At 56.8% G+C, this 57,327-nt stretch carries 54 protein-coding genes, 1 other RNA gene, 1 pseudogene and 1 other annotated feature; of the genes and pseudogenes, 30 read left to right on the forward strand and 26 right to left on the reverse strand.

Annotated features, from left to right (window positions below; translation table 11 throughout):
* Positions 1-377: 377 nt before the first annotated feature.
* The 3 genes from clpB to rluD all read right to left on the reverse strand — a co-directional run bounded on the left by clpB (position 378) and on the right by rluD (position 4,789).
* Entirely contained in the window at positions 378-2,951 is a 2,574-nt protein-coding gene (clpB, locus tag CWM61_RS25055) for an ATP-dependent chaperone ClpB (RefSeq protein ID WP_061153632.1), read from the reverse strand.
* Between the two features lie 129 nt (positions 2,952-3,080).
* Positions 3,081-3,812 carry a purine nucleoside phosphorylase YfiH gene (yfiH, locus tag CWM61_RS25060; RefSeq protein WP_008806081.1) on the reverse strand — a complete coding sequence of 244 codons (732 nt, stop codon included), beginning with the start codon at positions 3,810-3,812 and terminating at the stop codon, positions 3,081-3,083.
* Positions 3,809-4,789 carry a 23S rRNA pseudouridine(1911/1915/1917) synthase RluD gene (gene rluD, locus CWM61_RS25065; RefSeq protein WP_032433442.1) on the reverse strand — a complete coding sequence of 327 codons (981 nt, stop codon included), beginning with the start codon at positions 4,787-4,789 and terminating at the stop codon, positions 3,809-3,811. Before rluD ends, yfiH begins: the two co-directional genes overlap by 4 nt.
* 131 nt (positions 4,790-4,920) lie before the next feature.
* Between rluD and bamD the strand changes: the two genes are divergently transcribed.
* The 4 genes from bamD (at position 4,921) to pheA (ending at position 7,680) form a co-directional block, all read left to right on the forward strand.
* Complete coding sequence (gene bamD / locus CWM61_RS25070) at positions 4,921-5,658, forward strand: outer membrane protein assembly factor BamD (RefSeq protein ID WP_061153630.1); 738 nt, start codon at positions 4,921-4,923, stop codon at positions 5,656-5,658.
* Between the two features lie 271 nt (positions 5,659-5,929).
* Positions 5,930-6,265: a ribosome-associated translation inhibitor RaiA gene (gene raiA / locus CWM61_RS25080; RefSeq protein ID WP_061153629.1), complete on the forward strand. Its 336-nt coding sequence runs from the start codon at positions 5,930-5,932 to the stop codon at positions 6,263-6,265.
* A gap of 105 nt (positions 6,266-6,370) precedes the next feature.
* Positions 6,371-6,495, forward strand: a sequence feature (Phe leader region).
* The gene (pheL, locus tag CWM61_RS25085; protein ID WP_100632159.1) at positions 6,372-6,419 is read left to right on the forward strand and encodes a pheA operon leader peptide PheL; all 48 of its coding nucleotides are present in this window, start codon (positions 6,372-6,374) and stop codon (positions 6,417-6,419) included. (Overlaps the previous feature by 48 nt.)
* 24 nt (positions 6,496-6,519) lie before the next feature.
* On the forward strand, positions 6,520-7,680 hold the full coding sequence (gene pheA, locus CWM61_RS25090; protein ID WP_061153628.1) for a bifunctional chorismate mutase/prephenate dehydratase: 1,161 nt from the start codon (positions 6,520-6,522) through the stop codon (positions 7,678-7,680).
* Here the strand turns inward: pheA and CWM61_RS25095 are convergent.
* From CWM61_RS25095 to aroF, 3 genes are all read right to left on the reverse strand, one after another.
* Positions 7,677-8,549 carry an SMP-30/gluconolactonase/LRE family protein gene (locus CWM61_RS25095; RefSeq protein WP_100632134.1) on the reverse strand — a complete coding sequence of 291 codons (873 nt, stop codon included), beginning with the start codon at positions 8,547-8,549 and terminating at the stop codon, positions 7,677-7,679. The two genes, pheA and CWM61_RS25095, sit on opposite strands and share 4 nt — an antisense overlap.
* Before the next feature lie 62 nt (positions 8,550-8,611).
* Complete coding sequence (tyrA, locus tag CWM61_RS25100; protein WP_061153626.1) at positions 8,612-9,733, reverse strand: bifunctional chorismate mutase/prephenate dehydrogenase; 1,122 nt, start codon at positions 9,731-9,733, stop codon at positions 8,612-8,614.
* A gap of 9 nt (positions 9,734-9,742) precedes the next feature.
* The gene (aroF, locus tag CWM61_RS25105; protein ID WP_074387822.1) at positions 9,743-10,813 is read right to left on the reverse strand and encodes a 3-deoxy-7-phosphoheptulonate synthase AroF; all 1,071 of its coding nucleotides are present in this window, start codon (positions 10,811-10,813) and stop codon (positions 9,743-9,745) included.
* A 342-nt stretch (positions 10,814-11,155) separates the two neighbouring features.
* On the opposite strand from aroF, the gene CWM61_RS25110 reads away from it, so the two are divergent.
* From CWM61_RS25110 to CWM61_RS25120, 3 genes are read left to right on the forward strand one after another with little or no spacing between them, the layout of a single operon-like run.
* Positions 11,156-11,665, forward strand: a complete 510-nt coding sequence (locus CWM61_RS25110) for a YfiR family protein (protein WP_012540842.1) — start codon at positions 11,156-11,158, stop codon at positions 11,663-11,665.
* A complete protein-coding gene (gene dgcN, locus CWM61_RS25115; RefSeq protein WP_100632135.1) occupies positions 11,658-12,881 on the forward strand; it encodes a diguanylate cyclase DgcN in 1,224 nt (407 codons plus the stop codon). Before CWM61_RS25110 ends, dgcN begins: the two co-directional genes overlap by 8 nt.
* A gap of 13 nt (positions 12,882-12,894) precedes the next feature.
* Positions 12,895-13,377: an OmpA family protein gene (locus tag CWM61_RS25120; protein ID WP_061153623.1), complete on the forward strand. Its 483-nt coding sequence runs from the start codon at positions 12,895-12,897 to the stop codon at positions 13,375-13,377.
* A gap of 8 nt (positions 13,378-13,385) precedes the next feature.
* On the opposite strand, the gene CWM61_RS25125 is transcribed toward CWM61_RS25120, so the two are convergent.
* The 7 genes from CWM61_RS25125 to ffh all read right to left on the reverse strand — a co-directional run bounded on the left by CWM61_RS25125 (position 13,386) and on the right by ffh (position 19,023).
* Complete coding sequence (locus CWM61_RS25125) at positions 13,386-14,753, reverse strand: PepSY-associated TM helix domain-containing protein (protein WP_100632136.1); 1,368 nt, start codon at positions 14,751-14,753, stop codon at positions 13,386-13,388.
* A gap of 56 nt (positions 14,754-14,809) precedes the next feature.
* Positions 14,810-15,268, reverse strand: a complete 459-nt coding sequence (locus CWM61_RS25130) for a DUF2946 domain-containing protein (RefSeq protein WP_074387819.1) — start codon at positions 15,266-15,268, stop codon at positions 14,810-14,812.
* 118 nt (positions 15,269-15,386) lie between these two features.
* On the reverse strand, positions 15,387-15,734 hold the full coding sequence (gene rplS, locus CWM61_RS25135; protein WP_002914145.1) for a 50S ribosomal protein L19: 348 nt from the start codon (positions 15,732-15,734) through the stop codon (positions 15,387-15,389).
* A 39-nt stretch (positions 15,735-15,773) separates the two neighbouring features.
* Positions 15,774-16,541, reverse strand: a complete 768-nt coding sequence (gene trmD / locus CWM61_RS25140) for a tRNA (guanosine(37)-N1)-methyltransferase TrmD (protein ID WP_008806092.1) — start codon at positions 16,539-16,541, stop codon at positions 15,774-15,776.
* Positions 16,542-16,572: 31 nt separating this feature from the next.
* Complete coding sequence (rimM, locus tag CWM61_RS25145; protein WP_008806093.1) at positions 16,573-17,121, reverse strand: ribosome maturation factor RimM; 549 nt, start codon at positions 17,119-17,121, stop codon at positions 16,573-16,575.
* Between the two features lie 18 nt (positions 17,122-17,139).
* Positions 17,140-17,388 carry a 30S ribosomal protein S16 gene (rpsP, locus tag CWM61_RS25150; protein ID WP_012540839.1) on the reverse strand — a complete coding sequence of 83 codons (249 nt, stop codon included), beginning with the start codon at positions 17,386-17,388 and terminating at the stop codon, positions 17,140-17,142.
* A gap of 270 nt (positions 17,389-17,658) precedes the next feature.
* Complete coding sequence (gene ffh, locus CWM61_RS25155) at positions 17,659-19,023, reverse strand: signal recognition particle protein (protein ID WP_002914152.1); 1,365 nt, start codon at positions 19,021-19,023, stop codon at positions 17,659-17,661.
* Positions 19,024-19,186: 163 nt separating this feature from the next.
* Here ffh and CWM61_RS25160 point away from each other — a divergent pair, with 163 nt between their 5' ends.
* Together CWM61_RS25160 and CWM61_RS25165 are read left to right on the forward strand one after the other, a co-directional pair.
* Complete coding sequence (locus CWM61_RS25160) at positions 19,187-19,978, forward strand: inner membrane protein YpjD (RefSeq protein WP_023282914.1); 792 nt, start codon at positions 19,187-19,189, stop codon at positions 19,976-19,978.
* Between the two features lie 19 nt (positions 19,979-19,997).
* Positions 19,998-21,284, forward strand: coding sequence for an HlyC/CorC family transporter (locus CWM61_RS25165; protein WP_061153620.1), 1,287 nt, complete (start codon positions 19,998-20,000; stop codon positions 21,282-21,284).
* A gap of 122 nt (positions 21,285-21,406) precedes the next feature.
* Here CWM61_RS25165 and grpE read toward each other — a convergent pair whose 3' ends face one another.
* Positions 21,407-21,997 carry a nucleotide exchange factor GrpE gene (gene grpE, locus CWM61_RS25170; protein WP_008806096.1) on the reverse strand — a complete coding sequence of 197 codons (591 nt, stop codon included), beginning with the start codon at positions 21,995-21,997 and terminating at the stop codon, positions 21,407-21,409.
* A gap of 124 nt (positions 21,998-22,121) precedes the next feature.
* Between grpE and nadK the strand changes: the two genes are divergently transcribed.
* The 3 genes from nadK (at position 22,122) to bamE (ending at position 25,237) form a co-directional block, all read left to right on the forward strand.
* Entirely contained in the window at positions 22,122-23,000 is an 879-nt protein-coding gene (nadK, locus tag CWM61_RS25180; protein WP_002914158.1) for an NAD(+) kinase, read from the forward strand.
* Between the two features lie 86 nt (positions 23,001-23,086).
* Entirely contained in the window at positions 23,087-24,748 is a 1,662-nt protein-coding gene (gene recN, locus CWM61_RS25185) for a DNA repair protein RecN (RefSeq protein ID WP_100632137.1), read from the forward strand.
* A gap of 147 nt (positions 24,749-24,895) precedes the next feature.
* On the forward strand, positions 24,896-25,237 hold the full coding sequence (gene bamE / locus CWM61_RS25190; RefSeq protein WP_008806098.1) for an outer membrane protein assembly factor BamE: 342 nt from the start codon (positions 24,896-24,898) through the stop codon (positions 25,235-25,237).
* A gap of 69 nt (positions 25,238-25,306) precedes the next feature.
* On the opposite strand, the gene CWM61_RS25195 is transcribed toward bamE, so the two are convergent.
* Both CWM61_RS25195 and CWM61_RS25200 read right to left on the reverse strand, forming a co-directional pair.
* Positions 25,307-25,597 carry an RnfH family protein gene (locus CWM61_RS25195; protein WP_004145682.1) on the reverse strand — a complete coding sequence of 97 codons (291 nt, stop codon included), beginning with the start codon at positions 25,595-25,597 and terminating at the stop codon, positions 25,307-25,309.
* A complete protein-coding gene (locus CWM61_RS25200; protein ID WP_008806099.1) occupies positions 25,587-26,024 on the reverse strand; it encodes a type II toxin-antitoxin system RatA family toxin in 438 nt (145 codons plus the stop codon). Before CWM61_RS25200 ends, CWM61_RS25195 begins: the two co-directional genes overlap by 11 nt.
* 149 nt (positions 26,025-26,173) lie before the next feature.
* Between CWM61_RS25200 and smpB the strand changes: the two genes are divergently transcribed.
* Entirely contained in the window at positions 26,174-26,656 is a 483-nt protein-coding gene (smpB, locus tag CWM61_RS25205) for an SsrA-binding protein SmpB (protein ID WP_002914164.1), read from the forward strand.
* A 142-nt stretch (positions 26,657-26,798) separates the two neighbouring features.
* Positions 26,799-27,161: a transfer-messenger RNA gene (gene ssrA, locus CWM61_RS25210) on the forward strand.
* Between the two features lie 277 nt (positions 27,162-27,438).
* Here the strand turns inward: ssrA and CWM61_RS25215 are convergent.
* Both CWM61_RS25215 and CWM61_RS25220 read right to left on the reverse strand, forming a co-directional pair.
* Positions 27,439-28,239, reverse strand: a complete 801-nt coding sequence (locus CWM61_RS25215) for a hypothetical protein (protein ID WP_100632138.1) — start codon at positions 28,237-28,239, stop codon at positions 27,439-27,441.
* A gap of 124 nt (positions 28,240-28,363) precedes the next feature.
* Positions 28,364-29,248, reverse strand: a complete 885-nt coding sequence (locus CWM61_RS25220) for a LysR family transcriptional regulator (RefSeq protein WP_100632139.1) — start codon at positions 29,246-29,248, stop codon at positions 28,364-28,366.
* 211 nt (positions 29,249-29,459) lie between these two features.
* On the opposite strand from CWM61_RS25220, the gene CWM61_RS25230 reads away from it, so the two are divergent.
* Positions 29,460-30,032, forward strand: coding sequence for a flavin reductase family protein (locus CWM61_RS25230; protein ID WP_100632141.1), 573 nt, complete (start codon positions 29,460-29,462; stop codon positions 30,030-30,032).
* Positions 30,033-30,051: 19 nt separating this feature from the next.
* Here the strand turns inward: CWM61_RS25230 and CWM61_RS25235 are convergent, their stop codons facing one another.
* Positions 30,052-30,405 (reverse strand): helix-turn-helix domain-containing protein, encoded by a 354-nt coding sequence (locus CWM61_RS25235; protein ID WP_077274722.1) that lies wholly within the window; start codon positions 30,403-30,405, stop codon positions 30,052-30,054.
* Positions 30,406-30,738: 333 nt separating this feature from the next.
* Between CWM61_RS25235 and oqxA the strand changes: the two genes are divergently transcribed.
* Together oqxA and CWM61_RS25245 are read left to right on the forward strand one after the other, a co-directional pair.
* Positions 30,739-31,914 (forward strand): multidrug efflux RND transporter periplasmic adaptor subunit OqxA, encoded by a 1,176-nt coding sequence (gene oqxA, locus CWM61_RS25240; RefSeq protein ID WP_100632142.1) that lies wholly within the window; start codon positions 30,739-30,741, stop codon positions 31,912-31,914.
* A gap of 23 nt (positions 31,915-31,937) precedes the next feature.
* Entirely contained in the window at positions 31,938-35,090 is a 3,153-nt protein-coding gene (locus tag CWM61_RS25245; RefSeq protein WP_012967412.1) for a multidrug efflux RND transporter permease subunit OqxB9, read from the forward strand.
* Between the two features lie 67 nt (positions 35,091-35,157).
* On the opposite strand, the gene CWM61_RS25250 is transcribed toward CWM61_RS25245, so the two are convergent.
* Together CWM61_RS25250 and CWM61_RS25255 are read right to left on the reverse strand one after the other, a co-directional pair.
* Positions 35,158-35,637: an RrF2 family transcriptional regulator gene (locus CWM61_RS25250; protein ID WP_008806108.1), complete on the reverse strand. Its 480-nt coding sequence runs from the start codon at positions 35,635-35,637 to the stop codon at positions 35,158-35,160.
* A 413-nt stretch (positions 35,638-36,050) separates the two neighbouring features.
* On the reverse strand, positions 36,051-36,962 hold the full coding sequence (locus CWM61_RS25255; RefSeq protein ID WP_002914199.1) for a LysR family transcriptional regulator: 912 nt from the start codon (positions 36,960-36,962) through the stop codon (positions 36,051-36,053).
* Between the two features lie 115 nt (positions 36,963-37,077).
* Here CWM61_RS25255 and speB point away from each other — a divergent pair, with 115 nt between their 5' ends.
* From speB to CWM61_RS25295, 8 genes are read left to right on the forward strand one after another with little or no spacing between them, the layout of a single operon-like run.
* Complete coding sequence (gene speB, locus CWM61_RS25260) at positions 37,078-38,028, forward strand: agmatinase (RefSeq protein ID WP_100632143.1); 951 nt, start codon at positions 37,078-37,080, stop codon at positions 38,026-38,028.
* 10 nt (positions 38,029-38,038) lie between these two features.
* A complete protein-coding gene (locus CWM61_RS25265; protein WP_100632144.1) occupies positions 38,039-38,902 on the forward strand; it encodes a sugar phosphate isomerase/epimerase family protein in 864 nt (287 codons plus the stop codon).
* Positions 38,899-39,966, forward strand: a complete 1,068-nt coding sequence (locus CWM61_RS25270) for an isopenicillin N synthase family dioxygenase (RefSeq protein ID WP_004145695.1) — start codon at positions 38,899-38,901, stop codon at positions 39,964-39,966. The genes CWM61_RS25265 and CWM61_RS25270 overlap by 4 nt, the downstream gene beginning before the upstream one ends.
* Positions 39,967-39,985: 19 nt before the next feature.
* Complete coding sequence (locus CWM61_RS25275) at positions 39,986-40,789, forward strand: ABC transporter substrate-binding protein (RefSeq protein ID WP_016161662.1); 804 nt, start codon at positions 39,986-39,988, stop codon at positions 40,787-40,789.
* A 30-nt stretch (positions 40,790-40,819) separates the two neighbouring features.
* A complete protein-coding gene (locus CWM61_RS25280; protein WP_074387812.1) occupies positions 40,820-42,340 on the forward strand; it encodes an amino acid ABC transporter permease/ATP-binding protein in 1,521 nt (506 codons plus the stop codon).
* Positions 42,341-43,069, forward strand: a complete 729-nt coding sequence (locus CWM61_RS25285) for a class II aldolase/adducin family protein (protein ID WP_004899997.1) — start codon at positions 42,341-42,343, stop codon at positions 43,067-43,069. It abuts the gene before it with no gap.
* A gap of 5 nt (positions 43,070-43,074) precedes the next feature.
* Positions 43,075-44,007 carry a 2-hydroxyacid dehydrogenase gene (locus CWM61_RS25290; protein WP_061153609.1) on the forward strand — a complete coding sequence of 311 codons (933 nt, stop codon included), beginning with the start codon at positions 43,075-43,077 and terminating at the stop codon, positions 44,005-44,007.
* Between the two features lie 60 nt (positions 44,008-44,067).
* Positions 44,068-44,862 (forward strand): SDR family NAD(P)-dependent oxidoreductase, encoded by a 795-nt coding sequence (locus tag CWM61_RS25295; protein WP_074387811.1) that lies wholly within the window; start codon positions 44,068-44,070, stop codon positions 44,860-44,862.
* 37 nt (positions 44,863-44,899) lie between these two features.
* On the opposite strand, the pseudogene CWM61_RS25300 reads toward CWM61_RS25295, so the two are convergent.
* Positions 44,900-45,752, reverse strand: a pseudogene (locus CWM61_RS25300) (transporter substrate-binding domain-containing protein).
* Between the two features lie 353 nt (positions 45,753-46,105).
* Between CWM61_RS25300 and CWM61_RS25305 the strand changes: the two are divergent.
* From CWM61_RS25305 to CWM61_RS25325, 5 genes are all read left to right on the forward strand, one after another.
* Positions 46,106-46,723: a LuxR C-terminal-related transcriptional regulator gene (locus CWM61_RS25305; protein WP_100632145.1), complete on the forward strand. Its 618-nt coding sequence runs from the start codon at positions 46,106-46,108 to the stop codon at positions 46,721-46,723.
* Positions 46,724-46,826: 103 nt separating this feature from the next.
* The gene (locus CWM61_RS25310) at positions 46,827-47,378 is read left to right on the forward strand and encodes a fimbrial protein (protein ID WP_074387809.1); all 552 of its coding nucleotides are present in this window, start codon (positions 46,827-46,829) and stop codon (positions 47,376-47,378) included.
* 41 nt (positions 47,379-47,419) lie between these two features.
* Positions 47,420-48,088, forward strand: coding sequence for a molecular chaperone (locus CWM61_RS25315; protein WP_100632146.1), 669 nt, complete (start codon positions 47,420-47,422; stop codon positions 48,086-48,088).
* A 29-nt stretch (positions 48,089-48,117) separates the two neighbouring features.
* Entirely contained in the window at positions 48,118-50,655 is a 2,538-nt protein-coding gene (locus CWM61_RS25320) for a fimbria/pilus outer membrane usher protein (protein WP_077268451.1), read from the forward strand.
* Positions 50,656-50,657: 2 nt separating this feature from the next.
* Positions 50,658-51,686, forward strand: a complete 1,029-nt coding sequence (locus CWM61_RS25325) for a fimbrial protein (protein WP_074387807.1) — start codon at positions 50,658-50,660, stop codon at positions 51,684-51,686.
* Between the two features lie 12 nt (positions 51,687-51,698).
* On the opposite strand, the gene CWM61_RS25330 is transcribed toward CWM61_RS25325, so the two are convergent.
* The 4 genes from CWM61_RS25330 to CWM61_RS25345 form a co-directional block, all read right to left on the reverse strand.
* Positions 51,699-52,793, reverse strand: coding sequence for a fimbrial protein (locus CWM61_RS25330; protein WP_100632147.1), 1,095 nt, complete (start codon positions 52,791-52,793; stop codon positions 51,699-51,701).
* A gap of 7 nt (positions 52,794-52,800) precedes the next feature.
* A complete protein-coding gene (locus tag CWM61_RS25335; protein ID WP_100632148.1) occupies positions 52,801-55,314 on the reverse strand; it encodes a fimbria/pilus outer membrane usher protein in 2,514 nt (837 codons plus the stop codon).
* A gap of 77 nt (positions 55,315-55,391) precedes the next feature.
* A complete protein-coding gene (locus CWM61_RS25340) occupies positions 55,392-56,054 on the reverse strand; it encodes a molecular chaperone (RefSeq protein WP_074387805.1) in 663 nt (220 codons plus the stop codon).
* A 194-nt stretch (positions 56,055-56,248) separates the two neighbouring features.
* Positions 56,249-56,842, reverse strand: coding sequence for a fimbrial protein (locus CWM61_RS25345; protein ID WP_100632149.1), 594 nt, complete (start codon positions 56,840-56,842; stop codon positions 56,249-56,251).
* Positions 56,843-57,327 lie beyond the last annotated feature (485 nt).

Here is a 57,327-nt window from a genome sequence, read left to right on the forward strand (position 1 = left end):
TCCATGTCACTTTGAGTGCCCACACAGATTGTCTGATAAATTGTTAAAGAGCAGTTGCAACGCGGCTTTCAGCTCACCGTTGCGAGGTCCCGTATAATACGTTTTCCTCATTCAGAGTCAAGCGCTTATTTTGCTTTTCTCTGTCGGTTTTCAGCGTTGAACTTCACCGCCAAAACCCTGCTGACCCGGCGGTTTGCTTGCCGTTGTTCCGTGTCAGTGGAGGCGCATTATAGGGAGTAATTCTGAAGTGACAAGGATAAATTCAAAAAAAGAATCCAACCGCTCACTTTTCAATCAAAATGATTGTTGAGCTTTAATTCTTGCCTGGTTTTTAAACAAAAACGAGCCAGTTGGGCCCGTTTTTGTCGTTTTGTGACTTACTGCACTGCCACGATACGGTCGTCTTTCACCACCAGTTCGACGGTTTTTCCCGGAACCAGCTCACCGGAAAGGATCTGCTGGGCTAACGGGTTTTCAATTTGCTGCTGAATAGCACGTTTCAATGGACGAGCGCCGTACACCGGATCGTAGCCATTGGCACTGAGCAACTTCAACGCCTCATCGGACATCCGCACTTCATACCCACGCTCTTCCAGACGTTTATACAGACGCTGCAGCTGGATCTGGGCAATAGAAGCAATATGTTTTTCACCCAGCGGATGGAAGACCACCACTTCGTCGATACGGTTGATAAACTCCGGACGGAAGCTCTGGCTAACCACACCAAGCACCAGATCCTTCATATGACCGTAGTCCAGCTCGCCAAAACGTTCCTGAATCAGATCGGAACCGAGGTTCGAGGTCATGATGACCACCGTATTACGGAAGTCGACCGTTCTCCCCTGCCCGTCGGTCAGACGCCCGTCGTCGAGTACCTGCAGCAGAATGTTGAACACATCCGGGTGCGCTTTTTCCACTTCATCCAGCAGGATGACGGAATAAGGACGACGACGCACCGCTTCGGTCAGGTAGCCGCCCTCTTCATAACCGACGTATCCCGGAGGCGCACCGACCAGACGCGAGACGGAGTGTTTCTCCATAAACTCGGACATATCGATACGCACCATCGCGTCGTCGCTGTCGAACATAAAATTAGCCAGCGTTTTGCAAAGTTCGGTTTTACCGACCCCGGTTGGACCGAGGAACAGGAACGAACCAATCGGTCGGTTCGGATCGGACAGCCCGGCACGGCTGCGGCGAATAGCGTTAGATACCGCTTCAACCGCCTCATCCTGGCCAATCACCCGATGATGCAGATCCTGCTCCATACGCAGCAGTTTTTCACGCTCGCTTTCCATCATTCGCGCCACAGGAATGCCGGTCCAGCGTGCCAGCACTTCGGCAATCTCCGCATCCGTTACTTTGTTACGTAACAGGCGCATGGTTTTACCTTCGGACTGAGTGGCAGCCGCCAGCTGTTTTTCCAGTTCCGGAATTTTGCCGTACTGCAGCTCGGACATCCGCGCCAGGTCGCCGACGCGGCGCGCCTGTTCAATAGCGATTTTCGCCTGTTCAAGCTCGGCTTTAATAGTCTGGGTACCGGAGAGGGATGCTTTTTCCGCTTTCCACTCTTCTTCCAGTACCGAGTACTGACGCTCTTTATCCGCCAGCTCCTCATTGAGCATATCAAGACGCTTCAGGCTCGCTTCATCAGACTCTTTCTTCAGCGCCTGCTGTTCCAGTTTCAGCTGGATAATACGGCGATCGAGACGGTCCAGCTCTTCCGGCTTGGAGTCAATCTGCATACGAATGCTGGACGCCGCCTCATCGATAAGGTCGATGGCTTTATCCGGCAGCTGACGGTCGGCAATATAGCGATGCGACAAGGTTGCCGCCGCGACAATCGCCGGGTCAGTGATCTGCACGTGGTGGTGCAGCTCGTAACGTTCTTTCAGGCCACGCAGAATAGCAATGGTATCTTCTACCGTCGGCTCGGCGACGAACACCTTCTGGAAACGACGTTCCAGCGCGGCGTCTTTTTCGATGTACTGACGGTATTCATCAAGCGTGGTCGCCCCGACGCAGTGCAGTTCACCACGCGCCAGCGCTGGCTTCAGCATGTTGCCCGCGTCCATCGCGCCGTCGGCTTTACCGGCACCTACCATGGTATGCAGTTCGTCGATAAACAGAATGACGTTGCCTTCCTGTTTTGACAGGTCAGTCAGCACGCCTTTCAGACGCTCTTCAAACTCACCGCGGTATTTCGCCCCGGCCACCAGCGCCCCCATATCCAGCGCCAGCACCCGACGGCCTTTCAGCCCTTCAGGTACTTCGCCGTTAACGATGCGCTGCGCCAGCCCTTCGACGATTGCCGTTTTACCCACCCCGGGTTCACCAATCAGTACCGGGTTGTTTTTGGTACGACGCTGCAGTACCTGAATGGTACGGCGAATCTCTTCATCACGGCCGATCACCGGATCCAGCTTGCCCTGCTCGGCTCGCTCGGTCAGATCGACGGTAAATTTCTTCAATGCCTGACGTTGGTCTTCGGCACCCTGATCGTTCACGCTTTCACCTCCGCGCATTTGTTCAATCGCCTGAGTCACGTTGGCGGTTGTTGCTCCGGCAGATTTTAAAAGGTCGGTCAGCGTACCGCGCGATTCAAGCGCCGCCAGAACGAACAGTTCCGACGAAATAAAGTTGTCCTTTTTCTTTTGCGCCAGCTTGTCGCAAAGGTTCAGGATCCGCACTAAATCCTGAGAAGGTTGTACATCGCCGCCGGTGCCTTCCACCTGCGGTAAACGGCTCAAGGCCTGTTCGATGTCAGTGCGTAGTTTTCCGGCATTCACGCCCGCCGAGGTTAATAAAGGACGTACCGATCCCCCTTCCTGATTCAGCAAGGCGCTCATTAAATGAAGAGGTTCGATGAATTGGTTGTCGTGCCCGAGTGCGAGTGACTGGGCATCGGCAAGAGCAAGCTGGAATTTATTGGTAAGACGATCCAGACGCATAACTCCTCCCATAAACAGGTCAAATTTGCTACTGGAGATTAAATGAGGTCATCCCTCAATTATTCAAGGTTAAAGACCTGAACTATGCGAAAAATAAGTTTGCCTTCTGGATCGTCTTGATTCTCTAGGTTATATCAGCCAAATGAAACTTGCCATACGACCAGTGGTCTTGTCGCGCCGGTAAGAGAAAAAATCATCCTTTTCGCTTAGCGTGCAGCGATCGCCGCCGAAAATCTGCTCAACGCCGACGTTTGCCAGACGCTGCCGAGCCAGTTGATAGATATCAGCAAAATATTTCTCGCCTGCCGGACGAAAAGCCCGGTGCGCGTTCTCGTCCTTCGCCATAAAGGCATCCCGGACTTCCGGCCCCACCTCAAACGCCTGCGGACCGATGGCAGGGCCCAGCCACGCCATCATGTTTTCGGCTTTATCGGCGAAACGGGCAACCGTCTCTTCCAGAACGCCTTCGCATAAGCCGCGCCATCCCGCATGCGCCGCGGCGACTTCGGTGCCGTCGCGGTTACAGAACAGGACCGGCAGGCAGTCGGCGGTCATCACCGCGCAGACGGTGCCTGGCGTACGACTATAAGAAGCATCTGCGCGTTTCGACGGATAGGGTCCGCCGTCCAGCGTCAGAACATCGGTGCCATGAACCTGCTCCAGCCAAACCGGGTAAGACGGCAAGCCACCGGCGGCAAACATCCGCCGCCGGTTTTCTTCAACATGCTGCAGATTGTCTCCGCAATGGGCGCCCAGGTTGAGCGAGTCATAGGGCGGCAGACTCACGCCGCCAATGCGGGTCGAACTACAGGCCGCCACGCTGCGGGGCATCGGCCACTGCGGTACAATCAGTTTAGTCATAACCAGTCAATATCGTCCTTATGGGCTTCAAAATCGGCACGCATCGCCTCGATGAGCTCGACCATATCCTGTGGGATAGGCGCATGCCACTCCATTTCAATGCCGGTGATCGGGTGGTACAGACGTAGCATGGTGGCGTGCAGCGCCTGGCGGTCGAATTTACGCAGTGCGGTGATGAACTCCTCCGACGCGCCCTTAGGCGGACGCGGCCGGCCGCCATACACCTGGTCACCCACCAGCGGATGGGTGATATGCGACATATGCACGCGGATCTGGTGCGTACGACCGGTTTCCAGGCGCAGACGCAGGCGGGTATGGATGCGGAAATGTTCCATAATCCGATAGTGGGTCACCGCCGGTTTGCCCATCGGATGTACCGCCATATGGGTACGTTTTGTCGGGTGACGACTGATCGGCTCTTCCACTGTGCCACCGGAAGTCATATGGCCGATGGCCACCGCTTCATACTCGCGGGTGATCTCGCGCAGCTGCAGCGACTCCACCAGCCGGGTTTGTGCCGGAATGGTTTTCGCCACCACCATCAGACCGGTGGTGTCCTTATCCAGACGGTGCACGATCCCCGCGCGCGGCACATCGGCAATCGGCGGATAGTAGTGCAGCAGCGCATTCAGCACAGTACCGTCAGGGTTGCCCGCGCCAGGATGCACAACCAGATCGCGCGGTTTGTTAATCACGAGGATGTCATCATCTTCGTAAACGATATTGAGCGGAATATCCTGCGGCTGGAAGCGCGCTTCTTCTTCGATTTCGACATCGATAGCGATGTGCTCTCCCCCCAGCACTTTTTCTTTCGGCTTATCGCCAATGGTGCCATTGACTAATACGCGTTGGTCAAGGATCCATTCTTTTATCCGCGATCGCGAATAATCAGGGAACAATTCGGCCAAAGCCTGATCTAAGCGTTGACCGAGTTGATTTTCGGTCACCGTTGCGGTGAGTTGTACTCGTTGTGCCATATACAGCTTCTTCGTTTAACGTTGGGTTTTACGGCTTTGCCGTTTAATATAGTGTGCTATTGTAGCTGGTCTTAATCGGGAGCAGGAACAGAGATTCTCCCGCATAAACATTTTGAGGAAGTCAAAACGTCATGACGCGCATGAAATACCTGGTGGCAGCCGCCACACTGAGCCTGGCTTTGGTGGGTTGCTCCGGCTCTAAGGAAGAGGTGCCTGATAATCCGCCGAATGAAATCTACGCGACTGCCCAGCAAAAGCTGCAGGACGGTAACTGGAAACAGGCGATAACGCAACTGGAAGCGTTGGATAACCGTTATCCATTCGGCCCTTATTCCCAACAGGTACAACTGGATCTGATTTATGCGTATTACAAAAACGCCGATCTGCCGCTGGCTCAGGCGGCCATCGATCGCTTCATGCGTTTGAACCCCACCCACCCGAATATCGATTACGTCATCTATATGCGCGGCCTGACCAACATGGCCCTGGATGACAGCGCCCTGCAGGGTTTCTTTGGCGTTGACCGCTCTGACCGCGATCCGCAGCACGCGCGCGATGCCTTCAATGACTTCTCCAAACTGGTTCGTGGTTACCCGAACAGCCAGTATGCCACTGACGCCTATAAACGCATGGTGTTCCTGAAAGATCGCCTGGCCAAATATGAGCTGTCGGTCGTGGATTACTACACCGACCGTGGCGCCTGGGTTGCCGTCGTGAACCGCGTGGAGGGTATGATGCGTAACTATCCGGATACCCAGGCCACCCGCGATGCCCTGCCGAAGATGGAAAACGCCTATCGTCAGATGCAGATGAACGCCCAGGCAGACAAAGTCGCCAAAATCATCGCCGCCAACGACAAGAACACCTGAGGGTAACATCCGAAAGCAAAACGGCAGCCAGCGGCTGCCGTTTTTTTATACTTTATCCCGGCTAGCTGAAGCGGTTTAGCGCCGGGTTAACTCATCAAATATGGCCTGCTTTGTCGGGTTCGACAAGTAAAATCTCACTTCTTCCTGCCCTGTCTCACAAAATGAATTCGTTGACAAAAAGTGACAATAAAATGTGATTTAGATCACACATTTTGACATTGGGAAAGGTATGCTGGATTCACCAAGACGGGAAAGACAAGAGGTAAAATTTATGACAATGAACATTACCAGTAAACAAATGGAAATTACTCCGGCAATCCGCCAGCATGTCGCAGACCGTCTCGCCAAACTGGATAAGTGGCAAACTCATTTAATTAACCCGCACATCATTCTGTCTAAGGAGCCGCAGGGTTTTATCGCTGATGCAACCATCAATACGCCCAACGGTCATCTGGTTGCCAGTGCGCGCCATGAAGATATGTACGTCGCCATTAACGAATTGATCAACAAGCTGGAACGGCAGCTGAATAAAGTGCAACACAAAGGGGAAGCCCGCCGCGCCGCGACGTCGGTGAAAGAGGCAGGCTTTGTGGAAGAAGAAGAGTAATCCTTAACTTAAGTTGTGTCATGCCACGCGCCTTCGGGCGCGTTTTTTATTGACAGAGTGAAAACAGTACAGGTACTGTAATCCCCACTACCTAAAGGAATTCATCATGAAACGTGTCCCGTTCTTCTTCGCATTCTTTTTTACCTTCCCCTGATCGGGAGGCAATTCGTCGTATAAGAAAGAATGCGAAGACGAACAATAAGGCCTCCCACCCGGGAGGCCTTTTTTATTTGATAACGACAAAGGCAACATCTATGACCGAGGAAAACCCATTACTGGCGCTGCGCGATAAGATAAGCGCACTGGACGAGAAACTGCTTGCTCTGCTGGCGGAGCGCCGCGGGCTGGCTGTTGAGGTTGGTAAAGCCAAACTGGCTTCCCACCGTCCAGTGCGTGATATTGACCGCGAACGCGATCTGCTGGAGCGTCTGATGACCATCGGCAAGCGTCATAATCTGGATGCACACTACATCACCCGCCTGTTCCAGCTGATCATCGAAGACTCTGTCCTGACCCAACAAACCCTGCTGCAGCAGCATCTGAATAAAATTAATCCGCATTCGGCCCGCGTGGCGTTCCTCGGCCCTAAAGGCTCTTATTCGCACCTGGCGGCGCGTCAGTATGCTGCTCGCCACTTTGAGCAGTTTATTGAGAGCGGCTGCGCGAAGTTCGCCGATATTTTTAATCAGGTAGAGACCGGCCAGGCCGATTACGCGGTGGTGCCGATTGAAAACACCAGTTCTGGCGGGATCAACGACGTCTACGATCTGCTGCAGCACACCAGCCTGTCGATCGTTGGCGAACTGACGATCCCTATCGATCATTGCGTGCTGGTCAGCACCTCGACGGATGCCGATAAAATTCAGACCGTTTACAGCCATCCTCAGCCGTTCCAGCAGTGCAGCCAGTATCTGAGCCGCTACCCGCACTGGAAAATCGAATATACCGAGAGCACCTCGGCGGCAATGGAAAAAGTGGCGCAGGCTAACTCCCCGGCCGTTGCGGCACTGGGCAGCGAAGCGGGTGGCGCCCTGTATAGCCTGCAGGTGCTGGAGCATTGCCAGGCCAACCAGACGCAGAATATCACGCGCTTCCTCGTCCTGGCGCGCAAAGCGGTGAACGTCTCCGATCAGGTTCCGGCCAAGACCACGCTGTTAATGGCAACCGGTCAGCAGGCGGGCGCCCTGGTGGAAGCCCTGCTGGTATTGCGCAACCACAATCTGATCATGACCAAACTGGAATCCCGTCCGATCCACGGCAATCCCTGGGAAGAGATGTTTTACCTTGATATTCAGGCCAACCTGGAGTCATTGCCCATGCGCAAGGCACTGAAGGAGCTGGCGGAAATCACTCGCTCCATGAAGGTCCTCGGTTGCTACCCCAGCGAAAACGTGGTGCCGGTGGATCCGGTTTAACGTTCGCGGAACGGTAATTTCTTCATCCCTGCCACCGCAACCGGCAGGGTGAAGATGGCGCCTGACAGCGGATACTGAGCCAGCTCATCGTCCTCCATATTTTCCCGGGTTGTGGTGATATAGAGCGTTTTCATATCCGCCCCACCGAAGCAGACCATTGTCGGACAACGAACCGGCATCGGGTAAGTCTCCAGCTCCTCGCCCTGCGGCGAGAAACGGGCAATCCGCCAGCCGTCAAACATCGCGCTCCAGTAACAGCCCTCCACATCGATCGCCGCCCCGTCAGGGATGCCTTCACCCGGCTGGAAACGGCGAAATACCTCGCGTCGGCCAGGCTCACCCTGTTCATCCAGCGGCGTACGGTAGATCACGGCGTTCGGCGTATCAGAGGTATACATCCAGCGCTGGTCGGCGCTAAACGCGAGGCCGTTGGCGCCATGGATATCACACTGGATCACTTTCGGCTTCAGGTCATTATCGACCCGCATCTGCAGCGCACCGTTGTAATCCCCCGGTCCCCAGAAGGTGCCGGCATAAAAACGCCCCTCGCGATCGGTCCCACCATCGTTAAACCGCGCCAGCTCCGGATTGCTCGGATTATCACAGACTTTCCGCCGCAGCAGGCCGTGGGCGTCGGTCAGCCAGATGCCACTGCGTAATGCAACGATAAACCCGCCCTTCTCACGCAGGGAGAAACAGCCGACCTCCTCCGGAAACTGCAGCACCTGGTGTTCGCCGCTGCGGGTATCGTAGCGGTGGATTTCACACTCCATGATATCGGCCCAGTAGAGGGCCTGTTCAGCCTCGCTCCAGGTCGGGCATTCCGGCAGGTATCCGGTGTAGTCAAACAGCGGTTGTGGTTCAGCCATCGTTGTCATCCCTATAAAAAAAGCCAGCGGTCGCTGGCTTTATTGTATACACCTTTTTCGCTTTACTGCCGATTATCGTTAGCCTGACGCAGCAGCGTGCGGCTCTCGCTCTGGAAACGCTGAGCGTAATCGCCAAACCAGTGTTCGACTTTACGGAAGCTGTCGATAAACGCCTGCTTATCGCCCTGCTCCAGCAGGCCAATCGCTTCGCCGAAACGCTGGTAATAGCGCTTAATCAGCGCCAGGTTGTTTTCCGATGACATAATAATGTCGGCGTACAGTTGCGGATCCTGGGCAAACAGGCGCCCCACCATCGCCAGCTCCAGCCGGTAAATAGGTGACGAAAGCGCCAGCAACTGCTCAAGACGCACGTTCTCTTCCGCCAGGTGCAGGCCATAGGCGAAAGTGGCAAAGTGGCGCAGCGCCTGAATAAACGCCATGTTCTGATCGTGCTCAACGGCGCTGATGCGGTGCAGCCGCGCGCCCCACACCTGAATCTGCTCGAGGAACCACTGATACGCTTCCGGCTGGCGGCCATCACAATAGACCACCACCTGCTTCGCCAGGCTGCCGCTGTCCGGACCGAACATCGGGTGCAGGCCAAGAACCGGACCTTGATGCGCGGCCAGCATCGCCTGCAGCGGCTCCGCTTTCACCGAGGCAAGGTCGATCAGAATGCAATCCGCTGGCAGCGGCGGCAGCCTGCCGATCGTCTCCACGGTGGTGTGAATCGGTACGCTGACGATGACCATGCCGGCATCGGCGACGATATCCGCCGCCCGCGCCCAATCCTCTTTTTCCAGAATACGCACCTGGTAGCCGGACAGCGTTAACATCTTCTCAAACAGACGCCCCATCTGCCCGCCGCCGCCGACGATGACCACCGGCCGCAGATTCGGGTGCAGGGTTTTGAAGCCTTTGTCGTTTTCGCTGGAATAGGATTCCCGCATCACGCGACGCAGAACATCCTCGATCAGATCCGGCGGTACGCCGAGCGCAGCCGCCTCTTCACGCCGGGAGGCGAGCATCGCCGCCTCGCGCTCCGGGACGTAAATCGGTAGGCCATACTGGCTCTTCACCTCGCCGACTTCGGCCACCAGTTCCAGACGCTTAGCCAGCAGGCTAAGCAACGCTTTATCTACTTCATCAATTTGATCGCGTAACGCGGTCAGTTCAGCAACCATACTTTCCTCTTACACCAAACGGGCCGCCAGATGGCCGCGGAGATCCTTATCCAGTTCACGCAGCAGCGCATCAGTGCTTTCCCAGCTGATGCAGGCATCAGTCACCGAGACGCCGTATTTCATCGCCTCACGCGGCTGTTCAGAGGACTGATTGCCTTCGTGGATATTACTCTCGATCATCAGGCCGATAATGGAGCGATTGCCATCTTTGATCTGCGCGACAACGGATTCAGCCACGGCTGGCTGGCGGCGGAAATCTTTATTGGAGTTCCCATGACTGCAATCTACCATCAGCGACGGTTTCAGTCCCGCCTGCGCCATCTCTTTTTCGCATTTCGCCACATCTTCCGGACCGTAGTTCGGCGCCTTGCCGCCGCGCAGGATCACATGGCCATTCGGATTACCCTGCGTTTGCAACAGGCAGACCTGCCCGGCCTGGTTGATGCCGACGAAACGGTGCGGCATTGCCGCGGCACGCATCGCGTTGATGGCCGTCGCCAGGCTACCGTCGGTACCGTTTTTAAAGCCGACCGGCATCGACAGGCCGGAGGCCATTTCGCGGTGCGTTTGTGATTCCGTGGTACGTGCGCCGATGGCTGACCAGCTGAACAGATCGCCAAGGTACTGCGGACTGTTCGGATCCAGCGCTTCCGTCGCCAGCGGCAGTCCCATGTTCACGAGCTCGACCAGCAGACGACGCGCAATCTTCAGGCCGCCTTCAACATCAAACGAACCATCCATGTGCGGATCGTTAATCAGCCCCTTCCAGCCCACGGTGGTACGGGGTTTTTCAAAGTAGACGCGCATCACCAGGTAGAGGCTATCGCTGACCTCTGCGGCAAGGGCTTTAAACCGACGAGCATATTCAATCGCAGCTTCCGGATCGTGAATCGAGCAAGGACCGCAAACCACCAGCAGGCGCGGATCGCGGCCAGCGATGATATCGGAGATGGTCTCACGGGCATGCGCAATCTGCGCTTCCTGTTCAACGCTCAGCGGGAATTCCGCCTTCAGTTGCTCCGGGGTCATTAACACATGTTCGTCGGTAATATGTACGTTATTCAGCGCGTCTTTTTGCATGATTGCGATCCTGTGTAGCTCGTTTGCGATAAAGGTTGCCTCAGCGGGCATGACGTAACGATACCACACAAAGTAAAGAATTCAATCCATATTACGTAAATTTTACTTTACACCAATAAATTAATTGGCACTTAACCCGGCAATAAACGTACAATAATGTTTACATCACCCTAAATCACACCAAACTTGCGCACTATCGCTATGGCTATTACGAAAAATCCTGGTGAGATTTGTCCCAAAGCAAAGGGCGCATGTAATGACGGGTTTTGTTAACAGTGGTATTCTGCGCCGGGCATCGGCAGCGGTATTTCCCGCGCTATGGCGAATTTGACGGAAGCGTTAATGACAGTATTACACCGTCTTTTATTGACTGTATTTTTTCTCATCGCGGTATCTCCTGTTTTTGCTGCCGGACCTTCAGAACATGTTCGCGCTATTGTTTCCGGGATCGTGACCTACACCCGTTGGCCGGCATTAACAGGGGCGCCGAAGCTGTGCATTTTTGCCTCATCACGCTTCACCCATAGCCTGGCTCATGAAGATCCGGATGCCTTGCCCTATCAACCGGTGATAGTACGTAATAGTGAAGAAGCGTTAAAAACGACCTGCGATGGTTTTTATTTTGGCAGCGAATCACCGACCCAACAGTCGGAATTAACTCGCCGCTATGGCCCGAAGCCGCTTTTACTCATCGCAGAACAAAATACGGATTGCTCCATTGGTAGCGCGTTTTGCCTGATCATCAACGACGACAGGGTCCGCTTCTCCGTTAATCTGGACGTTCTGACGCACAGCGGGGTCCGGGTTAACCCGGACGTCCTGATGCTTGCCCGGAAAAAACCACATGAATAAGGACTTTTCACAGACCGCGCGCCCGACATTTAAACGCGCGCTTCGTCGAATTAGCGTGATAAGCGTGGTGATCTCCATGACGCTGGTCTGGCTGCTGCTAAGCACAGCCTCAATCTTCACGCTCAAGCAGTACGCGCAGAAAAATCTAGAGCTCACTGCCGCGACCATGGGTCGCAGCCTTGAAGCCGCCCTGGTATTTGGCGACAGCGCGGCGGCAGAAGACACCCTCGCTTCACTGGGGAAGCAAGGACAGATTTCCCAGGCCATTGTACTCAATGGCCAGAAGCAGCACTTCGCCGCGTGGCGCCACGAACCGCTGGCCAACAAAGAGCAAGTGAGCGGGCTTGTCAGTAAATGGCTGTTTCCGGAGCCCACGGTGCAGCCCATCTGGCACCAGGGCAAACAGATCGGCGAGCTGCAGCTGACTGCTCTCGATAAGCTGATCAGCCACTTTCTTGGGATCTCGATTCTGGTACTGACCGGCAGCATTCTGCTCGCCTCGTTTATCGCCCTGCTGCTGACTCACTCTCTGCACCGGGGGATCGTTGCCGCGCTGCAGAGCATCACCGAAGTTGTGCACGATATTCGCGAAAATCGCCATTTCTCGCGTCGGGTGCCCGAGGAGCGTATTGAGGAGTTCCATCTTTTCGCTCAGGACTTTAACAGTCTGCTAGGGGAGATGGAGGACTGGCAGCGGCAGCTGCAGGCCAAAAACGCCCAGCTGTTACGTAGCTCGCTACACGACCCGCTGACCGGCCTGGCTAACCGCGCTGCCTTTCACAACGCGCTCGCCGAACTGATGAAGAACGAGGTGGGCCATCAGACCTCGGCGTTACTGTTTCTTGACGGTGATAACTTCAAGCTGATCAATGACAACTGGGGACACGCGGCGGGCGATAAAGTGCTGACGGAGGTCGCCAGCCGCCTGATGGCCTTCGCCGGCAAACGCCATCTGGCGTGGCGCCTTGGCGGCGATGAGTTTGCCGTTCTGCTGCGCGAGGTGCGCTCGGAAGCCGAAGTGCAGGCCCTGTGCCAGGCGCTGTCCGAACAATTTCTTCCGCCATTCAACCTGCACAATGGCCATAGCGCCACGCTCTCGTTGAGCGTCGGTTATGCTCTGGCGTGGGAGCACGCCACCGCGGAATCACTGCAAGAACTTGCCGATCAGAATATGTATCGGATGAAAAACCAACGTATCCAGCAGACGCTGAAATAATAAAGGACTCATTATGCTCAGGAAATATTTCGCTCCCGCCCTGATGGCGGCGGCGCTTTTGACAGGTTGCCAGGCTCCTCAGGGAAAATTTACCCCCGAGCAGGTGGCGGCGATGAAATCTTACGGCTTCACTGAAAGCAATGGCGATTGGTCCCTGGGCTTATCCGATAGCATCCTGTTTGACAAGAATGACTACCGACTACGTCCCGACAGCCGCCAGCAGATCACCACGATGGCCTCGCGGCTGGCGGCGACCGGGATCACCCATAGCCGTCTTGAAGGCCACACCGATAATTACGGTGAGGATAGCTATAACGAAGCCCTGTCGCTTAAGCGCGCCAATAGCGTGGCCGATGCCTGGGCGGAAGGCGCCCATGTCCCGCGCAGTCATTTAGTCACCCGCGGCCTTGGCAAGAAATACCCGATTGCCAGCAACGACACGGCGGCCGGGCGCGCTGAAAACCGCCGGGTCACGGTGGTCATCAGCACGCCGTAAGCCTTCGCTTAATCGCTGGACTTCGCCATCCTCATTGCCGTTGCCGCGCGCCAGCGCAGGTAGTCAACGGCAATGAACAGCACCAGACTTGCCCCCATCAACGGCATGGCCAGCCCCAGGACTAATGCTATCCCCAGCACCAGCCCACGGGCAGGCCAGACGAGTGACAACCACGCCTGCAGCAGCGAATGCGCCGGATCCCAGACCGCCTGAGGCGGACGACGGATCCACCACAGCCGATACCCCACCCCGATAGTGACGCACAGCGCGCAGCCGAACCCCACCAGCAGCAGCTGATTCGCCAAACCAAAGAGGATCCCCATGTGGAAATCGACGCCCCAGCGGGTCAGCTTCGCCATCAGCGGGAAGTCGGCGAACCGGGTGCGATCCACCACCTGCATCGTGGCGCCATCGATCGCCACCGCGTCCACCTGCGTCGGCCAGCGGCGGTCTATCTCATTCACCGTCCAGGCACGTTCCTTCGAAACCGGCGGACGGATCTCCAGCCGGCTGGCGTTCAGCCCCGCCTGACGGGCCACCGCCATTGCCTGGTCAAACTGCGCTGGCTGCAGCGCTGACTGATGCTGCATGGCCATCCCGTCCATATGATGCCCGGCGTGGGGATCGTGCGCCATCGGCGCCTCACCGTGCAGCAGGGTATTCACCTGAGGCGTCCACCAGCCGAAAGCCGCCCGCATTTTATCCACATTACCGCCGGCCCATTGCGACCAGGTCAGACCGGTGGCGGAGAAGAGCAGCATGCCCAGCAGTAAGCCCCAGCCCAGTGTCACGTGCAACCGACGATGATTCTGCAGGGCGTTATTGATCCGCCGTTTTGGACGCGTCATCGCCCACAGGGCAATTCCCCCCAGCGCGGCGACCCACATCCATGAGGCAGCCAGTTCGCTGTAGAGTCGCCCGCTGTCGCCCAGCAGCAGCGAACGATGCGCATAATCAATCCACTGGCGCAGCGGCAGGATGCCGCTGGTACCGTAGACCGTCATATCGCCCTTCACCCGTAGCGAGATCGGATCGACAAAGATGGCCCGGGATTCTGACTCGCCCAGGCTCGGGTCAACAAACATAATCCGGGTGGTCTCCCCCATCGCGGGGGCCGGCCGCACCGCCAGCAGCCGCAGATTACCCTGGGTCGCTTCTTCCGCCACCGCAATCTGGGCGCTGAGCGGCTGCGGGGTCCCGTCGGCAAGGCCATGCAGCGCGTCGTGATAGAGCCAGTTTTCCAGCTGCGGCGTCGCCACGTACAACGTGCCGGTCAGGGCAGCGACAAAGATAAACGGCCCGATAAACAGTCCGATGTAAAAATGGAGGCGACGCAGCAGGTTTAACCATGCCGCGCGCGAGGTGCAGGTTGTCATACTCTTCCTTTTTTAAAGCAAAAGAGGTCATTGCGCGGTGCGCAGATTGATTTTTATTAAAGGGAAAAAGCAGACAGCCGCGGCGGGGCGCGGGTTTCAGGGTAGAGCCAGGGAAAGTAGTGCCAGTGTTTTAATACCGGGCGAGAAGCCGGCAGGCGAATGCGCCGCAGGAGCATGGCGACGAACAGCGCCAGCGCGAAAAGCAGTCCCGGGACATGGGCTAACAGCACGCAATAGCCACACGCCTCGGCATGGTCCAGCGGCAGTTCGTGTCCGGTATGCGTGGCGCCGTCTGTGCTATGCATCATCGCCATCTCGTGCCCGGGCATTTGCGCTATGCTCGCGGACGAGCTGTCCATCATCATGGCGTGGTACATGCCGGGCATGGCGCTCATGGGGTCTTTTTGCAGGGAGATGGAAATCAGGGGAGCCACGACGATCAGCAGGATCGCCAACAGCGCCAGCCAGGCGGCTCGCCGTTTAGGTGTCGTTTGCTGGAAACTGTTGCTGACCACCGCCCCTCCGAAATGAGGCCGTATTGTAAATGATTTACATCACGATGGTTACAACAAAGATAAAAAAAGGGCCAGCCATTTGGCCAGCCCTTCTGTCAGGATGTCGCGAAAGCGAATCTTAGTTAAGACGCTCTTTGATACGAGCAGACTTACCAGTGCGCTCACGCAGGTAGTACAGTTTAGCTTTACGTACAGCACCACGACGTTTAACAGCAATGCTGTCAACTACCGGAGAGTGAGTCTGGAAGACACGCTCAACGCCTTCGCCGTTGGAAATTTTGCGAACAGTGAATGCAGAGTGCAGACCGCGGTTACGAATAGCGATAACCACGCCCTCGAATGCCTGCAGACGTTTTTTGGAACCTTCAACAACCCATACTTTCACTTCCACGGTATCACCCGGACGGAAGGAAGGTACGTCCTGCTTCATCTGTTCTTGTTCAAGTTGCTTAATAATGTTGCTCATAATTTAATCTCTTATCCTGGGTAAACTGATATTGGGGGCTCACGCCTGCCCATCATGTTTATGCTGCTGTTGCGCGTGTTCGCTTTTGAACTGCGCCAGCAACTTTGCTTGCTCTTCAGTCAGAGCCAGGTTTTCCAGAAGTTCAGGTCTTCTAAGCCAGGTGCGGCCCAGCGACTGCTTCAGACGCCAGCGACGTATCTCAGCATGGTTTCCCGACAGCAATACTGGCGGTACCTCCATCTCTTCTAACACTTCAGGACGGGTATAGTGCGGGCAATCCAGCAACCCATCAGCAAAGGAATCTTCCGTTGCCGAAGCTTCATGGCCCAGTACTCCCGGAATGAACCGGGAAACGGAGTCAATCAGCGTCATTGCCGGTAACTCACCACCGCTGAGAACGTAATCGCCGATTGACCATTCTTCGTCAATTTCGGTTTGGATTACGCGCTCGTCTATCCCTTCGTAGCGACCGCACACCAGAATCAGTTTCTGATTCGTTGCCAGTTCGCTGACGCCCGCTTGATCAAGCTTGCGTCCCTGAGGTGACAGATAAATCACCTTCGCGCCTTCACCTGCCGCGGCTTTTGCTGCATGAATAGCATCCCGTAAAGGTTGCACCATCATTAGCATCCCCGGTCCGCCGCCGTAAGGACGATCGTCCACGGTACGGTGCCGGTCATGAGCGAAGTCGCGAGGACTCCAGCTTTCGATGCTCAGCAGGCCATTTTTTACTGCCCGGCCAGTTACCCCGTAATCGGTAATTGCGCGGAACATTTCAGGAAACAGGCTAATTATGCCAATCCACATAGCGCCGTCTTTTACCGTTTATCCGGAGAATTTAAAAACCAGGATCCCAATCTACTTCGATAGTACGCGTAGTGAGATCGACTTTCTTGATAACCTGCCCATCGAGGAACGGAACCAACCGCTCCTTGATGCCAAATGCATCTTTCAGGTTTGCCTTGATGACGAGTACGTCATTAGACCCGGTTTCCATCATATCGATGACTTTACCGAGGCTATAGCCTTCCGTCGTAACTACCTGGCAGCCCATCAGGTCTTTCCAGTAGTAGTCACCCTCTTCCAGCTCCGGCAACTGCGATGAATCCACGATAATTTCGCAATTAGTCAGTAGATTCGCGGCATCACGATCGTCAACGCCTTTCAGCTTGATGATGATGTCCTGATTGTGGTGGCGCCAGCCTTCCAGCTCAACAACCTGCCACTGACCCGCCTTCTGGATTAACCAGGGCTGATAGTCAAAAATGCTTTCGGCGTCTTCGGTGGAGGAAAACACTCTGAGCCAACCACGGATACCGTAGGAAGAACCCATTTTCCCCAATACGATCGGATCAACAGGTGCTTGTGCGGTGTGTTGCTTGCTCATCATGACCACCGTGACAGATTAAGCTGCTTTGTTAGCGGCTTTGATCAGCGCGGCAACGCGATCGGAAACAGTAGCGCCCAGGCCAACCCAGTGAGCGATACGATCCAGATCCAGGCGAGTTTCTTCTTCCGCGCCGCTAGCGATCGGGTTGAAGAAACCAACGCGCTCGATGAAGCGACCGTTGCGTGCATTACGGCTGTCGGTGACAACAACCTGGTAGAACGGACGCTTTTTAGCGCCGTGACGTGCTAAACGAATAGTTACCATAACATCCTCTTGTGTGAATAAAACAACCGGGCCCCATCGAGGAACGGAGCCCGGTGTCATATTAAAAGCCCGAAAATTTTACTGATTTCTGGGAAAAATGCAATCAGCATCTTGGTACTGAGCATTAAACAAGGGATAGAAGGCGTATATCGGTGCAGCTAGTTTAGTTCCGGCGTGCGCGCAGAAAGCGGAGCGTACACGTAGTACGTGAGCATTTCGAGCACACCCCGGAGCTAAAATGGCAAACAAGATAGCCTTATACCCTTGTTTTTAGCGGCCCGGGAAACCTGGCGGCATCATCCCTTTCATCCCGCGCATCATCTTCATCATGCCGCCTTTCGACTTCATCTTCTTCATCATGCGCTGCATGTCGTCGAACTGCTTCAGCAGACGGTTCACATCCTGCACCTGCATCCCGCAGCCAGCGGCGATACGGCGCTTACGTGAGCCTTTGATGATTTCCGGCTTGGCGCGCTCTTTCAGGGTCATCGAGTTGATGATGGCTTCCATACGCACCAGCACTTTGTCGTCCATCTGCGCTTTTACGTTGTCCGGGATCTGGCCCATACCCGGTAGCTTGCCCATCAGGCTGGCCATGCCGCCCATGTTTTTCATCTGACGCAGCTGCTCAAGGAAGTCGGTCAGATCGAAACCGTCGCCTTTCTTCAGCTTAGAGGCCAGCTTCTCGGCCTGCGCGCGGTCAACTTTGCTCTCGATATCTTCGATCAGCGACAGCACGTCGCCCATGCCGAGGATACGGGAAGCGACGCGGTCCGGATGGAACGGCTCCAGCGCTTCGGTTTTCTCGCCGACGCCGAGGAATTTAATCGGCTTGCCGGTAATATGGCGAATCGACAGCGCCGCGCCGCCGCGGGCGTCGCCGTCCACTTTGGTCAGCACCACGCCAGTCAGCGGCAGCGCTTCGTTAAAGGCCTTCGCGGTATTCGCCGCATCCTGACCGGTCATCGCATCGACGACGAACAGGGTTTCAACCGGGTTAATGGCGGCGTGGACGTGCTTGATTTCGTCCATCATCGCTTCGTCAACGTGCAGACGACCGGCGGTATCCACCAGCAGCACGTCGTAGAATTTGAGTTTCGCTTCTTTCAGCGCCGCATTGACGATATCCACCGGCTTCTGGCCGACGTCAGACGGGAAGAAATCGACGCCGACCTGCTCGGCCAGGGTTTCCAGCTGTTTAATCGCCGCCGGACGGTAAACGTCCGCGGAGACCACCAGCACTTTCTTCTTGTGCTTCTCGCGCAGGAATTTCCCCAGCTTACCGACGCTGGTCGTTTTACCGGCGCCCTGCAGACCCGCCATCAGCACCACCGCCGGCGGCTGCGCCGCCAGGTCGAGCGTCTGGTTCTCTTCGCCCATCGCCGCCACCAGCTCGTTGCGGACGATTTTGACGAACTCCTGACCCGGGGTCAGGCTTTTATTGACTTCATGGCCGACCGCGCTCTCTTTCACGCGGCTGATGAAATCACGTACCACCGGAAGCGCAACGTCCGCTTCCAGCAGCGCCATGCGCACTTCGCGCAGGGTGTCTTTAATATTGTCTTCTGTAAGGCGTCCGCGGCCGCTAATGTTGCGCAGCGTACGCGACAAACGATCGGTTAAATTATCAAACATTGTCTCTCGCCTGAGGTGGAAACGGTCGGTCGCCGCAGCGACACACAAAACGAATGTGGCGGAGTATAACACGACATCAATCTGAATGTGCTGCAACGGTTGGAGCAGAGGCCTGCTGACGTTATACTGCTTCTCTTTCTTATTTAGCCAACAGCCGACACCTATGCCTGTTTTTGCTCTACTCGCCCTTGTCGCCTACTCCATCAGCCTGGCGCTGATTATCCCCGGCTTGCTGCAAAAAAACAGCAGCTGGCGGCGTATGGCGATTTTATCTGCGACTATCGCGTTGATCTGCCATGCTTTTGCGCTGGAAGCACGGATATTCCCCGGCGGCGAGAGCGGGCAAAACCTCAGCTTACTGAACGTCGGGTCGCTGGTCAGCCTGATGATCTGTACGGTGATGACTATCGTGGCCTCGCGCAATCGCGGCTGGCTGCTGCTGCCTATTGTCTATGCCTTCGCGCTAATCAATCTGGCCTTCGCCACTTTCGTGCCTAACGAATATATCACTCACCTGGAAACCACCCCGGGGATGCTGGTGCATATCGGTCTGTCGCTCTTCTCGTACGCCACGCTGATCATTGCCGCGCTGTATGCGCTGCAGCTGGCGTGGATCGACTACCAGTTAAAGAACAAAAAGCTAGCCTTCAGTAGCGAAATGCCGCCGCTGATGAGCATTGAGCGCAAAATGTTTCACATCACCCAGGTCGGCGTGGTGCTGCTGACCCTGACCCTGTGCAGCGGCCTGTTCTATATGCACAATCTGTTCAGCAGCGAAAACATTGATAAAGCGGTGCTGTCGATTATTGCGTGGTTCGTCTATATCGTCCTGCTGTGGGGCCACTATCATGAAGGATGGCGCGGACGTCGCGTGGTCTGGTTCAGCGTCGCTGGCGCCGGTCTGCTGACGCTGGCCTATTTTGGTAGCCGCGTGCTGCAGCAGTTCGTGAGCTAAGTCTTTTAAGGAATCCTACGTGGAACATATCTCCACCACCACGCTGATCATAACGCTGATCGTCATGGTGATTATCTCTGCCTATTTCTCCGGCTCCGAAACCGGCATGATGACGCTGAACCGCTACCGGCTGCGTCATATGGCGAAACAAGGCAACCGCCAGGCTAAGCGCGTGGAGAAGCTGCTGCGCAAGCCGGACCGCCTGATTAGCCTCGTGCTCATCGGCAATAACCTCGTCAACATTCTCGCCTCGGCGCTGGGCACCATCGTCGGCATGCGCCTGTACGGCGACGCCGGCGTCGCGATCGCCACCGGCGTGCTCACCTTTGTGGTGCTGGTATTTGCCGAGGTGCTGCCGAAGACCATCGCCGCCCTCTATCCGGAAAAGGTCGCCTACCCCAGCAGCTTCCTGCTGGCGCCGCTGCAGGTGCTGATGATGCCGCTGGTGTGGTTGCTGAATACCATCACCCGCATGTTAATGCGCATGATGGGCATCCGCACCGATACCGTCATCAGTAGCGCTCTGAGCAAAGATGAACTGCGCACGATTGTGAATGAATCCCGTTCACAAATCTCACGGCGCAACCAGGATATGCTGCTGTCGGTCCTGGATCTGGAAAAAGTCAGCGTTAACGACATCATGGTGCCGCGCAATGAGATTGTCGGCATCGACATCAATGATGACTGGAAATCTATCGTCCGCCAGCTGACCCACTCGCCGCATGGCCGCATCGTGCTCTACCGCGATTCACTGGACGATGCCATCAGCATGCTGCGTGTTCGCGAAGCCTACCGTCTGATGACGGAGAAGAAAGAGTTCACAAAAGAGATCATGCTGCGGGCGGCAGATGAGATCTACTTTGTTCCGGAAGGGACGCCGCTCAGCACCCAGCTGGTGAAATTTCAGCGCAATAAAAAGAAAGTCGGTCTGGTGGTCGATGAATACGGCGATATTCAGGGGCTGGTCACCGTCGAAGATATTCTTGAAGAGATTGTCGGCGACTTCACCACCTCTATGTCACCCACCCTGGCGGAGGAAGTGACCCCGCTTAACGACGGCACGGTGATTATCGACGGCAGCGCCAACGTTCGCGAGATCAATAAAGCCTTCAACTGGCATCTGCCGGAAGATGAAGCGCGCACCGTCAACGGTATCATCCTCGAGGCGCTGGAAGAGATCCCGGTCCCGGGCACCCGCGTGCGCATTGAGCAGTACGATATAGATATCCTCGACGTGCAGGACAACATGATTAAACAGGTGAAAGTGATGCCGGTGAAATCATTACGCGAGAGCGTCGCGGAGTAGCGCGAGCGAAGGAATTAACATCACGGTGGGCTGCGGCCCGCCGTTTTTTTTTATCTCACGCCGGGAGTGGTGGCATAAAAAAACGGCCGCCCGCGGGCAGCCGTTGAGCAATGCAGCAGACGTTATTTCGCTTTCGCTACCGTCACCATCGCGGCGCGAATAGTACGGCCGTTCAGGGTATAACCTTTCTGCATCACGGCCAGCACGTTGCCCGCCGCCACGTCTTCAGATTCGACCATCGCAATGGCCTGGTGGACGTTAGGATCCAGCGGAACGTTGGTGTCGGCGATCACTTCCACGCCGAACTTACGCACCACGTCCAGCATGGATTTCAGGGTCAGTTCGATCCCTTCCACCATCGGCGCCAGGTCCGGATTAGCCTTGTCGGCCACTTCCAGCGCGCGGTCCAGGCTGTCGATCACCGGCAGCAGTTCATTGACGAATTTTTCCAGCGCGAATTTGTGCGCTTTCTCGATATCCTGCTCGGTACGACGACGCAGGTTATCTTCGTCGGCTTTGGCACGCAGCATCACTTCACGTTCACGTTTCTGCGCTTCAGCCAGCTGGGCTTCCAGATTCGCAATTTTTTCATCGCGCGGATCCACCTGCTCAGCCGAAACTTCAGGCTCTACTGCCTCAACGTCGTCGTGCTGCTCCGTGATAATTTCTTCCGGGGCTTGCCCCTCAGGCGTTTTCTGTTCTTTACTACTCATGAATTTCTCCGCGTTTTTTTCGCATTCATCTCGCTAACTTCGCTTATTATGGGGATCAGTTTCCGGGTTTCAAGGGAAGCGGACAGATTGTCACTATTTCATTTAACGCAAGGACATCCAGATCATGAAGAACCATTTCAAGTGTATCGGCATTGTGGGACATCCTCGTCACCCCACCGCCCTGACCACACATGAAATGCTCTGGCGCTGGCTGTGCAGCAAAGGGTATGAAGTGCTGGTTGAACAGCAGATCGCCCATGAACTTCAGCTCAGCAACGTGAAAACCGGCACGCTGGCGGAGATTGGTCAACAGGCCGACCTCGCGGTGGTGGTGGGCGGCGACGGCAATATGCTCGGCGCGGCGCGGACCCTGGCCCGGTATGACATTAACGTCATCGGCATTAACCGCGGCAACCTCGGCTTTCTCACCGACCTTGACCCGGACAACGCCCTGCAGCAGCTCGCCGACGTGCTGGAAGGCCACTATATCGCCGAGAAACGCTTTCTGCTGGAGGCCCAGGTGTGCCAGCAGGATTGCCAGAAACGCATCAGCACCGCCATCAACGAAGTGGTGCTGCACCCGGGCAAAGTGGCGCATATGATTGAGTTCGAAGTCTATATCGACGAAGTCTTTGCGTTCTCTCAGCGATCCGATGGCCTGATAATCTCCACCCCGACCGGCTCCACGGCCTATTCGCTGTCGGCCGGCGGCCCGATCCTCACGCCGTCGCTGGACGCCATCACCCTGGTGCCGATGTTCCCGCACACCCTTTCAGCGCGACCGCTGGTGATCAACGGCGACAGCACCATCCGTCTGCGCTTCTCGCATCGCTGCAGCGATCTGGAGATCAGCTGCGACAGCCAGATTGCCCTGCCGATCCAGGATGGCGAAGACGTTCTCATTCGCCGCTGTGATTATCACCTCAATCTTATTCACCCTAAAGATTACAGCTATTTCAATACATTAAGCACCAAGCTCGGCTGGTCGAAAAAATTGTTCTGATTTACATCGCTGCCTCTTTACTGGATAAAAAACCAGTCTATACTGTACGAAAACACAGTATTGGTTTTTCATACAGGAAGGCAGCTATGTTGGCGCAACTCACCATCAGTAATTTTGCTATCGTTCGTGAACTGGAAATTGATTTCCACAGCGGCATGACCGCTATCACCGGGGAAACCGGCGCCGGGAAATCCATTGCCATCGACGCGCTGGGGCTGTGCCTCGGCGGCAGAGCGGAAGCCGACATGGTGCGTCGCGGCGCCACCCGTGCCGACCTGTGCGCGCGCTTCGCGCTGAAAGATACCCCGGCCGCCCAGCGCTGGCTGGAAGAGAACCAACTGGAGAGCGGGCGTGAGTGTTTACTTCGCCGGGTGATCAGCGCTGACGGCCGCTCGCGCGGCTTCATCAACGGCACAGTCGTCCCGCTCTCGCAACTGCGCGAGCTGGGCCAGCTGCTGATCCAGATCCACGGCCAGCATGCGCACCAGCTGTTAACCAAACCCGAACACCAGAAAACGCTACTCGACGGCTATACCGGTGAGTATGCGCTTACTCAGCGTATGGCCGAGCATTACCGTCAGTGGCACCAGAGTTGCCGCGAGCTGGCTCAACACCAGCAGCAGAGCCAGGAGCGGGCCGCCCGCGCCGATCTACTGCAGTATCAGCTTAAAGAGCTGAACGAATTTAACCCGCTGGCGGGCGAGTTTGAGCAGATTGACGAAGAGTACAAGCGCCTGGCCAACAGCGGGCAGTTGCTCAGCACCTGCCAGCACGCCCTGACGGTACTGGCGGACGGCGAAGAGGCCAATCTCCAGAGCCAGCTTTATACCGCGAAGCAACTGGTCAGCGAGCTGGTGGGTATGGACAGCAAGCTTTCCGGCGTGCTGGATATGCTGGAAGAGGCAGCCATTCAGCTCAGCGAGGCCAGCGACGAGCTGCGCCACTATCACGACCGTCTGGATCTCGATCCGAACCGTCTGTTCGAACTTGAGCAGCGTATTTCCCGGCAAATCGCGCTGGCGCGTAAACATCAGGTGATGCCGGAAGAGCTGCCGGCGGTTTATCAGGCGATGCTGGAAGAGCAGCGCCTGCTGGACGACAGCGCCGGCTCGCTGGAATCCCTCAGCCAGCAGGTGGTCGAACATCATCAGCTGGCGCTGGAGACTGCACGTCAGCTGCACGCCCTGCGCCAGGCCAGCGCCGACGAGCTGACCCAGCTTATCACCGAGAGTATGCACTCACTTTCGATGCCGCACGGGGTCTTTGCGATTGAGGTCGCTTTCGATGAACGCCATCTGACCGCCGACGGCGCCGACCATATTGAGTTCCGTGTCACCACTAACCCGGGTCAGCCGCTGCAGCCGATCGCCAAAGTGGCCTCCGGCGGCGAACTGTCGCGCATTGCGCTGGCGATTCAGGTGATCACCGCGCGTAAAATGGAAACCCCGGCGCTAATCTTCGACGAAGTGGACGTCGGCATCAGCGGCCCGACCGCCGCCGTGGTCGGCAAGCTGCTGCGCCAGCTGGGCGAGTCCACGCAGGTGATGTGTGTGACCCACCTGCCGCAGGTTGCGGGCTGCGGCCACCATCATTTCTTTGTCTGCAAAGAGACCGATGGCGAGATGACCGAAACCCATATGCAGCCGCTGGATAAGCGCGCTCGTCTGCAGGAGCTGGCTCGTCTGCTGGGCGGCAGCGAGGTCACGCGCAACACCCTGGCGAACGCGAAAGAGTTGCTTGCGGCGTAAACTTTTTGATTTTCACAGGGTCATAGTGAACAGCAAATTGCCTGCTGACCTGCAGCCGGAGGTTTCCATCGGCGCGAAGGTCTATTATTATCGGCATATTACAGATGAGCCACGTACTGCTCGGGCCCAAAAAGGAATCAAATCACTATGCGCTGTAAAACGCTGACTGCTGCCGCAGCGGTTCTTCTTATGTTGACCGCAGGCTGTTCTACTCTGGAACGAGTGGTTTACCGTCCTGACATCAACCAGGGTAACTATCTGGCACCTAACGATGTAGCAAAAATTCGTGTCGGTATGACGCAACAGCAGGTTGCTTATGCTCTCGGAACGCCAATGATGTCGGATCCGTTCGGCACCAACACCTGGTTCTATGTATTCCGTCAGGAGCCGGGCCACGAGAAAGTGACTCAGCAGACCCTGACCCTGACGTTCAACAGCGGCGGCGTGTTAACTAACATTGATAACAAGCCCGCGCTGACCAGTCAGTAAGGCCCGGAAAAGCAAAAAGCGCTCGATGAGCGCTTTTTTTATGGCTGATAGCCGGTCTGCTGCTGTGGGTTACTTCGCAGCGCTTTTCTCTGCCCGCTGGCGACGCAGCTCTTTCGGGTCTGCGATCAGCGGGCGATAGATTTCGACCCGGTCGCCGTCGTGAACTTCGTCATGCAGCTTAACCGGACGACTGTAGATACCCAGCTTGTTCTTCGCCAAATCGATGTCATCACGCAGGGCCAGTAGCCCGCTGGCGATAATCGCCTGCTCGACCGTCGCTCCCTCATCCAGGGTGACTCGCTGCAGATACTGCTTTTCAGGCAGCGCGTAGGCAACCTCAACACGAATATTAGCTGGCACTGTAGACCTCTTTGGCGCGCGAAGTGAACGCCTGCACCATGTTGGCGGCCAGTTCCTTGAAGACCCGACCAAAGGCCATCTCAATCAGCTTATTGGTAAATTCAAAATCGAGATGGAACTCGATTTTGCACGCCTCGGGACTCAGCGGAATAAACTTCCAGCCGCCAATCAGCTTCTTGAACGGGCCATCCACCAGGCTCATCAAAATGCTCTGGTTACTGGTCAGTGTATTCCGGGTCGTGAAGGTCTTACTGATGCCGGCTTTGGACACATCAACCGCCGCCGTCATTTGCGTCGGCCCGAATTCCAGCACGCGGCTACCGGTGCAGCCTGGCAGAAAATCAGGATAGGACTTCACATCGTTTACCAGTTGATACATCTGTTCCGCGCTGAAAGGCACCAGCGCAGTACGGCTAATCTGAGGCATAGCAGGTTCCACATTTAAACACAGTGCAAATAATATCATTTATCTGCTGCTAAAAAAAACGCTGTGCCGCAACTCGTGCTAAGATGCGCAGTACACCTCGCAGGATGCGATCGAGGTAACTGTGTATAAGACGATGACTTCAGGACATTATGACTAAGAAAAAAGCCCACAAACCTGGATCAGCCACCATTGCGCTGAATAAACGCGCCCGTCACGAATACTTTATCGAAGATGAATACGAGGCTGGTCTCGCCCTGCAGGGCTGGGAAGTCAAATCCCTGCGTGCAGGCAAAGCCAACATCGGCGATAGCTATGTCATCCTGAAGGATGGCGAAGCCTTCCTGTTCGGCGCCAACTTTACGCCCATGGCCGTGGCTTCCACCCACTATGTGTGCGACCCGACGCGCACTCGTAAGCTGCTGCTTAACCAGCGTGAGCTGGACACCCTGTACGGCCGCATTAACCGCGAAGGTTACACCGTTGTCGCCCTGTCGCTGTACTGGAAGAACGCCTGGTGCAAAGTGAAAATCGGCGTCGCCAAAGGTAAGAAACAACACGACAAGCGTACCGATCTGAAAGATCGTGAATGGGCGCTGGATAAGGCGCGTATTATGAAGCACGCCGGACGCTAACCCCCTCCCCGAGGGCCAGCTATCGCTGGCCCTTACGCTATATCCTTGTTGATGCTGCTTTTTCATCCACCCCGTTGAAACAATCCTGCGTAATGGGGCTGGTAACGACATTCACAAATCTGTTATACTTGACCTACACATTGGGGCTGATTCTGGATTCGACGGGATTTGCGAAACCCAAGGTGCATGCCGAGGGGCGGTTGGCCTCGTAAAAAGCCGCAAAAAATAGTCGCAAACGACGAAAACTACGCTTTAGCAGCTTAATACCCTGCTCTGAGCCCTCTCTCCCTAGCTTCCGCTCTTAAGACGGGGATCAAAGAGAGGTCAAACCCAAAAGAGATCGCGTGGATGCCCTGCCTGGGGTTGAAGCGTTAAATCTAATCAGGCTAGTTTGTTAGTGGCGTGTCTGTCCGCAGCTGGCAAGCGAATGTAAAGACTGACTAAGCATGTAGTGCCGAGGATGTAGGAATTTCGGACGCGGGTTCAACTCCCGCCAGCTCCACCAAAATTCTCCATCGGTGATTACCAGAGTCATCCGATGAAGTCCTGAAAGCCCGCACGGCGCAAGCCCTGCGGGCTTTTTTGTGCCTTGAATTTATCCCGCGAAGTCCGAAGAGAACTCATTAAATCCGCACCTTTTAGGCCCATTGATAGGCCCAACGAAAGCTCTGTTGTTTTCGCGCTACCAATTACCCGCCAACCCCCCTCTCAGAATTAGACCTCCCACGACACTCGCACAACCCTTTCACACTCCGGCCGCGTCAGCGGCCAGAGGCAAAGATTTACCCCTTGTCAGAATACGCATCCAGCATGGCAAGGACCGCCCGACGCGCCGCATCGTCTGCGATATTGTCAGGCAGCGCATCAGCCCGCAGAGTGACATAAGCGTCAGCAGCCCTTCGAATGGCAATCCCGACGGAGTGACGATCGTGCGTTGCCAGGGTGGAAGTCAGCAGGCCATCGGGATCAATGCCGAGGGCTTCTATTCGGCGAACACCGCGTTGCGGTAGATTGGCGCGACGGAACAGCATCGGTCCCAGCACTTGTTCCCGGAAGAAAGACAGCATCCCCAGCGCTTCGAAGAGTTCCCCCCTGCCCAGTTTAACCACGGCATAATGCAGCCAGATCCAGGCTCGGGACTCAAACCACTCCGGCGTCATATCCGGCCAGTGCGCGCTAAATTTTGCCAGTTGTCGCTCTAGAGCATCGTTATCTCGGGTAAATAACACGGCAGGCTCTTCAACGCGCTGAGTGAGCATGTCCAGAGTGATAAATTTCAGATCGACATGCAGAAGTTCCGGGCCAAACAGGCAGATCAGCAGGCGAGGCTCACCGACGTGTTCCCCGGTGAAAGCATGTAGCAGATGGCCGAGCGTTCCGGCGAACGCCATACGCTGAGCCATGATTTCGTCATAATAGAAAGGGTCGACCACCACCACGAAATCCAGATCGGAGTATTGATCAAACCCGCCATGGATAAACGAGCCGCCAGCGAGAAGGGAGTGGATCCGCGAATCAGACTGTAATTTAAGCTTCAGTTGCTCTGCAAAACTTCTGTGTAAATCGGGTAGCGTATTAAGCATACTTTTTCCTGTTCACAAAAAAGACAAAGCATTACAGAATATCGAGCGATTCATCAGCAGACCAGATATTTCTGCTGGAACCCTACGCTCCATCGCGAAGCGCTAAATGCAAGCAATACCTCCCTCAGACCACCTCGCTCATCCACTCAGCAAACGCCCGCACGGCGGGAGAGAGAAAGCGCTGGTGCGGATAGAGCAATGTGACGGGTACCGGGGGCGGCTGCCAGTCCGTCAGCACTTCCACCAGCCTCCCCTCCTGCAGGTGGTCAGCAACGATATTCTCCGCCAGCTGCGCCAGCCCGAAGCCCGCCAGGCACATTTTTATATAGAGCCCCGTTTCATTCACCGCGGCGTTGCCGCTGACGGGTACAGAAAAGGTCTCCCCGTGGCGAATGAAGCGGAACTCATCGGCCCGCCTCGCCTGGCCAGAGAAATAATGCACCGCCCGGTGCTGAGAGAGCGCCTCCGGTGACGGCGGCACGCCATATTCCCGAAGATAGTCCGGTGACGCGCAGGTTACCCAGCGAAAGCGGCCCAGAGGGCGGGCCACCAGGCTGGAGTTGTTCAGCTCTCCCGTTCGTATCACGCAGTCGACGCCTTCCTGAATAAGATCGACCTGGCGATCGCTGACGCCGATCATCAGGTAGATATCGGGATAGCGTCGGTAAAAGTCCGGCAGATGCGGCATGACGATGAAATGCGCGATGCCCGCGGGCATATCAACCCGCAGGCGCCCCTGAGGCCGCGCGACAGACTCGCTCAGGGTGGATTCACTATGTTCGATGAGGGCGAGAATTTCCCGGCACTGCGCCAGATACTGCAGCCCTTCAGGGGTAAGGCTCACCCGCCTTGTGGTCCGATTCAGCAGCCGCACCTTCAGGTATTTCTCAAGGTTTTTAATGGTACTGGTGACAGTGGAGGCGGGCAGGGAAAGGTTTTCCGCGGCACGCACGAAGCTCCCTGCCTCCGCGACGCGCATAAACATCTGCATAGCCTGGATACGATCCACCTTCTTTCTCCCCTGAAGCGAGCGGCTTACCGACAGACGGCATGATTATTTGTTGATTATGAATAATGAAAACAATTTACGCATCTTTTTGCGCTTAATCGCCTGGCGTATCGTTGCTCGGTGGATGACGAAGGAGGGGCCGAAAATGAACATGCCCTCAATAAATATCCAGATAATCATTACGTTAAATAACACGCATAAAGGAAAAATAATGTCCGTGCAGCCTGTCGAATTAAGTAAGGCGTATCGTTTATTGCAGGTCGGGTCCACCACCATGATTTCCGCAAAATATAATGGCGTCGAAAATGTCATGTCAGCCGCCTGGGTTGGGCTGGCAGGCGAGCGAAAAGTGGTGGCCTATATTGGCACCCAGGCCTTCACTCGTCAGCTGGTGGAAAAGAGCGGCTATTTCGTGGTGCAGATCCCCGTAGTCAGCCAGATGGCAACCGTCCTCTACGCTGGCGGGCGCAGCTATGCCGACGCGCCGGATAAAAATGACGCCATCCCCTTCATTTATCAGCCGGGGCTCGACATCCCCCTCGTGGCAGGCTGCGCGGGCTGGCTGGTGTGCAAAGTGATGCCCTACCCGGACATTCAGCAGCAACACAATCTGTTTCTGGGCGACATCGTCGCCGCCTGGAGCGATGATCGGGTATTCCGTAACGGACACTGGATTTTTGATGATGCGCCGGACGAGCTACGGACCGTTCACTATGTCGCAGGCGGGCAGTTCTATGCCATCGGTAAGGGCAGCAAATTCGATCATGGGCCGGGTCAGGACTGACCCTCCCCGGTCATGTGGCTTACTGACGAGATGTCTGCGCAGCAGAGCGGCTGATACTCCGGCGCCAGACGCCGGGCGCCTGGCCATACTGGCGCTTGAAGCTGCGGTTGAAGGACTGCTGGGAGTCAAAGCCGAGGGCGATCGCCACGTTCAGGATCGGCTCGTTGCTGTGGGCTAAGCGTTCGACCGACTTTTCCAGCTTTTGCGCCCGAATATATTCTCCGAGGGGCTGCCCGGTATGTTCTTTGAAGATCCGCTGCAGGTGCCACTTCGAATAGCCGGATCGTCGGGCAACGGTGTCTATATCCAGACGGCTATCAAGATGGTTGTCGATCCAGTCAATGAGATCCTGAATGATGGCGCCAGTGTTCATCATGTTACCTCCGCGCAGCCGGTTAAAAGCATCTTTATCAGTTGCATTTAAAGGTGGACTGGTTTCACACAAAATGCAAGTTTTATTGTTACATTTAAATCCGCGCCGGGATCGCGGTTTTTGTCTCCAGCCAGGACCGCACATAAAGTGCAACAATTATTCTTGCACTTAGTTAAGCGCCTTCCTACAATCGCCGCGATAGTGTATTCGAAATTGTTACAGTTTTGTGGCGATGATCGACACAAATGGCCTTAAGCCAGCCCGGACAAAGGAAGTGGCGCGGCCTCTCACGCTGCGTCTTGCCCGGCGGCTACAATTACCGGAATAAAAATAATGAGCCTGCAAAAAACCTGGGGAAACATTCACCTGACCGCGCTCGGCGCGATGATGCTCTCCTTTCTGCTCGTCGGCTGCGACAACAGCGTCGCGCAAAACGCCGCGCCTCCCGCCCCGACGGTCAGCGCCGCTAAGGTGCTGGTGAAGTCGATCAGTCAGTGGGATAGTTTTAACGGTCGCATTGAAGCGGTGGAGAGCGTTCAGCTTCGCCCTCGCGTCTCGGGATATATTGATAAAGTGAATTACACCGACGGTCAGGAAGTGAAAAAGGGCCAGGTGCTGTTCACGATAGATGACAGAACCTATCGCGCCGCCCTGGAGCAGGCGCAGGCAACGCTGGCGAGAGCCAAAACGCAGGCCAGCCTGGCGCAAAGCGAGGCGAACCGCACCGATAAATTAGTCCATACCAATCTTGTCTCCCGTGAAGAGTGGGAGCAGCGCCGGTCAGCCGCGGTTCAGGCGCAGGCTGATATTCGCGCCGCGCAGGCGGCGGTGGATGCCGCGCAGCTTAACCTCGACTTCACCAAAGTGACCGCGCCTATCGATGGCCGCGCCAGCCGGGCGCTGATCACCAGCGGTAACCTGGTCACCGCGGGCGACACCGCCAGCGTGCTCACCACTCTGGTCTCGCAGAAGACGGTGTACGTCTACTTCGACGTCGACGAGTCAACCTATCTTCACTATCAAAACCTTGCTCGCCGCGGGCAAGGCGCGTCCAGCGATAATCAGGCGCTCCCGGTGGAGATTGGCCTGGTTGGCGAGGAGGGCTACCCCCATCAGGGCAAAGTGGATTTTCTCGATAATCAGTTAACGCCGAGTACCGGCACCATCCGCATGCGCGCGCTGCTGGATAACTCGCAGCGTCTGTTCACACCGGGGCTGTTTGCCCGCGTGCGTCTGCCGGGCAGCGCGGAGTTCAACGCCACGCTGATCGACGACAAAGCGGTACTGACCGATCAGGATCGTAAATACGTCTATATCGTTGATAAAGATGGTAAAGCACAGCGACGCGATATTACCCCGGGGCGGCTGGCAGACGGTTTACGCATCGTTCAGAAGGGGCTGAACCCTGGGGATAGCGTCATCGTCGACGGGTTACAAAAAGTGTTTATGCCGGGTATGCCGGTGAATGCCAAAACCGTTGCCATGACCACCAGCGCCGCCCTCAACTGATCCCTAATCAGAGAATCCAACACATGGACTTTTCCCGCTTTTTTATCGACAGGCCGATTTTCGCCGCGGTGCTGTCGATTTTAATTTTTATCACCGGGTTAATCGCTATCCCGCTGCTGCCGGTGAGCGAATATCCGGACGTCGTCCCGCCGAGCGTCCAGGTGCGCGCGGAGTATCCCGGCGCCAACCCGAAAGTGATTGCCGAGACCGTGGCGACGCCGCTGGAGGAAGCGATCAACGGCGTTGAAAACATGATGTACATGAAATCGGTCGCTGGCTCCGACGGCGTGCTGGTCACCACCGTCACCTTCCGCCCGGGTACCGACCCGGATCAGGCGCAGGTTCAGGTGCAGAACCGGGTCGCGCAGGCGGAAGCGCGTCTGCCGGAGGATGTACGCCGTCTGGGCATCACCACCCAGAAACAGTCTCCGACGCTAACCCTGGTGGTGCATCTGTTTTCGCCAAACGGTAAGTACGACTCGCTGTATATGCGCAACTACGCCACGCTGAAAGTGAAGGATGAGCTGGCGCGCCTGCCCGGCGTCGGCCAGATCCAGATTTTTGGCTCCGGTGAATATGCGATGCGCGTCTGGCTGGATCCCAATAAGGTCGCGGCCCGCGGTCTGACAGCCTCGGATGTGGTGACGGCGATGCAGGAGCAAAACGTCCAGGTGTCTGCCGGACAGCTTGGCGCCGAGCCGCTGCCGCAGGAGAGCGATTTCCTGATCTCCATTAACGCCCAGGGCCGTCTGCATACCGAAGAAGAGTTTGGCAATATCATTCTGAAAACGGCGCAGGACGGCTCGCTGGTCCGCCTGCGCGACGTGGCGCGCATCGAGATGGGTTCCGGTAGCTATGCGCTGCGCTCCCAGCTCAACAATAAGGATGCGGTCGGGATCGGTATCTTCCAGTCGCCGGGGGCTAACGCCATCGATCTGTCGAACGCGGTACGCGCCAAAATGGCTGAACTGGCCACCCGCTTCCCGGAAGATATGAAATGGGCGGCGCCGTACGACCCGACGGTTTTCGTGCGCGACTCCATCCGTGCGGTGGTGCAGACGCTGCTGGAAGCAGTGGTGCTGGTGGTGCTGGTGGTGATCCTGTTCCTGCAGACCTGGCGCGCGTCGATTATCCCATTGATCGCCGTGCCGGTATCGGTGGTGGGTACCTTCAGCATTCTCTATCTGCTGGGCTTCTCGCTGAATACCCTGAGCCTGTTCGGGCTGGTACTGGCTATCGGTATCGTGGTGGACGACGCCATCGTGGTGGTGGAGAACGTTGAGCGTAATATCGAAGAGGGGCTTGCGCCGCTTGCCGCGGCGCATCAGGCGATGCGTGAGGTCTCCGGGCCGATTATCGCCATTGCGCTGGTGCTGTGTGCGGTGTTCGTGCCGATGGCGTTTCTCTCCGGGGTCACCGGCCAGTTCTACAAACAGTTTGCGGTGACCATCGCCATCTCGACGGTGATCTCGGCCATCAACTCGCTGACGCTCTCCCCGGCGCTGGCGGCCCTGCTGTTAAAGCCGCACGGCGCGAAGAAAGACCTCCCTACCCGGCTGATCGATCGTCTGTTTGGCTGGATTTTCCGTCCGTTTAACCGCTTTTTCCTGCGCAGCTCGAACGGCTATCAGGGACTGGTGAGCAAAACCCTCGGACGCCGTGGCGCGGTGTTTGTGGTGTATCTGCTGCTGCTCTGCGCCGCTGGGGTGATGTTTAAAGTCGTCCCCGGCGGGTTTATTCCCACCCAGGATAAGCTGTATCTCATTGGCGGCGTGAAGATGCCGGAAGGTTCGTCGCTGGCGCGCACCGACGCGGTGATCCGCAAAATGAGCGAGATCGGGATGAATACCGAAGGGGTCGATTATGCGGTCGCTTTCCCGGGGCTTAATGCGCTGCAGTTCACCAACACGCCGAATACCGGGACGGTCTTTTTTGGCCTGAAACCGTTCGACCAGCGCAAACACACGGCGGCGGAAATTAACGCGGAGATCAACGCCAAAATCGCGCAAATCCAGCAAGGCTTTGGCTTCTCCATCCTGCCGCCGCCGATTTTAGGACTGGGTCAGGGTTCCGGCTACTCCCTGTACATCCAGGATCGCGGTGGGCTGGGCTATGGCGCGCTGCAAAGCGCGGTGAATGCGATGTCCGGGGCGATTATGCAGACGCCGGGGATGCACTTCCCGATCTCGACTTACCAGGCTAACGTGCCGCAGCTGGACGTGCAGGTCGATCGCGATAAGGCGAAAGCGCAGGGGGTGTCGCTAACCGATCTGTTCGGCACGCTGCAGACCTATCTCGGCTCGTCTTATGTCAATGACTTTAACCAGTTCGGGCGTACCTGGCGCGTGATGGCCCAGGCTGACGGACCATTCCGCGAGAGCGTGGAAGATATTGCTAATCTGCGCACCCGCAATAATCAGGGTGAAATGGTGCCGATCGGCAGTATGGTGAATATCAGTACCACCTACGGGCCGGATCCGGTGATCCGCTACAACGGTTATCCGGCGGCGGACCTGATTGGCGATGCCGATCCGCGGGTCCTCTCTTCTTCGCAGGCGATGACGCATCTTGAGGAGCTGTCGAAGCAGATCCTGCCGAATGGGATGAATATTGAGTGGACGGATCTGAGCTTCCAGCAGGCCACCCAGGGCAACACGGCGCTGATCGTCTTCCCGGTGGCGGTGCTGCTGGCGTTCCTCGTGCTGGCCGCGCTGTATGAAAGCTGGACCCTGCCGCTGGCGGTGATCCTTATCGTACCGATGACGATGCTCTCCGCGCTGTTTGGCGTCTGGCTGACCGGCGGCGATAACAACGTCTTCGTGCAGGTGGGTCTGGTGGTCCTGATGGGGCTGGCCTGTAAAAACGCCATTCTGATCGTCGAGTTTGCCCGCGAGCTGGAGATCCAGGGGAAAGGCATCATGGAAGCGGCGCTGGAGGCATGCCGCCTGCGTTTGCGCCCGATCGTGATGACCTCCATCGCCTTTATCGCCGGGACCATTCCGCTGATCCTCGGCCATGGCGCGGGGGCGGAAGTCCGCGGTGTCACCGGGATCACGGTGTTCTCCGGGATGCTGGGCGTGACGCTGTTCGGTCTGTTCCTGACACCGGTGTTTTACGTGACGCTGCGAAAACTGGTGACCCGCAGGAAGCCGGTCCAGGAGGATCTGCCCGCCTAACCTGCAGCAGATAACAAAAAACCGCCTTCACAATTGAAGGCGGTTTTTTTTCGTCACCAGAAAATGATTAATGCGCTTTTTTAAAGCGGGCGATCATTTCCGGCACCGGGTCGCAGCCGCTGCTATCGCCATTTTTCACCGCCTCCAGCGCGCTGGCCACGGTGTGACGAGCAAGGACATTTAGCGAAGCCTGCTCTGCTTCATCGGCAATCGATTTGAAGTACCAACAGGCGTTGGCGCTGACCACACAGCGGGCCGGAACTTCGGGACGCGACGCCCACAGCTTTTTATCTTCAATAACCGAAAGATAGATATCACGCAGGGTGATCTTGTCCGCCGGGCGGCCAAGATGAATAGAGCCGTTACGGCCAAGCGTGGAGACGATGATGCCGTCACGAGTAAGCGGAACCATTAGTTTACGGATAAAGCTCGGGTTCGCTTCCAGTCCGTAGGCCAGAATCGCACTCGTCGAACGTTCACCCATCTGCTCCGCCATTGCTACGCTGAGAACCATCTGCAAAGCTGTCGGGAAGCGGTAATCTAACATGGTATTGTCCTGGGTTGCGGTGAATCTTGTTCTTTTTGGCACCGCAGAGGTGAATAATCAATGAACAACAATATAACAAATACGGGAATTTTTTTGAAGCAATCTGCGGTTAGCCTGCGAAGTAAATTTTCTGATTTCACGGGCAAAGGCGGGGCAAACACAGATTCCCTTTCGTACCGTTTTATTTAACGCAAATGCCATCTTTTGTTCCGCTAGCCGCACCCTGTCGCCCCACGACCTGTCCACACCAGCGGCGCCTAACCCTGTGGATAACCTGGAGGCAGTTGCCTGGCAGCCCCAGCACAAGCGGGCTACCGGCTGCCGTTCGTTTTTTGAACAGGGGAAACAACCCCACCGGGCAGTGCGCTGAGCGCCAGAACCACCACCGCGACGGAGGGAGGCCCCTACCCCACTCAGTAATTCCACTTCGGCCGCGCCACCGTGTTTTTCTTCAGCAGGTCGCGGAACGCTTTCAGGTAGGGCTCATTGCTGCGCCCGCGCTTGCAGATGGCCGAGAATGGCGACTGAAAACCAAACTCGTTGGGCAGCAGCACCCGCAGGCGGTTCTCTTTGATCCACGGCCAGGCGTAATGCTCCGGCAGATAGCCAATATATTTCCCCGAGAGGATCAGCAGCAGCTGGGCGTCGACGGTCTCGACGGTGGCGCTGCCTTTGCTGAAGCCCCGGCGGCGCAGGTCACTGGTGTTCCAGTAGCTGCGGGTCACCAGCGGGCACTGGCTGATCTGCTCTTTATCCAGCTGACGGCTGAAGAACATCGGGTGCAGATCGCTGCAGTAGAGCCAGTGCTGTTCGCGGTACAACGGCTCGCTGATGATGTTATGCACCTGCGAGTTGTAGCTGCCGATGGCCAGGTCGATATGGTTGTTCAGCACGCCGTTCAGTTGCTCCGCCGGGGTACGAATAATCAGTTTGATATGCACATGGGGAAATTTGTCGCTGAAGCTGCGCAGAACCACCGGCAGCGAGAGCGCCGTTTCGGTCTCGATGGAGTCAAGCGTCGAGATACACAGGGTGCCGCTGTGCTCCCCTTTGAGCAGCGCCGACTGCCGCTCCAGCTCATTGAGTTCGCTCAGCACGCGGATCGCCTGCTGTAAAAACTGCTGACCTTTCTCGGTCAGGGAAAAGCCGCCGCGCCCGCGCTGGCAGAGGGTGAAGCCGAGCTGTCCCTCCAGCTGCGACATGGCATTGCTGATGGCGGAGACCGAAATGCCCAGCTCCTGCTGGGCCCGGCTGTAGCTCTCCAGGCGGGCCACCGCCTCGAAAACCTGCAGCTGTCGAATATTAAGGCTGGCGTCGTGATGCATCGTATTTAGTTCACCAATAAATGAACTGAGTATTTACGTCAGACGATGTAAAGTCCAGCGCGGGTTGCGCACTATCTCTCCTGTTACGTTTCATCCGTCAGATTCAGGAGCAGACATGGATAACCTCTTTCACCAACCGCAGGGTGGCAATGAGATGCCACGCTTCGCCGGCCGCGCCACAATGATGCGCCTGCCGTTTATCGAAGATTTACAGGGACTTGACGCGGCATTTGTCGGCATTCCGCTGGATATCGGCACCTCGCAGCGCTCAGGTACGCGCTACGGACCGCGCTATATTCGCGCCGAATCGGTGATGATCCGTCCGTACAATATGGCGACCGGCGCCGCGCCGTTCGACTCGCTGTCGGTGGCCGACATCGGCGATGTGCCGATCAATACCTACAGCCTGCTCAAATCGGTGCAAATTATCGAAGATTACTACACCGGTTTGAATAGTTATCCGCTGATCCCGCTAACCCTCGGCGGGGACCACACCATTACCCTGCCGATCCTGCGGGCGCTGACCAAAAAATATGGTCCGGTAGGGCTCATCCACGTCGACGCCCATACCGATACCAATGATGAGATGTTCGGAGAGAAAATCGCCCACGGCACCACCTTCCGCCGCGCCGTTGAGGAGGGACTGCTCGACCTCAAACGGGTGGTGCAGATTGGCCAGCGCGCCCAGGGCTACGCCGCCGGCGACTTCCAGTGGGGCGTTGACCAGGGCTTTCGCCTGGTGCAGGCGGAGCAGTGCTGGCATACCTCGCTGGCGCCGCTGATGGCCGAAGTTCGTCAGCAGATGGGCGACGGGCCGGTGTATCTCAGCTTTGATATCGACAGCCTCGATCCCATCTGGGCTCCGGGAACCGGGACGCCGGAAGTCGGCGGCCTGACCTCCATTCAGGCGCTGGAGATCGTCCGCGGCTGCCGCGGCCTGAACCTGATTGGCGCCGATCTGGTCGAGGTCTCTCCCCCCTATGACGTGAGCGGCAATACCTCCCAGTTGGCGGCCAACCTGCTGTACGAGATGCTCTGCGTCCTGCCCGGCGTGAAGTACGCCTGAGGAAGCCGCCATGGAGCTGAAATGCTTTCGCACCCTCTGGGGAGTCACCACCCCCTGGTCGCAAACGCTGGATGAACTGCAGCGCGTCGGCTGCTGCGGTATCGAAGCCCGCGTGCCGTTAACGGTGGCCGAGCGGCGGGAGCTCGCCGACCGCCTACAGGCGTCGGGGCTGGAGTATATCGCCATTCTTTTCAGCGGCGGCGGAGTGCTCCCCGCCCAGCATGAAACGCCGGAGCAGCATCTGGCGCGCCTGCAGACCCGCTTCGCCGAGGCCTGCAGCCTCAACCCTCGCTTTGTCAATCTGCTGGCGGGCAACGATCGCTGGCCGCTGGCGCAGCAGGTCGATTTTCTCGGCAAGGCGCACGAGCTGGCCGCCGGGTTTGGTTTGACCTGCAGCTTTGAAACCCATCGCGCCACCTCGCTGTACAGCCCGTGGCTCACGCTGGAGATCATTCAGCAGCTCCCCCAGTTGCGCTTTACCGCCGACATCAGCCACTGGGTGGTGGTCAGCGAGCGCCTGCTGGATGACCCCTGCGATGACTTCAGCGCCTTTATCGACCGCGTGCATCATGTGCAGGCTCGGGTGGGCTACGACCAGGGGCCACAGGTGCCGCACCCGGCGGCGCCGGAGTATCAGCCGGCGCTGACTTTTGCCGAGCGCTTCTGGCAGCAAATCTGGCATTCACAGCGCCAGCGCGGCTACCCGCAGACCACGCTGACCCCGGAGTTTGGCGCCGACGGCTATCTGCACCATCTGCCGTTCACCAACGTCCCGGTGGCCGATCTCTGGTCGCTCAACGCCTGGATGGTCGCGCGCCAGCAGGCCCACTTTCAGCAGTTTTTAACGCTCACTGAACAGGAACCGCAGCCATGACCGCCGTGAAGCACGCTTTTACTGAACTCCCGACCATCGATATCCGCGATCTGGCCGGCGACGATCTCGCCAGGCGCCAGGCGGTGGCCGACGCCATCGGCCGCGCGGCTCGCGAGGTGGGCTTTTTCTACATCACCGGCCACGGCATCGACCCGGCGCTGATCGCCGGCGTCCGCGAGGCGGCGAAGCAGATCTTCGCCCTGCCGATGGAGGAGAAGATGAACTATTACATCGGCCACTCCAAAAGCCATAAGGGCTACGTTCCGGAAGGAGAAGAGATCTACGGCTCCGGCAAGCCGGACCATAAAGAGGCTTTCGATATCGGCTTCCAGGCAGCGGATGACCATCCGCTGGTGCTCGCCGGCACGCCGCTGATCGGCGCCAATGAGTGGCCCGATCTGCCGGATTTCCGCGCGCGGGTGCTGGCCTACTATGATGCGGTTTTCGCCCTCGGCCACCGTCTGTTCGACGCTTTCGCCCTCGCGCTCGGCCTGCCGGAAGGGTATTTCAAACCGATGGTGACCTGCCCGCCGGCCAAGCTGCGGCTGATCCATTACCCGTTCGACGCCAGCGTCGAAGATGTTCCCGGAATTGGTGCACATACCGATTATGAGTGCTTCACCCTGCTGCTCGCCGACCAGCCCGGCCTTGAAGTCCTCAATGAAGAAAGCGTGTGGATCGATGCACCTCCCGTCAAGAACGCCGCCGGAGAAGAGGCGTTCGTGATCAATATCGGCGACATGCTGGAAGTGCTCAGCGCTGGCACATTTGTTGCTACAGCCCACCGGGTGCGCAAAGTGCCGCAGGAGCGGTACTCCTTCCCGCTGTTTTTCGCCTGTGATTACCACACGCTGATCCGCCCGCTGCCGACTTTTCTCGCCGCTGGCGAAGCCGGTGAATATCAGGAGCTCAGCATCGGGGAGCATATGTGGAGCCAGGCGCTGCAAACCTATCGCTACCTGCGTGAGAAGGTCAATCGCGGTGAACTTCAGCTACCGGAGCGCGCGCGCGGCACCAATACGTTTGGCCATTTGAAAAAACAGGCACAGCAAAAAAACCCCTAACCACCCGTGAGGAACCATGATGACTAGCACCCTGAAAAAAATCTCGCGCCGTGTCGCGCTTACCCTCGCCGTCAGCGCCTGTTTTTCCCCTGTCACCCAGGCGGCGGAACTGCTGACCGAGGGCGTCTTTAAGGTGGGGATGGAGGTCACCTACCCGCCGTTTGAGTCCTATGACAGCAATAACAACATCGTCGGTCTCGACCCGGATTTTGCCGCGCTGATCGCCCAACATCTGCAGGCCAAACCGCAGCTGATCGACACCAAGTTCACCAGCCTGATCCTCGGCATCGGCAAGAAATATGATGCGGTGATCTCCGGGATGTACGTAACGCCGGAACGCCAGAAGCAGGCCGACGCCATCCCTTACGCCCTCTCCGGCGCGTCGATCATCGCCCTGAAGGGCGGCGCGGTGCAGCCGAAAACCGAAGATGAGCTCTGCGGTGTGAAGGTCGGTCTGCAGGCAGGCACTACCTGGGTGACCAGCCTGAAAAAACACTCCGATGAGTGGTGCCTGAAAAACGGCAAACCGGCCATCACCATTCAGGAGTTCCCGACGGCGCCGGAAGCCTCGCAGGCGCTGCTGTCGAAGAACATCGGCGCCCAGCTTGAGATTGCCCCGGCGGCGCAGATCATCGTCGACAAGAGCCGCGGCCGCCTGGGGATAAGCTCTACGCGCCTGGTCTACCCGCTGCCGCTGGGGATCTACGTCGCCAAAGGCAACACCGAGCTGGCGGAGGCGATTAAGGCCACCCTGGCCACGCTGAAAGCCAACGGCCAATATGCCGCGCTGATCAAGAAATACAACTTAGAAAGCATCGATTAAAACAATAAGCACTGCGCAACAGGAGTCAGTATGGCGTTCGATTGGGGATACTTTTTTTCATTGTTTAGCATTGGAGCATTCTGGCAGGCGTGCGTGACCGTGATCGTGGTCAGCACCTTGTCCTGGGGGATCGGCCTGGTGGTCGGTTTTCTGTTAGCCTGCGCGAAGCTCTCCGCGCCGCGCTGGGTCAAGATCCCCGTCGAACTCTATATCTGGTTTTTTCGCAGCGTGCCGCTGATGGTGCTGCTGGTGTTTGTCTACAACCTGCCGCAGCTGTTTCCGGTGACCCAGCCGCTGCTCGGGGTGCCGTTTATCGCCGGGCTGGTGTCGATGACCGTCACCGAAGCGGCCTATATGGCGGAGATCCACCGCGGCGGACTGCTGTCGGTGGCCAAGGGGCAGAGCGAGGCGGGCCATGCGCTGAGCTTCAGCTTTATCGGCATCCAGCGGCTGATTGTTATTCCTCAGGCGTTTCGCATCTCGCTGCCGACGCTGATCAATGAATACATCACCATCATTAAGCTGAGCTCGATTCTGTCGGTGGTCTCCTTACCCGAACTGCTGCTCACCGGCCAGCGCTTATATGCGCAGAATTTTCTCGTGATGGAGACCCTGCTGGCGGTGGCGGTGTACTACGTGATGGTGGTTACCGTCTTCACCTGGCTGTTCCGGGCGCTGGAAAATCGTCTCGATATTCAGCGTAAGCGTCCGCAAACCCTCAGCGAGGCGGAATGCCAGGCGCTGCGCCAGAGCCTGCCGGCGCTGACGGAGGAGATCAAAACCCCGGCCGTCAACGGCGCGCCGCCAGCGCTCGATCTGCGGGGCATCCGCAAATCCTGGGGTCAGCATGAGGTGCTGAAAGGCATCGATCTGCAGGTGGAGAACGGGGAGGTGATCAGCATCATCGGCCCGTCCGGCTCCGGCAAAACCACCCTGATCCGCACCATCAACGCCCTCGAAAGCATTGATGGCGGGGAGATCATTCTCTACGGCGAAGACTATCTGAAAGGCGGAGCCATCGTTGATAAGCGCCAGATGCGCGCCGGGGTGCGGCGCATCGGCATGGTCTTCCAGAGCTTCAACCTGTTCCCCCACCGTACGGTGCTCGACAACGTGATGCTGGCCCCGCGCTATCACCAGCTGCTGGACCAGCCGGTCGCCAGAGAACAGGCCCTGGTGCTGCTCGACCGCGTCGGCCTGCTGGCCCATGCCCACAAATACCCCTGGCAGCTCTCCGGCGGCCAGCAGCAGCGCGTGGCGATCGCCCGGGCGCTGGCGCTGAAGCCGGACATTATGCTGTTTGACGAGCCAACCTCGGCGCTGGATCCGGAGCTGGTAGGCGAAGTACTGAAGGTCATTCAGTCGCTGGCCCGCGAAGGCATGACCATGCTGATTGTCACTCACGAGATGGACTTCGCCCTGTCGATTTCCGACCGCGTAGTGCTGATGGAGAACGGCGTGGTGCAGGCCGATATCGCCCCGCAGGTGATCCGCAGCCCGCTGGAGGCCCCTTCTCTGCAACGAATCCGTGAATTTATGGGAGTACGCTAAATGGCAACTGAGCAACACCTGCGCCAGCAGCTGGCCGCCGCCTACCGGCTGGCGGCGCTGTTCGGCTGGGAGGATACCCTCTACACCCACTTCTCCGTGCGCCTGCCCGGCGATGGCGAGCCGCGTTTTTTAATTAATCCCTTCGGCATGATGTTTGACGAAGTCACCGCCAGCAACCTGATCGTGGTGGATATGCAGGGCAAGGTCGTAGAGGGCGACGCGCCAGCTAACTCGGCGGGATTCACCATCCACAGCGCGGTGCATATGGCCCGGGAAGACGCCCACTGCGTGATCCACACCCATACGCTGCCGGGAATGGCGGTGGCCGCCTGCGAGGACGGCCTGCTGCAGCTCAACCAGATCAGCACCGAGTTTTACCAGCGCGTCGGCTACCATCCCTATGAAGGGGTGGCTTTTGACCTCGACGAACGGGCGCGCATCCAGCGCTCGCTGGGGAATAATATCGCCATGATCCTGCAGAGCCACGGCCTGCTGTCGGTGGGCCGCACCGTGGCTGACGCGTTTTACATCATGTACTACCTGAACCGCGCCTGCGAGATCCAGATGGCCACCGCCCAGCTGGCGGCCCTCAGCCCGATCCACACCATCGCTCCGCACCTCAGCCAACACGCCTGCGAGCAGCTGATGGGCGTGGAGCATGAACGTCAACAGGTCTGGCAGGCGTGGCTGCGCCGTCTTGACCGTCTCGATACCTCTTACAAAGACTAACGCCTATGTCTGATATCACTATCGTTGTGGATTGTAACGACGCGGATTTCGCCCGCGATATTTGCGCCGCCCTGCAGCAGTTTCCCGACGTCACGGCGCTTCTGCCCCATCACCAGGCGGCGCGCGACGCCCAGTACGCCAGCTGCTGGTTCCCGGACCCGCAGCTGCTGAGCCGCTCGCCGGGGCTGAAGCTGATCCAGGCCGCGTCCGCCGGGGTCGATCATCTGCCGCCCGCGCTGTTCGCCAGCGAGATCCCGCTGTGCCGGGTGATCGATGAAGATTTTCGCCACGGCATGTTCGAATATGCCCTGTGGAGCGTCCTGTGGTTTCAGCGCCATTTCGACCGGGCGCTGGCCCACCAGCGAACCCAAACCTGGAAGCTCTATCCCCAGCGCGCCGCCGCCGACTTCCATATCGGCATTATGGGTCTGGGCGAAATTGGCGGCTATATCGCTGACCAGCTGGCCCGCCTCGGCTATCGGGTCTCCGGCTGGTCGCGCAGTGAAAAGCAGCTGGCTGGCGTCACCTGCTATCGCGGCGAGGAGGCGCTCGGCAACTTCCTTGGGTCGCTTGACGGGCTGATTAACCTCCTGCCGCTCACCGCGCAGACCCGCGGTATCCTCGCCGCACCGCTGTTCAACCAGCTACCCGCCGGGGCGGTGTTGATCAACTGCGGCCGCGGGGAGCATATGGTCAATGAAGATGTGCTGGCGGCGCTGGAGAGCGGACAGCTCGCCGGGGCGGTGCTCGACGTCTTCCCGCAGGAGCCATTGCCGGCGGACGATCCGCTGTGGCGCCATCCGCAGGTGGTCATCACCCCGCATATGGCCTCTGCGGCCCCTGCTGAGGTGATCGCCCGCCAGCTGCTGGAGAACATTCAGCGCCAGCGCCGTGGACTGCCGCTGAAAAACCTGGTCAATAAGCACGCCGGTTACTGATCCCCAACCATACCGCCGCTGCTACGCTTAATGGGAGATCCACAACCAGAAGGCAGGAACATGAAGATTGATTTAGCGGGGAAAGTCGCACTGGTCACCGCCTCCACGGCGGGGATTGGCTTCGCCATTGCCAAAGGCCTGGCGGAGAGCGGCGCAGAGGTCATCATTAACGGGCGCAGCGAGCAAAGCGTGAACGCCGCGATCGCTCGTCTGCAAAATGAGGTGCCGGGCACGAAGGCGCGCCCCGCCATCGCCGACCTCAGCGACGCCGACGGCGCAGCCCAGCTGCTGAGGGCGGTGACCGGCGTCGATATTCTGGTCAATAACGCCGGGATCTATGGCCCGCAGGATTTCTACGCCACCGACGACGCGACCTGGGACAACTACTGGCAGACCAACGTCATGTCCGGCGTACGCCTGTCGCGGGGGCTGCTCCCGGCGATGGTCAGTAAAGGCTGGGGGCGGGTGGTGTTTATCTCCTCAGAATCGGCGCGCAATATCCCGGCGGACATGATCCATTATGGCGTGACCAAGACCGCGCAGCTGTCGCTGGCCCGTGGCCTGGCGAAATATGTCGCCGGCAGCGGAGTGACCGTTAACAGCGTTCTGCCTGGGCCGACGATTTCCGACGGCTTTGCCGAAATGCTGAAAGACGACGTGGCGAAAACCGGCCAGTCGCTGGAGGAACTGGCGAAAGCGTTTGTCATGACCCATCGTCCGAGCTCGGTGATCCAGCGGGCGGCCTCGGTGGAAGAGGTCGCCAATATGGTGGTCTACGTCTGCTCGCCGCAGGCGTCGGCCACCTCCGGCGCCGCGCTGCGCGTCGACGGCGGCGTGGTGGATGATATTCTCTGAATCGCAGGGGAGACCCTCTCCCCTCTTAGCTCAGCGGTTAACCGCGAATTTTCCACTTCCGTTTGAGAACCTCTTTGTCCTGGCTATCCAGCCACTGGTTCACTTTCTCCAGCAGCGCCGGGTTATCCTTATTCATCATATACACTTTGTCGCTGGCGGTGCCGGCGAACGGCGTTTCGTTAGCAACGCAGAACACGCCGGGCTCTTTGCTCTGATAGTAGTCGCCTTCGATCAGGTCAGTCACCATCATATCGGCCGTTTTCTGCCGCAGCGCCTCCAGGTTGTCGACGTTGTTCTGCACGCGAATGATCTGCGCCTGCTTAATATGCTCATCGACAAAGCTCTGGTTTGTGCCGCCAGGGTTGACGACCACCTTCACCTCCGGGCGGTCAATCTTCTCCAGCGAGCCGAGCCGCGGGGCGGCCTGGCAGTTGGCTAAGGCGATTTTACCGTTTGCCACTACCGGGTGGCTGAGGGCGAAGTCCTTCGCCCGCGCCGGAGTCTGCGTCACGCCGCCCATCGCAATATCAAACTTGTCCGCCTGCAGATCGGCGGCGAGCACGGGCCAGCTGGTGTAGACGAAGCTCACCTTCAGCCCCAGCGTGCGCCCGAGATCGCGGGCCATGTCCACGTCATAGCCCTGCAGCTCGCCGGCGGCATTGCGAAACGCCAGCGGGGCATAATCGCCCGGCACGCCCACCTTCAGCTCACCGCTGTGCTCGATGGTTTGCATATCACGCGCCTGGGCGCCGCAGGTCATTATCGCCAGCGTCAGCGCCAGCCCCACCGTCAGTTTCATCTCGCCATCCTTATCGTTATCGGGTTTTCGCGCCGGGGTGATCGGCCGCTTATCAGTCAACACCATCCGCAGCATGTGCCAGGGCATTCATCCTATTTTTAATCATCGGGACATACAACCCGGCGTGGGGCAAAATGATAATTAATCTTCTTTCTCGCTACGAGCTTGCTGGTTGTTTTGACTTTCAGTAAAATGCCCCGCAGCACATTCATATTTTATTGCTGGCCATACGTTTAATATATTATTTCTTATCGCTTGTTTTACCTTCCCCTTATGATTTAATAGTTGAATGTTAAATCACAACCTTCTGATTAATAACTAAAAACACTTCATGCAACAACTTTCGTTAGGATTTTTCTAATGATCCTGCTTATCATCTTATTTACTCCTCCCTCCTCCAGCAGTAATACTTAGTTACAGAAGCAGTGTATAAGGAAATACATTATGATTATTATCATTTCCGCCAATAAATTTTTTATTAACGGCATCCGGTCTCTTGTTAACATGACCATGAGTGCTCAACGTCGGTATAGTCAAACATTGTTTCCGGATAATATTTCTGACGTGAATGAGAAAAGTCTAACCATAGCCAGAACCATTATCGTGGACTATAGCCACCCGGACATTCAACAATTAGCCGCACTGCTCTATCGTAAAAAAAAGATCATTCATGGCGATATCGTTTTTGTCGTTAAAAGTGAGATTCTTGCCGATCCAGTCGAAAACATTATCATAAACTCTATTTCGACGATCGTGCTTGATTATATAGATGTTACCCAACGGCTGCATAAATATTTACAGAATGCGTCTGATCATCGCTGTATTAAAGTGTTCAGAAAATCAATTAGCTCGCTGGACAGTTGTGTCAATATTAAACTTACGAAACAGGAGGACTCTCTTCTCCCCTACATCATCTCAGGTTTAAATAATAAAAAAATTGCTCAGGCCACCGATCTTAGCAATATGATGATCAGTCACTATCGGAGAAACATCTACCAGAAACTCAATGTCCGCAATATCGCAGGTCTGTATCATTTCCTGCACTCCCTGGAGGGGGGATAAGTACGCTTTATGGCTATCACAACAACAGAGCTAACGGCTTACGCAGCGTCAATGAGTATGCCTGGCTATTAGCTTCCCAGGGTCACAACAGAAGGAATTGGCTATGAAAATGAAATCACTTTGCCTGGCAATGGCACTCGTCGGCTTGACCTCACACTATGCCACTGCGGCGGACGGTACGCTGAATTTTGTCGGTAAAATTGTCAACTCAACTTGCGAACTGGAAGGCGCCAATGCGCAAGGTGTCATTGAGGTTAAGATGGGCTCTGTTCCGCTGTCTAAATTAAAAAATGATACCAATGGTACCGGACCAGAAGTTGGGGTCAATATTAGCGTCAAAAATTGTGAAGAGGGCACGTACTATATTGTGCTCGACGGCGCATCAGCCACCGACGCGCCTATCACTAACGTACTGGCTCTCGATGCGGATCCGGATTCGGCTGAAAAAGTCGGCATTAAGCTAACCGCCCGCGATAATACCCCAGTCACGCTCGATAAACCTTTCGATCCCGACGTCGACCCGAGCATTACGATCGATGCCGATGGCGGCTCCGGTACCTTCAACCTGAAAGCCTATTACTACACCTGGGATAAAACAAACGTCAAAGCTGGCGACGGCAATGCGACCGCCAGGTTTACCATTATGCAGAACTAACTCTTGGCCAGGGACGGCACGACGCGGATAAGGGGTAAGATATGAAAACGCTGCTGGCAGTGATCATAGGCGCTTTGGCTTTTCAGACCCAGGCGGCCATTACCATCGATGCCTCACGGGTCATTTATTCGGGCAAAGATAAATCGGCCAGTCTGAAAATTAACAACCGAAGCAGCAAAAACTATATCGTCCAGACCTGGCTTGATACGGGTCCGGAGACCCCCAGCAGCGGCTTACCCATTGTGGCAACGCCGCCCCTGGTCAAATTACGCCCCGAGCAATCGGCACAACTTCGCTTTATTTACTCAGGAACCGGTCTTCCTGTCGACAGGGAAAGTCTGTTTTGGGTGAATATTCAGGAGGTCCCTCCTGCGCCTGAGGGGAATAACATTCTGCAGTTCGCGATTCGCACCCGATTAAAACTATTTTATCGCCCGCAAGGGATTGCCACATCGTTGACCAAAGCTGTTGAAAATCTGCAGTGGCAGCAAAGCGCTAACACGTTATCTTTTACTAACAACAGTCCACTGCATGTTACTGTTATTAATGCCGAGGTGATCGATAACAAAGGCAAAATCTATCCTCTGAAAAATTTTATGTTGCTGCCGTACAGTCATCACGCTGTCAATATCGCCAGCATGCAGCGCTTGCACAAAATGAAATATATTAATGATTACGGCGCCGTTGTTGATATTCCAATAAAAAAATAAACGTCGCACCTCTTTAGGGAGATAGAGTGATGGACGATATTAAATTACGCTATTTTGCCAGCGCATGGTTAATCTCCGTCACGTTACCGGCAGACAGTGCGGAACGCTACAATGCCCAGTTTGTGAACGGTATCGACCCGCTGGCTTTTAATCAGTTTGTCGCCAGCGATAGCGACGTCATACCGGGCACCTATGACGTTAATATTTACATTAACGATCTGCTAGTGGACAGTCGTCCCGTTCGCTTTTCAGAGGATAGCGCACACGGCGGGTTGGCCCCCTGCCTGAGCGCGGCGGAATATATCCGCTATGGAGTCAAGATTAATGATGACCACCAGCCCTGTTTCGCTCTGTCGCAGACGATCGGCCAGGCAGAGCAACAGCTGGATATCGCTAATCATCGGCTGATCATTCATATCCCTCAGCAATATATTGAGCACTATCCCCGTGACTATGTTTCCCCCATGCGCTTTGATGAAGGTATTAACGCTGCTTTCGTCAACTACAGCTATTCTACCGATGCCAATAATGGCGACAGGGGCAGTCACCAGTATCAATATCTTTCGCTAAACAGCGGGATCAATATTGCATCGTGGCGATTTCGCAATAATGCTTACTGGAATAAGTTCAGCGGGCAGGCGGATAAGTGGCAAAGTATCGCCAGTTGGGCGGAAACGAACATCATTCCCTGGCGCAGCCGGCTTGTCGTCGGCCAGACCAGTACCGACAACAGCGTCTTCGATAGCGTCCAGTTTCGCGGCGTACAGCTTGGCACCGACGCCGAAATGCGCCCCAGCAGCCAGACCGGCTTCGCGCCGGTCATTCGAGGTGTGGCCAACAGCAATGCCCGGGTGGAAGTACGGCAGAACAACTATCTGATTTACAGCGAGAACGTCCCTGCCGGTCCCTTTGAGCTAAATGATATCAGCGCCGTTAACCGCAGCGGTGATTTCTACGTGACCGTCATTGAAGCCGACGGTAGCCAGACGACCTTTACTGTCGCTTACACCACCCTGCCACAGCTGGTGCGGGCAGGCCAATGGAATTATCAGCTGTCGGCGGGGAAGTATCATGACGGCGCTGACGGCTATGCTCCCGCCCTGATGCAAAGTTCGCTCTCTTATGGCCTGAATAATACCTTCACACTATACGGTGGCGCCCTTGCAGCAGAGAACTATCGCGCCGGCGCCTTTGGCGTCGGTAGCAATCTGGGGGAGATTGGCGCCCTCTCAGCCGACTATACGCTGGCGGGAACGACGCTGGCGAGTGGCCAGCGCAAGCAGGGAGGGAGCGTGCGTTTTCTGTATGCTAAATCCTTTTTATCGAGCAAGACCGACTTTCAAATCGCGGGCTACCGTTACTCAACCGCAGGTTATTATAGCCTCAGCGATGCGGTTAACGAGCGTCGACGCTGGCACAATGGCCTGTACGAAAATGATTACTGGCCCTCAGACGAAGACGAAAGCTGGCAGGCAAGCGCTCCCCAACACTATTACACGTCCTGGTTTTATAATAAAAAGCATCGCTTTGATATTTCTGCCCGGCAAACTCTCGGTAAGAACAGCGCTTTCTTCCTTAACTTCAGCCAGCAAAATTACTGGAATAGCTCAGGAAGCGATATCTCTCTGCAAGCGGGCTTTAATACCACTATCCATAACGTGAACTATGGTCTGTACTATCAGAATACGCGTAGCCACTTCACGCATGACGACAACAGCATCACATTGCGCGTTTCCATCCCTTTTACTCTGCAAGAAAACCGCCGGATCAATACCGCATTTACCCTCGCCCACAGTAAATCTTCTGGCACTTCCGGGCAGGCTGGGGTAAACGGCGCTCTGCTCGATGATGGTCGCCTGAGCTGGGCCGTCACCAGCGCCTATGACGACACCAGCCATACCACCAACAGCGCCAGCCTGGGTTATCTCGGCCAGTACGGTAACCTATATACCGGCTACGCCTACAGCAAAAGCAACCGTCAGGCGAGTCTGAATCTGAGCGGCGGCGTGGTGGCACACCGCGGCGGCGTTACCCTCTCGCAACCGCTGGGATCAACCTTTGCGCTGGTGGAAGCCAAAGACGCTCAGGGGGTAGGGATAGAGAATCAGACCGGCGTGCGCATCGATCCATTCGGCTACGCTGTCGTACCACAAAGCGTTCCCTATCGGGTCAATTCTGTCGCTCTCAACCCTCAGGACTTCGATGCCTTTCTTGATGTCCCTAACGCAGTGGCGGATACCGTGCCTACCCGCGGGGCAATTACCCGGGTGCGCTTTGATACATTCCGGGGATATAGCGTGCTGATCCATACCACCCTCGCCGACGGGAGCTATCCACCATTGGGCGCACAGCTCTATCGCGCCAGTGGGATCAGCAATGGTCTGGTCGGCCCGGGAGGGGAAGTTTATGTCAGCGGCGTCGATTCAGGCGAAAAGCTGCAGATGAAATGGGGCGAAACGCACCAGCAAAGCTGCGAAATCACCCTGCCCGAACTGCGCCAGGAGCCTCAGCAGGCGACGGCCTGGCGTGAATTATCCTTAATCTGCACAGTAACCCCCACGAGGTAATTATGCGCCGACTTAGCGATACGTTATTTCTGACATGGCTTTCCTTTCTGTTCATGCTGAGCGCCTTCCCGGCGCAGGCGCTGACCTGCAAGACCACCTCGTCCACGATCAGCGAAGTCGTGAATATCGAGAACATCATTAAAGTCTCCAGCAGCGAGCTTATTGCCAATAAAAAGATATGGGTCTCCAGTCCTATTACCGCCACCTTCACCTGCGAAGATACTGATAATTTTCCGAACGGTGAAAGCGCTTATTTCTGGCTGGATCCGGAAAATAAAGCCAGCAGCTTGCCCAACTTTATCCAAATAGGCATTACTTACAACGGCGTCGACCATCTGCTACAAAATAAAACATCCGTGGAGATTGGCCCGGCGACGCTGTGTGATAAAAGCGGTAATACCTGCAAGTCCCCGGCCATTGCGCAGACATTCAGCCTGGTTTACCAGGTCTATATCGTCTCGACGGGCCGCAGCGTGACCGGGGATGGTAAAATAGCCGATAACCTTAAATTGTCGCTTTTTCAGGTAGATGGTCAAGGCGGTCTACGTAACGGCACCGCTGGCGCCAACTATAATCTTTTCATTACCGGGCTGAACCGTATCAGCACGATGGCCTGCGTCCCCACGGTATCTATTTCGCCAAGCGAAATTAACTTTGGCGATATTCCTGCCGGTAACGCCCGACCGGGCTACTATGAAAAAACACGCCCATTTACCGTCACCTATGGTCTGGTCAAGCAGGGTAACGGCAGTGAATGCGGGACCGAACCTATGCTGACTACGTTTAGCTCCACCAATACGGTACAGGAGAGCGCCATTATTTTGCCACAGCCGGATAGCGGCTTCGGCATCGTCATCTCGCCAAACGCCAGCATGCTTCCACGTATTGAGATGAATGCTCCGATTCACTTTACGCTGGCAACTGGCGCGACCCTCGCGAGCACCTATACGGCGGGGCTGCTCTGGTTGTCGAGAACGCCGAAGCTGGGTCCTTTTTCCGCGACGGCCAAAATCACCGTGACCTTTGAATAACGCCGCACCGGGTTAGTTATACTCCAGGGCGAAGGTAACCATGCTGTTGGCCGTGCCCGCCCCCACCGTGGCGTCAGTCTGCACATACTGGGCGTTAAAATTGATCGCTTCGGCGGTACCGGCGTTGGCGCCGGTCACCCTTTTCAGGATCGGCAAGTTGCTGGCCTCATTGATCTTAACGCTGGTGCCATCAGAGACTGCCGCGCCGGGGTTATTGCCGTAGGTCAGCTTCACGCCGACGCCGCTGGCGCTGTTGCTGGCCTTGCTCAGGGCCAGGGTATCGCTCTCCACGCTGACGCCGAAAAAGCCGATGCGCACGTCGGTCGGCGACGGGCAGAACACCGGAATCGAAAAGCGCTTCGCCTGGCCGCCGGTGCTCCCTTTGCCGTGAAACTCCGCCCGGTTTACCGTGCCCAGAGTGACCTGGATCGTCGACGTCGCTACCTGACAGCTGCCGCTGCTGCCGATGTCCACGTTCAGGGCGGCCATATCGAGACTGACCGGCGCGCTGGCGACATAGCCGGCGCTCCCGCTGGCCTGCTGCTCAATGGTCATCTCCCCCACCTGCGGCAGCGACGGCGAGTTGGTATGCGTCCCGTCCGCCAGCTGCACCGTCCCGGTTTTATAGAAGGTCACCGCGATCCTGACCGTGGTTTGCTGCTGCGTCATCAGCGCCGGGAGCATTGCACTGTCGCACACCACCACCGACTCGCCGCCCACGGAGTGGCTGCCGTCGATAGCGCGCATCGGGCCGCCCGCGCACTGAAAGCTGAGCGAGTAACCGATGCCGTCGATGGCGCTGGGGTAGACGTGCTGTCCGTTAATCACCACCGGCGAGCCGCCGGTTTTCAGTTGCTTATAGACGATGCGTTTGGCGCTCGCCGTCGGCAGCTGCAGGTCGCAGGAAAAGGGGATCCCGCTGCCGTTATCCGCCATCGCGCTGGTCATCTGGGTATTGACCGGCAGCGTGGGTAAATATTTGATATTGGGAATATTGACCGTGGTCTGGCCGATATTCGCGCGGCAGGTTTCAGCCCGCACGCCGGGGAGGTAACCACTCAGCGCCAGCAGAAAGAGAACAGGAAGTAGACGAAAAACAGATTTCATAGCCGCCTCAGCGTGTCTGGCACAGTCCGGAGACGGTTTTCACCGTATTCAGACTCTGCTGTGGGTTATCCGGAAGTTGAAAATGCAGCGTGCAGCTCTGCGACTGGTTGTTAACGACCCAGCTCACCGCCAGGGTCCCCTCCTGCGGCACGCCGCTGAGGTACACCTGCCCACCGTCAGCCACCATGCCGCCCGGCGCATTGCCGCTCTCCTCCGCCGTGACCAGCCGCGCGCTGGCGCCAAACGGCAACGGCCCCTGGGCATTGCGCAGGGTAAACAGCACCCGGTTGCCAATGTGGGTCCGGTAGTTGGCCATCACCACCGCGCCGCCGCCGGGGATCACGGTCTGCCCCTCCTGATCGACGTCGGTATCGTCGGCCATCGACTCTGTGTCGAGGGTAATGACATTTTTCCGGTAGGCGGTCAGGGATGGCACCACGGCATAGCCGCGCCAGTCGGTGTGCACATTGTTGCCGTTTTGTACCGCCACCCCAGCGGCCCCCGGCGCGCGGACGATGGCGAAGCTCTCGCCCACCGTCTGGCCGAAGGTGACGCCGTGCGGATGCGCGACCACCGAGCCGGCGCCTCCCCAGGTCAGCTGGTTGCTGGCGGCGTCATGACGATAGCCGAGCTGGGCGTTGCCGAAGCCGCCGTGGTAATCCAGCGCGACGCTGCTGTTGCTGCCTCGCCCCTGGTTGCCATAGCCCTGCTGGACCGAATAGAACAGATTTGGCCGCGTCGGCACCGCGCCATACAGCGAGACCTGCTGCGAGGTATAGCCATTGCTGTCCGAGGTGGTGTTATAGCTTACCGCGCTGTCGGACAGCGGGCCGCCCAGCGGGATGTTGATATTAAATGACCAGGAACGGTCATTTTTTTCCTGATTGCTGGCGCGGGTGTAGTAATAGCCCACGCCCCAGGAGATCCCCTTCCAGGCGCTGTAGAACCCGAGGTGTACCGTCTCATCCCGGCTCTGCCGGTGCCAGTAATCCTGCGACCAGGCGGAGATCGCCAGACTGCCGAGGCCGCCAAGGCTTTGTGTCACCGACAGCTCTTCCCGGCAACGCCGGTTGTCCACCTGCCCCTGCGCGCTTTCCAGCGCGCTGGCTTCGGCAAAATCGTAATAGCCGCTGGAGGAGTAGCGGTAGCTGGCGAGGCTGAATGAGGTCCCCGAGCTGACAAAATCTTTCTGATACTGGGCGCGCAGCGAATGGCCCGCGTAGCGTTTGCCCGACGGCGTGCGGGTGACGGCCTGGGTCACGTCGCCTCCCAGCGACCCGAACTCGCCGAAGCCGCGACCCAGGCCCAGCGCCCAGGACTGATAGTCCTGCGCCAGTTGCGTACCGCCGTAGAGGGTAAATCCCGCCGACAGACCGTAGAACAGGGTTCCCTGGAGGAATTCCGGCGAGCGGACGGTATCCGCCCCCGAATGGTAGCGCCCGGCGCTAAGGCTGAATTTGCCGCGCCCTTCGCGCAGCATAAAAGGAACTGCGGAATAGGGCTGAGTGAAGGTGCGCACGGCGCCATTGCTCTCGGTCACCTTTACCTCCAGATCGCCGCTCTGCGAGGTGGGGTAAAGATCGCTGATGGCAAATGCCCCCGGCGACACGAAGGTCTCGTAGATCACATACCCGTGCTGAGAGACGGTCACTTTGGCATTGCTGTGCGCCACGCCGCGGATAGTGGGGGCAAAGCCGCGCTGGCTGTCCGGGAGCATCTCATCGTCAGACATCAACTGGACGCCGCGAAAGGGGATGCTGTCAAAGACATCGCCAGTGGTATAGGTATCGCCGATCCGCAGCAGACTCTTCAGCGAGCGGACGTCGCGCTGCAGCCAGGTACTCTGTGAATCCCAGTGCCGACGCTGCTGGTCGTACTGCATCGAGGAAACATTGCGCAGCCGCCAGGCGCCCAGGTTCACGCCGCTGCGTAAATTGAGGTAGTTCGAGCGGCTACTCTCCCCGTCATCGGCACTCTTGATCTGCGCACCGGAAAAATAGTAATCAACAAACGCGGCGGGCACGCCATCGTCCCAGCGCGATGGATCGACATAGCCGCGGCTTTGCACATTCATCGCCGCCTGGGGAATACTCAACGTCAGGCGCTGGTTAGCAAAGGTGAACCGACTGCTGGCATCGGGAATAAACTTCTCGATACGAGTGAAGGTCTCTCCTTCATGCAGCGTTTGAAAGACGGGAAAGGCGCTGACGTTGACCCCATAATCCGCCAGCTGAGCGGGCGTCAGCACCGGCTGCAGCTTCCCGCCATCGTCAACAAACGTAATATCGGCCTGGCCCAGCTCCTGGTCGTTAACCACCACGGTGACAGAGTAAGTACCCGGCTGCTGCCCGCCGGGTTTGGCGAAATAGTGCAGGTCGGAGGTTTGCTGCTGCGGATCGGCAAACTCCAGCGCCGCCGGGTCAAAATAGTCGTCGGCCAGCGCCCGGTTCAGCGGGCTGAGACAAAACATCATCGTCGGTACCGTCGCCAGCGCCAGTGCCCGGCTGGCGGCCACTGGCATTGCGGCATATTCCCGCACCTTCGCTGTTGTTGTTCTTTTCATGCTGGCGCCGTCCGGTCATATCATCACAAAGGGAATTACTGCTGGGCGAAATCGCTGATACCGCCGTAGTCGTTAATCGCCCGCCATTTGACGGTGCCGTGCCCGCTCACCGGCCACGTTTTCTGGCCGAAGGGGGCCACCATGCCTGGCTCGTCGATGCTCTGCCCGCCCACCGCGACGGAGTAAAAAGAGACAAAATACGGGGTGGGGTTTGCCACCGTCAGATGACCGCCGGACTGGGTAAACTTCAGTTGCTGCCAGGCTTTTGCCGGGTCGCCCGCCAGGCCATTGGGCCGATAGAAGATTTTGAATTTCGACTTAATATTGACCTGCAGCTTATTCACCTCGCCCTGCGGCGTCGGAGAAATACTTTTGACGTTCAGCCAAAACACCGACTCACGATCGCCGGGTAGCGACGCGCCAATAAAGTTAATACGCAGGACGTTATTCTGCTCCGGATCGAGACGGAACAGCGGTGGGGTCACAATAAAGGGCACCTTGCTCTTGTCATTTTCCGCGTAATTTTCCACCCACGACTGCACCAGATACGGCGTATGGGTATCGGCATTGGTGACTGAAATAGCGGCTTCACGCTTCCCTTCCTGATAAATCACACGGGTTCCACCCATGACAATACCGGCCTGCGCTGCTGTGGAGCACAGCAGAAAGGCCGCAACGGCAATTATTTTCTTCATCATTAATAACCATCAGGTAAAGGTTGAACAGACAATAAAATAAAGCAGCAAATAACAGAGCCAGTAACCACTGAGATAATTAGCAGGAACAACAATACCGTCACGAATATATATCGCGACTGCTTCGCCATTAACGTTTCAACAGACTGCTATGGATCCAGATGCAATGAACTGGCTCTGAATAACGCGCAATAAGATTAGTTATAAATCATATTGAAATTAGCCGTACCGTTGGCATCACCCGCCGCCACGGCCCCGGTAGAGACATAGTCGGCGTAAAACTCGAGGTCAGCAGAGCCGGTGCCGGCAGTGGCGCCCGCGACGACCGGGTGATCTTTGGACACTTTGCCGAGGCTGACCGCCGTGTTCTGGTCGTCTTCATACAGCTTGATCGCCACGCCGGTGGCGCCGCCATTGGTGGCCAGCAGAGTGGTATCAGACTGATCGCGCGCGCCGTCAAACAGCACCGCAACCTTGGCCACGCTGGCCGGGCAATCTTTGACTTTGATATGGAAGGGAGTTTTGGTGGTTTCGGAGCCGGTGCCGGTAAAATAGCTGCTGGCCCATTTGCCCAGATCCACGGTCTGGCCGGTTGAACCGCTGTCGACGTTGCAGGAGCTGTCGGTAATAGAGCCGTTAAAAATCACCTGCCCACCGGTACCCTGAGTGCCTGCGCTGGCGCCTGGGTTAACGGTCATTGTCGATCTTGCGGGTTGCGTATTGCCAGAAATTGCCGCACCAGAAACCAGCGCGCCCATGAGAATTGCCATAATACGAAGTTGGGATTTCATTATTTATCTCATCGTTAACGAATATATCGCACAGTCATCGACAATAGCGCATGGCTATCGCGAAGCTGCTCATCAGTTCCTCCCTGTAAATGTTCATTGCGTTCCTTCCGCAGGATAGTAGGCACACGCTCTCTCACTCTGCTTTATTTCGACAAAGTGTCGCTAATAATAAAAAACAGAAGACAAAGAGTTATTTTGGTGTGCGAAATAAATATATTACCGGTCCCACCAAAAGGCAACCCAACGCAATGTTGCGGATAAGTTAAGAATTATCGGCGTCATAGAATTTATTTTTGAAATGCCTTTTCAATGTTAATTTACATATCTATACAAACGGTAATTAAACACGTTCAAACAACAACAGATCAAAGCCATTAACAAATTTAAAAGTAATCGCCCAAAAAGTCGTCTTGTTTTATCGTGCTTCCGATCGGTAGTAGAGGAAAATTAGGAATTTTCCTGGTATTAATATTCATCATTTCTAC

The organism is Klebsiella sp. K-Nf6, assembly GCF_002806655.1.
Lineage (GTDB): Bacteria > Pseudomonadota > Gammaproteobacteria > Enterobacterales > Enterobacteriaceae > Klebsiella > Klebsiella variicola.

Bases quoted from the DNA above. Each gene is read 5' to 3' on its own strand.
- rluD (WP_032433442.1), bottom strand. From the start codon at position 4,789: ATGGCACAACGAGTACAACTCACCGCAACGGTGACCGAAAATCAACTC.
- oqxA (WP_100632142.1), top strand. From the start codon at position 30,739: ATGAGCCTGCAAAAAACCTGGGGAAACATTCACCTGACCGCGCTCGGC.
- aroF (WP_074387822.1), bottom strand. From the start codon at position 10,813: ATGCAAAAAGACGCGCTGAATAACGTACATATTACCGACGAACATGTG.
- yfiH (WP_008806081.1), bottom strand. From the start codon at position 3,812: ATGACTAAACTGATTGTACCGCAGTGGCCGATGCCCCGCAGCGTGGCG.
- nadK (WP_002914158.1), top strand. From the start codon at position 22,122: ATGAAGAACCATTTCAAGTGTATCGGCATTGTGGGACATCCTCGTCAC.
- CWM61_RS25120 (WP_061153623.1), top strand. From the start codon at position 12,895: ATGCTCAGGAAATATTTCGCTCCCGCCCTGATGGCGGCGGCGCTTTTG.
- CWM61_RS25200 (WP_008806099.1), bottom strand. From the start codon at position 26,024: ATGCCTCAGATTAGCCGTACTGCGCTGGTGCCTTTCAGCGCGGAACAG.
- CWM61_RS25160 (WP_023282914.1), top strand. From the start codon at position 19,187: ATGCCTGTTTTTGCTCTACTCGCCCTTGTCGCCTACTCCATCAGCCTG.
- CWM61_RS25270 (WP_004145695.1), top strand. From the start codon at position 38,899: ATGACCGCCGTGAAGCACGCTTTTACTGAACTCCCGACCATCGATATC.
- CWM61_RS25345 (WP_100632149.1), bottom strand. From the start codon at position 56,842: ATGAAATCCCAACTTCGTATTATGGCAATTCTCATGGGCGCGCTGGTT.
- CWM61_RS25275 (WP_016161662.1), top strand. From the start codon at position 39,986: ATGACTAGCACCCTGAAAAAAATCTCGCGCCGTGTCGCGCTTACCCTC.
- CWM61_RS25335 (WP_100632148.1), bottom strand. From the start codon at position 55,314: ATGCCAGTGGCCGCCAGCCGGGCACTGGCGCTGGCGACGGTACCGACG.
- CWM61_RS25290 (WP_061153609.1), top strand. From the start codon at position 43,075: ATGTCTGATATCACTATCGTTGTGGATTGTAACGACGCGGATTTCGCC.
- CWM61_RS25230 (WP_100632141.1), top strand. From the start codon at position 29,460: ATGTCCGTGCAGCCTGTCGAATTAAGTAAGGCGTATCGTTTATTGCAG.
- raiA (WP_061153629.1), top strand. From the start codon at position 5,930: ATGACAATGAACATTACCAGTAAACAAATGGAAATTACTCCGGCAATC.
- trmD (WP_008806092.1), bottom strand. From the start codon at position 16,541: ATGTGGATTGGCATAATTAGCCTGTTTCCTGAAATGTTCCGCGCAATT.
- pheA (WP_061153628.1), top strand. From the start codon at position 6,520: ATGACCGAGGAAAACCCATTACTGGCGCTGCGCGATAAGATAAGCGCA.
- CWM61_RS25095 (WP_100632134.1), bottom strand. From the start codon at position 8,549: ATGGCTGAACCACAACCGCTGTTTGACTACACCGGATACCTGCCGGAA.
- rpsP (WP_012540839.1), bottom strand. From the start codon at position 17,388: ATGGTAACTATTCGTTTAGCACGTCACGGCGCTAAAAAGCGTCCGTTC.
- speB (WP_100632143.1), top strand. From the start codon at position 37,078: ATGGATAACCTCTTTCACCAACCGCAGGGTGGCAATGAGATGCCACGC.
- CWM61_RS25250 (WP_008806108.1), bottom strand. From the start codon at position 35,637: ATGTTAGATTACCGCTTCCCGACAGCTTTGCAGATGGTTCTCAGCGTA.
- CWM61_RS25320 (WP_077268451.1), top strand. From the start codon at position 48,118: ATGGACGATATTAAATTACGCTATTTTGCCAGCGCATGGTTAATCTCC.
- recN (WP_100632137.1), top strand. From the start codon at position 23,087: ATGTTGGCGCAACTCACCATCAGTAATTTTGCTATCGTTCGTGAACTG.
- CWM61_RS25310 (WP_074387809.1), top strand. From the start codon at position 46,827: ATGAAAATGAAATCACTTTGCCTGGCAATGGCACTCGTCGGCTTGACC.
- CWM61_RS25325 (WP_074387807.1), top strand. From the start codon at position 50,658: ATGCGCCGACTTAGCGATACGTTATTTCTGACATGGCTTTCCTTTCTG.
- tyrA (WP_061153626.1), bottom strand. From the start codon at position 9,733: ATGGTTGCTGAACTGACCGCGTTACGCGATCAAATTGATGAAGTAGAT.
- bamE (WP_008806098.1), top strand. From the start codon at position 24,896: ATGCGCTGTAAAACGCTGACTGCTGCCGCAGCGGTTCTTCTTATGTTG.
- CWM61_RS25285 (WP_004899997.1), top strand. From the start codon at position 42,341: ATGGCAACTGAGCAACACCTGCGCCAGCAGCTGGCCGCCGCCTACCGG.
- CWM61_RS25265 (WP_100632144.1), top strand. From the start codon at position 38,039: ATGGAGCTGAAATGCTTTCGCACCCTCTGGGGAGTCACCACCCCCTGG.
- rimM (WP_008806093.1), bottom strand. From the start codon at position 17,121: ATGAGCAAGCAACACACCGCACAAGCACCTGTTGATCCGATCGTATTG.
- CWM61_RS25110 (WP_012540842.1), top strand. From the start codon at position 11,156: ATGACAGTATTACACCGTCTTTTATTGACTGTATTTTTTCTCATCGCG.
- bamD (WP_061153630.1), top strand. From the start codon at position 4,921: ATGACGCGCATGAAATACCTGGTGGCAGCCGCCACACTGAGCCTGGCT.
- dgcN (WP_100632135.1), top strand. From the start codon at position 11,658: ATGAATAAGGACTTTTCACAGACCGCGCGCCCGACATTTAAACGCGCG.
- CWM61_RS25305 (WP_100632145.1), top strand. From the start codon at position 46,106: ATGATTATTATCATTTCCGCCAATAAATTTTTTATTAACGGCATCCGG.
- CWM61_RS25340 (WP_074387805.1), bottom strand. From the start codon at position 56,054: ATGATGAAGAAAATAATTGCCGTTGCGGCCTTTCTGCTGTGCTCCACA.
- CWM61_RS25280 (WP_074387812.1), top strand. From the start codon at position 40,820: ATGGCGTTCGATTGGGGATACTTTTTTTCATTGTTTAGCATTGGAGCA.
- CWM61_RS25125 (WP_100632136.1), bottom strand. From the start codon at position 14,753: ATGACAACCTGCACCTCGCGCGCGGCATGGTTAAACCTGCTGCGTCGC.
- CWM61_RS25315 (WP_100632146.1), top strand. From the start codon at position 47,420: ATGAAAACGCTGCTGGCAGTGATCATAGGCGCTTTGGCTTTTCAGACC.
- CWM61_RS25255 (WP_002914199.1), bottom strand. From the start codon at position 36,962: ATGCATCACGACGCCAGCCTTAATATTCGACAGCTGCAGGTTTTCGAG.
- clpB (WP_061153632.1), bottom strand. From the start codon at position 2,951: ATGCGTCTGGATCGTCTTACCAATAAATTCCAGCTTGCTCTTGCCGAT.
- CWM61_RS25245 (WP_012967412.1), top strand. From the start codon at position 31,938: ATGGACTTTTCCCGCTTTTTTATCGACAGGCCGATTTTCGCCGCGGTG.
- rplS (WP_002914145.1), bottom strand. From the start codon at position 15,734: ATGAGCAACATTATTAAGCAACTTGAACAAGAACAGATGAAGCAGGAC.
- CWM61_RS25215 (WP_100632138.1), bottom strand. From the start codon at position 28,239: ATGCTTAATACGCTACCCGATTTACACAGAAGTTTTGCAGAGCAACTG.
- CWM61_RS25295 (WP_074387811.1), top strand. From the start codon at position 44,068: ATGAAGATTGATTTAGCGGGGAAAGTCGCACTGGTCACCGCCTCCACG.
- CWM61_RS25330 (WP_100632147.1), bottom strand. From the start codon at position 52,793: ATGAAATCTGTTTTTCGTCTACTTCCTGTTCTCTTTCTGCTGGCGCTG.
- CWM61_RS25235 (WP_077274722.1), bottom strand. From the start codon at position 30,405: ATGAACACTGGCGCCATCATTCAGGATCTCATTGACTGGATCGACAAC.
- ffh (WP_002914152.1), bottom strand. From the start codon at position 19,023: ATGTTTGATAATTTAACCGATCGTTTGTCGCGTACGCTGCGCAACATT.
- grpE (WP_008806096.1), bottom strand. From the start codon at position 21,997: ATGAGTAGTAAAGAACAGAAAACGCCTGAGGGGCAAGCCCCGGAAGAA.
- smpB (WP_002914164.1), top strand. From the start codon at position 26,174: ATGACTAAGAAAAAAGCCCACAAACCTGGATCAGCCACCATTGCGCTG.